The organism is Microbacterium terricola (assembly GCF_027943945.1).
GTDB lineage: Bacteria > Actinomycetota > Actinomycetes > Actinomycetales > Microbacteriaceae > Microbacterium > Microbacterium terricola.
This window is the reverse complement of the sequence record NZ_AP027141.1, coordinates 1932025-1987560: the sequence shown is the minus strand read 5'-3', so window position 1 is coordinate 1987560 and position 55536 is coordinate 1932025. Positions and strand designations below refer to the sequence as shown.

General features: G+C 70.9%; 55 protein-coding genes (2 of these 55 cut by a window edge). 32 read left to right on the top strand and 23 right to left on the bottom strand.

What is annotated here, in order from left to right; all coding sequences use genetic code 11:
* The 3 genes in view from Microterr_RS09360 to Microterr_RS09350 are tightly spaced (at most 52 nt apart) and all read right to left on the bottom strand, a layout consistent with a single transcriptional unit that may run on beyond the window.
* Positions 1-3: the 5' portion of an iron chaperone gene (locus Microterr_RS09360; RefSeq protein ID WP_318528825.1), read on the bottom strand. The gene continues 450 nt to the left of window position 1, outside the view; 3 of the gene's 453 nt are visible here — the first part of the coding sequence; it begins with the start codon at positions 1-3; its stop codon lies beyond the left edge, outside the window.
* 52 nt (positions 4-55) lie between these two features.
* Positions 56-1216 carry an acyl-CoA dehydrogenase family protein gene (locus Microterr_RS09355; protein WP_263798223.1) on the bottom strand — a complete coding sequence of 387 codons (1161 nt, stop codon included), beginning with the start codon at positions 1214-1216 and terminating at the stop codon, positions 56-58.
* Positions 1213-1971: an alpha/beta fold hydrolase gene (locus Microterr_RS09350; RefSeq protein WP_263798224.1), complete on the bottom strand. Its 759-nt coding sequence runs from the start codon at positions 1969-1971 to the stop codon at positions 1213-1215. Before Microterr_RS09350 ends, Microterr_RS09355 begins: the two co-directional genes overlap by 4 nt.
* A 55-nt stretch (positions 1972-2026) precedes the next feature.
* Here Microterr_RS09350 and Microterr_RS09345 point away from each other — a divergent pair, with 55 nt between their 5' ends.
* The gene (locus Microterr_RS09345; protein ID WP_263798225.1) at positions 2027-2446 is read left to right on the top strand and encodes a pilus assembly protein CpaE; all 420 of its coding nucleotides are present in this window, start codon (positions 2027-2029) and stop codon (positions 2444-2446) included.
* 4 nt (positions 2447-2450) lie between these two features.
* Here the strand turns inward: Microterr_RS09345 and Microterr_RS09340 are convergent, their stop codons facing one another.
* On the bottom strand, positions 2451-3674 hold the full coding sequence (locus tag Microterr_RS09340; RefSeq protein ID WP_263798226.1) for an MFS transporter: 1224 nt from the start codon (positions 3672-3674) through the stop codon (positions 2451-2453).
* Positions 3675-4010: 336 nt separating this feature from the next.
* On the opposite strand from Microterr_RS09340, the gene nrdH reads away from it, so the two are divergent.
* Genes nrdH through nrdF form a run of 4 tightly spaced genes read left to right on the top strand, consistent with a single transcriptional unit; the run spans position 4011 to position 7853 of the window.
* Positions 4011-4244 carry a glutaredoxin-like protein NrdH gene (nrdH, locus tag Microterr_RS09335; RefSeq protein WP_263798228.1) on the top strand — a complete coding sequence of 78 codons (234 nt, stop codon included), beginning with the start codon at positions 4011-4013 and terminating at the stop codon, positions 4242-4244.
* Positions 4245-4275: 31 nt separating this feature from the next.
* A complete protein-coding gene (nrdI, locus tag Microterr_RS09330; RefSeq protein WP_263798229.1) occupies positions 4276-4710 on the top strand; it encodes a class Ib ribonucleoside-diphosphate reductase assembly flavoprotein NrdI in 435 nt (144 codons plus the stop codon).
* Positions 4692-6851: a class 1b ribonucleoside-diphosphate reductase subunit alpha gene (nrdE, locus tag Microterr_RS09325; protein ID WP_263798230.1), complete on the top strand. Its 2160-nt coding sequence runs from the start codon at positions 4692-4694 to the stop codon at positions 6849-6851. The genes nrdI and nrdE overlap by 19 nt, the downstream gene beginning before the upstream one ends.
* A gap of 27 nt (positions 6852-6878) precedes the next feature.
* Positions 6879-7853: a class 1b ribonucleoside-diphosphate reductase subunit beta gene (gene nrdF / locus Microterr_RS09320; protein WP_263798231.1), complete on the top strand. Its 975-nt coding sequence runs from the start codon at positions 6879-6881 to the stop codon at positions 7851-7853.
* 69 nt (positions 7854-7922) lie between these two features.
* Here the strand turns inward: nrdF and Microterr_RS09315 are convergent, their stop codons facing one another.
* Entirely contained in the window at positions 7923-8273 is a 351-nt protein-coding gene (locus tag Microterr_RS09315; RefSeq protein ID WP_263798232.1) for a hypothetical protein, read from the bottom strand.
* A 34-nt stretch (positions 8274-8307) separates the two neighbouring features.
* Entirely contained in the window at positions 8308-9423 is a 1116-nt protein-coding gene (locus Microterr_RS09310; protein WP_263798234.1) for a class I SAM-dependent methyltransferase, read from the bottom strand.
* Between the two features lie 49 nt (positions 9424-9472).
* Between Microterr_RS09310 and Microterr_RS09305 the strand changes: the two genes are divergently transcribed.
* From Microterr_RS09305 to Microterr_RS09295, 3 genes are read left to right on the top strand one after another with little or no spacing between them, the layout of a single operon-like run.
* Entirely contained in the window at positions 9473-9904 is a 432-nt protein-coding gene (locus Microterr_RS09305) for a MarR family winged helix-turn-helix transcriptional regulator (protein ID WP_263798235.1), read from the top strand.
* 35 nt (positions 9905-9939) lie between these two features.
* Positions 9940-10830: an LLM class flavin-dependent oxidoreductase gene (locus Microterr_RS09300; protein ID WP_263798236.1), complete on the top strand. Its 891-nt coding sequence runs from the start codon at positions 9940-9942 to the stop codon at positions 10828-10830.
* A 5-nt stretch (positions 10831-10835) separates the two neighbouring features.
* A complete protein-coding gene (locus Microterr_RS09295; protein ID WP_263798781.1) occupies positions 10836-11237 on the top strand; it encodes a DoxX family protein in 402 nt (133 codons plus the stop codon).
* On the opposite strand, the gene Microterr_RS09290 is transcribed toward Microterr_RS09295, so the two are convergent.
* From Microterr_RS09290 to Microterr_RS09265, 6 genes are read right to left on the bottom strand one after another with little or no spacing between them, the layout of a single operon-like run.
* On the bottom strand, positions 11218-12099 hold the full coding sequence (locus Microterr_RS09290; protein WP_263798237.1) for a sulfurtransferase: 882 nt from the start codon (positions 12097-12099) through the stop codon (positions 11218-11220). The two genes, Microterr_RS09295 and Microterr_RS09290, sit on opposite strands and share 20 nt — an antisense overlap.
* On the bottom strand, positions 12096-13019 hold the full coding sequence (locus Microterr_RS09285; RefSeq protein ID WP_263798238.1) for an ABC transporter substrate-binding protein: 924 nt from the start codon (positions 13017-13019) through the stop codon (positions 12096-12098). Before Microterr_RS09285 ends, Microterr_RS09290 begins: the two co-directional genes overlap by 4 nt.
* Positions 13016-13570, bottom strand: coding sequence for a nucleoside/nucleotide kinase family protein (locus tag Microterr_RS09280; RefSeq protein ID WP_263798239.1), 555 nt, complete (start codon positions 13568-13570; stop codon positions 13016-13018). The genes Microterr_RS09285 and Microterr_RS09280 overlap by 4 nt, the downstream gene beginning before the upstream one ends.
* Positions 13560-14330, bottom strand: a complete 771-nt coding sequence (locus Microterr_RS09275) for an energy-coupling factor transporter transmembrane component T family protein (protein ID WP_263798240.1) — start codon at positions 14328-14330, stop codon at positions 13560-13562. Before Microterr_RS09275 ends, Microterr_RS09280 begins: the two co-directional genes overlap by 11 nt.
* A complete protein-coding gene (locus tag Microterr_RS09270) occupies positions 14327-15823 on the bottom strand; it encodes an ABC transporter ATP-binding protein (protein ID WP_263798241.1) in 1497 nt (498 codons plus the stop codon). Before Microterr_RS09270 ends, Microterr_RS09275 begins: the two co-directional genes overlap by 4 nt.
* Positions 15823-16470, bottom strand: coding sequence for an ECF transporter S component (locus Microterr_RS09265; protein ID WP_263798242.1), 648 nt, complete (start codon positions 16468-16470; stop codon positions 15823-15825). Before Microterr_RS09265 ends, Microterr_RS09270 begins: the two co-directional genes overlap by 1 nt.
* A 133-nt stretch (positions 16471-16603) precedes the next feature.
* On the opposite strand from Microterr_RS09265, the gene Microterr_RS09260 reads away from it, so the two are divergent.
* Genes Microterr_RS09260 through Microterr_RS09250 form a run of 3 tightly spaced genes read left to right on the top strand, consistent with a single transcriptional unit; the run spans position 16604 to position 18151 of the window.
* A complete protein-coding gene (locus tag Microterr_RS09260; RefSeq protein ID WP_263798244.1) occupies positions 16604-17239 on the top strand; it encodes a GntR family transcriptional regulator in 636 nt (211 codons plus the stop codon).
* Positions 17240-17282: 43 nt separating this feature from the next.
* Positions 17283-17729, top strand: coding sequence for a hypothetical protein (locus Microterr_RS09255; RefSeq protein WP_263798245.1), 447 nt, complete (start codon positions 17283-17285; stop codon positions 17727-17729).
* Positions 17726-18151 carry a transcriptional regulator gene (locus tag Microterr_RS09250; RefSeq protein ID WP_263798246.1) on the top strand — a complete coding sequence of 142 codons (426 nt, stop codon included), beginning with the start codon at positions 17726-17728 and terminating at the stop codon, positions 18149-18151. Before Microterr_RS09255 ends, Microterr_RS09250 begins: the two co-directional genes overlap by 4 nt.
* On the opposite strand, the gene Microterr_RS09245 is transcribed toward Microterr_RS09250, so the two are convergent.
* A complete protein-coding gene (locus Microterr_RS09245; RefSeq protein ID WP_263798248.1) occupies positions 18088-19497 on the bottom strand; it encodes an HNH endonuclease signature motif containing protein in 1410 nt (469 codons plus the stop codon). The genes Microterr_RS09250 and Microterr_RS09245 overlap by 64 nt on opposite strands.
* Positions 19498-19672: 175 nt before the next feature.
* On the opposite strand from Microterr_RS09245, the gene Microterr_RS09240 reads away from it, so the two are divergent.
* Genes Microterr_RS09240 through Microterr_RS09230 form a run of 3 tightly spaced genes read left to right on the top strand, consistent with a single transcriptional unit; the run spans position 19673 to position 22275 of the window.
* A complete protein-coding gene (locus Microterr_RS09240) occupies positions 19673-21190 on the top strand; it encodes an ATP-dependent DNA ligase (RefSeq protein WP_263798250.1) in 1518 nt (505 codons plus the stop codon).
* 3 nt (positions 21191-21193) lie between these two features.
* A complete protein-coding gene (locus Microterr_RS09235) occupies positions 21194-21880 on the top strand; it encodes an NAD-dependent deacylase (protein WP_263798251.1) in 687 nt (228 codons plus the stop codon).
* A 14-nt stretch (positions 21881-21894) separates the two neighbouring features.
* A complete protein-coding gene (locus Microterr_RS09230; RefSeq protein WP_263798252.1) occupies positions 21895-22275 on the top strand; it encodes a DoxX family protein in 381 nt (126 codons plus the stop codon).
* A 13-nt stretch (positions 22276-22288) separates the two neighbouring features.
* On the opposite strand, the gene Microterr_RS09225 is transcribed toward Microterr_RS09230, so the two are convergent.
* Complete coding sequence (locus Microterr_RS09225; protein WP_263798253.1) at positions 22289-22945, bottom strand: response regulator; 657 nt, start codon at positions 22943-22945, stop codon at positions 22289-22291.
* On the bottom strand, positions 22942-24579 hold the full coding sequence (locus tag Microterr_RS09220) for a sensor histidine kinase (protein ID WP_263798254.1): 1638 nt from the start codon (positions 24577-24579) through the stop codon (positions 22942-22944). The genes Microterr_RS09225 and Microterr_RS09220 overlap by 4 nt, the downstream gene beginning before the upstream one ends.
* 156 nt (positions 24580-24735) lie before the next feature.
* Between Microterr_RS09220 and Microterr_RS09215 the strand changes: the two genes are divergently transcribed.
* The 3 genes from Microterr_RS09215 to Microterr_RS09205 all read left to right on the top strand — a co-directional run bounded on the left by Microterr_RS09215 (position 24736) and on the right by Microterr_RS09205 (position 28554).
* On the top strand, positions 24736-26274 hold the full coding sequence (locus Microterr_RS09215; protein WP_263798256.1) for a CitMHS family transporter: 1539 nt from the start codon (positions 24736-24738) through the stop codon (positions 26272-26274).
* A gap of 76 nt (positions 26275-26350) precedes the next feature.
* Positions 26351-27748, top strand: a complete 1398-nt coding sequence (locus tag Microterr_RS09210) for an FAD-binding oxidoreductase (protein ID WP_263798257.1) — start codon at positions 26351-26353, stop codon at positions 27746-27748.
* Positions 27745-28554 (top strand): alpha/beta fold hydrolase, encoded by an 810-nt coding sequence (locus Microterr_RS09205; RefSeq protein WP_263798258.1) that lies wholly within the window; start codon positions 27745-27747, stop codon positions 28552-28554. Before Microterr_RS09210 ends, Microterr_RS09205 begins: the two co-directional genes overlap by 4 nt.
* 6 nt (positions 28555-28560) lie before the next feature.
* Here the strand turns inward: Microterr_RS09205 and Microterr_RS09200 are convergent, their stop codons facing one another.
* Positions 28561-29727, bottom strand: coding sequence for an NYN domain-containing protein (locus Microterr_RS09200; RefSeq protein WP_263798259.1), 1167 nt, complete (start codon positions 29725-29727; stop codon positions 28561-28563).
* 64 nt (positions 29728-29791) lie between these two features.
* Here Microterr_RS09200 and Microterr_RS09195 point away from each other — a divergent pair, with 64 nt between their 5' ends.
* Entirely contained in the window at positions 29792-30151 is a 360-nt protein-coding gene (locus tag Microterr_RS09195) for a PLD nuclease N-terminal domain-containing protein (RefSeq protein ID WP_263798260.1), read from the top strand.
* Here Microterr_RS09195 and Microterr_RS09190 read toward each other — a convergent pair.
* The gene (locus Microterr_RS09190) at positions 30133-31116 is read right to left on the bottom strand and encodes a Gfo/Idh/MocA family protein (protein WP_263798261.1); all 984 of its coding nucleotides are present in this window, start codon (positions 31114-31116) and stop codon (positions 30133-30135) included. The two genes, Microterr_RS09195 and Microterr_RS09190, sit on opposite strands and share 19 nt — an antisense overlap.
* Positions 31113-31646 (bottom strand): hypothetical protein, encoded by a 534-nt coding sequence (locus tag Microterr_RS09185; RefSeq protein WP_263798262.1) that lies wholly within the window; start codon positions 31644-31646, stop codon positions 31113-31115. Before Microterr_RS09185 ends, Microterr_RS09190 begins: the two co-directional genes overlap by 4 nt.
* Positions 31647-31751: 105 nt before the next feature.
* Here Microterr_RS09185 and Microterr_RS09180 point away from each other — a divergent pair, with 105 nt between their 5' ends.
* The 5 genes from Microterr_RS09180 (at position 31752) to mmsB (ending at position 37755) form a co-directional block, all read left to right on the top strand.
* Positions 31752-32768, top strand: a complete 1017-nt coding sequence (locus tag Microterr_RS09180) for a LacI family DNA-binding transcriptional regulator (protein WP_263798264.1) — start codon at positions 31752-31754, stop codon at positions 32766-32768.
* A 76-nt stretch (positions 32769-32844) separates the two neighbouring features.
* Positions 32845-33663 carry an L-ribulose-5-phosphate 4-epimerase gene (locus Microterr_RS09175; protein ID WP_425593772.1) on the top strand — a complete coding sequence of 273 codons (819 nt, stop codon included), beginning with the start codon at positions 32845-32847 and terminating at the stop codon, positions 33661-33663.
* 73 nt (positions 33664-33736) lie between these two features.
* On the top strand, positions 33737-34861 hold the full coding sequence (gene chvE, locus Microterr_RS09170; protein ID WP_281974197.1) for a multiple monosaccharide ABC transporter substrate-binding protein: 1125 nt from the start codon (positions 33737-33739) through the stop codon (positions 34859-34861).
* 108 nt (positions 34862-34969) lie between these two features.
* Entirely contained in the window at positions 34970-36499 is a 1530-nt protein-coding gene (gene mmsA, locus Microterr_RS09165) for a multiple monosaccharide ABC transporter ATP-binding protein (protein ID WP_263798265.1), read from the top strand.
* Between the two features lie 23 nt (positions 36500-36522).
* Positions 36523-37755 carry a multiple monosaccharide ABC transporter permease gene (gene mmsB / locus Microterr_RS09160; protein ID WP_263798266.1) on the top strand — a complete coding sequence of 411 codons (1233 nt, stop codon included), beginning with the start codon at positions 36523-36525 and terminating at the stop codon, positions 37753-37755.
* A gap of 60 nt (positions 37756-37815) precedes the next feature.
* Here the strand turns inward: mmsB and Microterr_RS09155 are convergent, their stop codons facing one another.
* Together Microterr_RS09155 and hrpA are read right to left on the bottom strand one after the other, a co-directional pair.
* The gene (locus tag Microterr_RS09155; protein ID WP_263798268.1) at positions 37816-39126 is read right to left on the bottom strand and encodes an O-acetylhomoserine aminocarboxypropyltransferase/cysteine synthase family protein; all 1311 of its coding nucleotides are present in this window, start codon (positions 39124-39126) and stop codon (positions 37816-37818) included.
* Positions 39127-39186: 60 nt separating this feature from the next.
* A complete protein-coding gene (hrpA, locus tag Microterr_RS09150) occupies positions 39187-43116 on the bottom strand; it encodes an ATP-dependent RNA helicase HrpA (protein ID WP_263798269.1) in 3930 nt (1309 codons plus the stop codon).
* 55 nt (positions 43117-43171) lie between these two features.
* Here hrpA and Microterr_RS09145 point away from each other — a divergent pair, with 55 nt between their 5' ends.
* The gene (locus Microterr_RS09145; RefSeq protein ID WP_263798270.1) at positions 43172-44011 is read left to right on the top strand and encodes an aldo/keto reductase; all 840 of its coding nucleotides are present in this window, start codon (positions 43172-43174) and stop codon (positions 44009-44011) included.
* A gap of 283 nt (positions 44012-44294) precedes the next feature.
* Positions 44295-45257, top strand: coding sequence for an endonuclease domain-containing protein (locus Microterr_RS09140; RefSeq protein WP_263798271.1), 963 nt, complete (start codon positions 44295-44297; stop codon positions 45255-45257).
* A 283-nt stretch (positions 45258-45540) separates the two neighbouring features.
* Here Microterr_RS09140 and Microterr_RS09135 read toward each other — a convergent pair whose 3' ends face one another.
* The gene (locus Microterr_RS09135) at positions 45541-46779 is read right to left on the bottom strand and encodes a glutamyl-tRNA reductase (RefSeq protein ID WP_263798272.1); all 1239 of its coding nucleotides are present in this window, start codon (positions 46777-46779) and stop codon (positions 45541-45543) included.
* 53 nt (positions 46780-46832) lie between these two features.
* Here Microterr_RS09135 and hemE point away from each other — a divergent pair, with 53 nt between their 5' ends.
* From hemE to hemL, 6 genes are read left to right on the top strand one after another with little or no spacing between them, the layout of a single operon-like run.
* Positions 46833-47909: a uroporphyrinogen decarboxylase gene (gene hemE / locus Microterr_RS09130; protein WP_263798273.1), complete on the top strand. Its 1077-nt coding sequence runs from the start codon at positions 46833-46835 to the stop codon at positions 47907-47909.
* Positions 47910-47945: 36 nt separating this feature from the next.
* Positions 47946-48602, top strand: coding sequence for a hydrogen peroxide-dependent heme synthase (gene hemQ / locus Microterr_RS09125; protein ID WP_404810186.1), 657 nt, complete (start codon positions 47946-47948; stop codon positions 48600-48602).
* Positions 48599-49747: a ferrochelatase gene (locus Microterr_RS09120; protein WP_263798274.1), complete on the top strand. Its 1149-nt coding sequence runs from the start codon at positions 48599-48601 to the stop codon at positions 49745-49747. Before hemQ ends, Microterr_RS09120 begins: the two co-directional genes overlap by 4 nt.
* Positions 49690-50679 (top strand): hydroxymethylbilane synthase, encoded by a 990-nt coding sequence (gene hemC / locus Microterr_RS09115; RefSeq protein ID WP_404810187.1) that lies wholly within the window; start codon positions 49690-49692, stop codon positions 50677-50679. The genes Microterr_RS09120 and hemC overlap by 58 nt, the downstream gene beginning before the upstream one ends.
* Positions 50676-51659: a porphobilinogen synthase gene (gene hemB, locus Microterr_RS09110; protein ID WP_263798276.1), complete on the top strand. Its 984-nt coding sequence runs from the start codon at positions 50676-50678 to the stop codon at positions 51657-51659. Before hemC ends, hemB begins: the two co-directional genes overlap by 4 nt.
* 26 nt (positions 51660-51685) lie before the next feature.
* Positions 51686-53005 carry a glutamate-1-semialdehyde 2,1-aminomutase gene (hemL, locus tag Microterr_RS09105; protein WP_263798277.1) on the top strand — a complete coding sequence of 440 codons (1320 nt, stop codon included), beginning with the start codon at positions 51686-51688 and terminating at the stop codon, positions 53003-53005.
* A gap of 9 nt (positions 53006-53014) precedes the next feature.
* Here hemL and Microterr_RS09100 read toward each other — a convergent pair whose 3' ends face one another.
* Entirely contained in the window at positions 53015-54553 is a 1539-nt protein-coding gene (locus Microterr_RS09100) for a dolichyl-phosphate-mannose--protein mannosyltransferase (RefSeq protein ID WP_263798278.1), read from the bottom strand.
* Between the two features lie 23 nt (positions 54554-54576).
* Between Microterr_RS09100 and rsmI the strand changes: the two genes are divergently transcribed.
* Complete coding sequence (gene rsmI, locus Microterr_RS09095; RefSeq protein ID WP_263798279.1) at positions 54577-55395, top strand: 16S rRNA (cytidine(1402)-2'-O)-methyltransferase; 819 nt, start codon at positions 54577-54579, stop codon at positions 55393-55395.
* Between the two features lie 2 nt (positions 55396-55397).
* Here rsmI and Microterr_RS09090 read toward each other — a convergent pair whose 3' ends face one another.
* Positions 55398-55536, bottom strand: partial view of a sugar ABC transporter permease gene (locus Microterr_RS09090; protein WP_263798280.1) — the 3' portion only. 785 nt of this gene lie beyond the right edge of the window; the window shows 139 of its 924 coding nt (coding positions 786-924); the start codon falls outside the window, past its right edge — the gene reads right to left on this strand; its stop codon occupies positions 55398-55400.

Genomic DNA, 55536 nt, shown 5'->3' with positions numbered 1-55536 from the left:
CACGAGGCCAACGATACGGATCGGGGGCTCGTCGCGCTTCTCGATTCCTGCTCGGTTACCCCTCGATCGGGCCGAGCCACGCCGTGGCCACCGTGCTGTGCGCCGACTCGGGGTCGGACGGATGGAAGAGGCCGGCCAGCACGTCGCGGTAGAGGCGCCCGAGCTCGGCGCCGGCGAAGTACGACGACCCGCCGGCGACGAGGATCGCCTCGTCGACCACGGCCTTGGCCGTGGTGACGGCCCGGTGCTTCACCCCGGCGAGCTGCGCGAACCACTGGCCGCCGTGATCGGCGAGCCCGTCGACGTCGTGGCAGAGCGCGGCGATCTGCGGCGGGAGCGCGTCGTAGGCGAGCGCCATCTCCGCGATCCGCCACCGGATGTCGGGGTCCTGGCTGTAGGTGGCGCCGGTCTTCTTGGACGTCCGGCGCTGCGCCGTGGCGACCGCGACTTCCAGCGCCCGCCGTGCGATCCCGGTGTACACCGACGCGAGCAGCAGTTCGAAGACGCTGAAGATGCCGAACACCAGCGGGTCGGGGTTGGGTCCCGGGGCGATCCGCCGCACGACACGGTCGGCCGGCGCGACCGCGCCGTGCAGCTCGGTGGTGCGCGACTGCGTGCCCCGCATGCCGATCGTGTCCCAGTCGTCGCGGGTGGTCACGGCGTCGGTGCGGGGCACGAAGGCGTAGACCATCTGCGGCGCGTCCAGTGAGGTGGTGTCCAGCCCATGGAGGCCCAGTTGCGTCCAGACCGGGGCCAGCGAGGTGAAGATCTTCGTGCCTGTGAAGGCATAGCCGCCGTCCGGGTGGGGCGCAGCATCCGTGTCGCTGCCGAAGAGCACCAGATCGTTGCCGGCCTCGCTGATGCCGAAGGCGAAGACCTCGCCGGCGACGGCGCCTTCCTGCACGAATCGCAGGCTGTCGATGCCGCGGTCGGCGAGCACCTTGGCGACGCCGGTCCAGACCAGGTGCATGTTGATCGCGAGGGCGGTGGCGGGCGCGGCGCCGGCGAGACGCTGCTGCAGCACCGACGCCTCGGCGAGGCTCAGTCCTCCGCCGCCGAGCTCGGCCGGCACCAGGATCGACAGGTAGCCGGCCGCCTGCAGCTCGGCGAGGTCGTCGGACGGGAACGTGTTCTCGCGGTCGTGCACCGCTGCGCGGGAGCGGATGCGGTCGATCAGCTCGTCGGGGAGATGTGCGGCGGGGTCGAACACGCTCATCCGAGCACCTCCAGGAGCTCCGCGATGGTCTCGTCCGGCTTGTCGCGGTGCGGCGAGTGGCCGGCTCCCGCGATCACCGAGACGGCGGCGAGCGGGTTGGCGAGCACTTCGTCGATGAGGGTGCCCGCGAAGATCGAGTACACCTTCGGGTCGCTCGCGATGATGTGCGTCGGCACGCTGAGGCGGGCCGCGGCATCCCGCACGTCCCAGTCGGGATTCTGGATGCTGGTCTGCTCGACCGCCCAGGGGCTCGCCTGCTGCGCCGAGAGCGCCTTCAGCTCGATGTCGTGCTCGTGCCAGTGCGGGTGCTCGGAGCGGACGAAGGCGACCGTCGGGTTCGCGAACGAGGCGGCCTGGCTCTCGCGGACGATCTCGCGATCGGCGGGCAGCAGATGGATCGCCGGGTCGATGAGCACGAGCCGGCGCGTCCACCCTGGTCGGTCGGCGGCGGCGAGGGTGGCGGCGGCGCCGCCGAGCGAGTGCCCGATGACGAGATCCCATGGCGCGTCGGTCGCATCGGCGCGCGCGGCCAGCAGGTCCGCCGCATACGCGGGGATCGTGTAGTCGAGCGTGCGCGGCGCGGTGCCGTGGCCGCGGAGATCCACGGCGTCCGCGCGCCAGCCGGCGTCGGCGAGGGCGTTCGCGTAGCGCCACATCAGGGCGCCGTTCGATCCGAGGCCGTGGACGAGGAGGGCGCGTTGCGACGACGCGGGGTCGCCCCACGACAGCCGGGGCAGGGTGACGGGTGCAGGCATGGGATCAGCCTATGAGCGGCCCGGTGCCCCGGCATCCGGGGCGATGATTGTTGTCATGATCTCGACGGAACTGGCTGTCGCCCTGCGCTCCGCGGGCCTGGTGTGGCATCCCCGCTCCGGCGACCGGTTCCAGCTCGACGAGCCGGAGTTCGAGGCTGACGTCTTCACGGTCAGCGAGATGACGATCGAGCCTCGCGAGTACCCGACCGGCCGCATCCTCTCCTTCAACGGCACGACCGAATGGGCGCTGGACTCGGTGGCGCTCGAGGACGCCCTGTGGCTCCCGCACGAGAGCCAGCTGCGCGAGATGCTGCGCGGGGCGTTCCGGTCGCTCCGGCGCCTGACCGACACGCACGAAGTCGAGATCGTCCTCCGGCGGGGTCAGGACCCGGAGGAGACGCTCGTGTTCGCGCATCCGGAGCCTGCCGACGCCTACGCGCTCGCCGTGCTGGAGATGCTCCGCCGCATCGCCTGAGCGGTCAGGTGATGACCGGCACCGGCTCGGTGTCGGGGATGGGGCTCGCGTCGCGCCCGCGGAGATCGGGGAAGCCGCGCACGAACACGACGGCGACGATCAGCCCGACGGCGGCGAACGCCGCGGCGGCCCAGTACGCGCCCACAGAGCCGACGCCGTCGATGAGGAACCCGGCGACGGCGGAGCCGGTGGCCGCGCCGATGAGCTGGCCGGTGCCGATCCAGCCGTACGCCTCGGCGGTGTCGCTGAACTTGACGCTCGCCGAGGTCATCGCGAACAGGACGGCGAGGGCGGGGGCGATGCCGATGCCGGCGACGATGAGGGTTCCGCCGAGCAGCCAGGGGTTCGGCTCGACCGTCAGGTAGAGCGAGCCTGCGGTCAGCGCGATGCCGAGCGTGACGATGCCGATGCGCCGGGCCATCGCCCACGGCCCCATCGGGATGTGCCCGAACGCGAGACCGCCGGCGAGGCTGCCGACCGAGAACAGCGCGAGCACGAACCCGGCCTCGAGCCCGCCGTGGCCGAACGAGGCGACGACGCCCGCCTCGACCGCGGCGCACGCGCCGATGAGGAGCAGCCCGATCACGGTGCCGAGCAGGACGGCGGGTTTGGTGAGCACCTTGCCGAAGCTGCGACGGCTGCGCGGGATGCGGACGCGCCCGACCTCGGGGGAGAGGATGAACCACGCGCCGCCGCCGATGAGGATCACCACGATGAGCAGGAGCGCGGGCACGGTGCCTGCCTGCGTGGCCACGAGCGTGATGACCACGGGCGCGAGGATCCAGATGATCTCCTGCAGCGAGGCGTCGAGCGAGAACAGCGGGGTCAGCTGTCGGGAGGTGACGAGCTTCGGGTAGATGGTGCGCACGGCCGACTGCACGGGGGGAGTGGACAGCCCGGCGACGAGGCCGAGCACCATGTAGGCGGGCACCGCCATCTCGACCAGGGCGAGAACGGCGATCGACAGGGCGCACACGGCGAGCGTGAGGCTCAGCACGCGGCGCATGCCCCAGATGCCCATCCAGCGGCTGGTCACGGGTCCGGCGATGGCCTGCCCGATGGAGGTGGCGGCCAGCACCAGGCCGGCGGCGCCGTACGAGCCGGTGACGTGCTCGATGTGCAGCAGGATCGCCAGGCTGGTCATCCCGTTGGGGAACCGTGCGGTGAGCTGGGCCGCGATGATGCGCCCCACACCCGGAGTGCGCAGAAGTTCCCGGTAGCTCGCCACGCACCCACGCTACCGGCCGCGATGGGGCTCCGACACGCCGGGGCCGCATTCCACAGTCGAACCCGATGTCGGTGGATCCGTCTACCGTGACGCCTGTGGATGGATGCTGCCGCAGCATCCGAAATCCGCAGGATTCAGGCATTTTCCAGGTTGCCCGTTCTGTGGATGAATCGGTGGAGAACCTGTGTTGTACATGGGGAGAGCGGTGGAAAACTACACGAATGTAACTACTACCCCTTGTGGTGCTATCTAATGTCCGTACCCATATGTAGTATTGGACTCCCGGCGGAGCACTGCCGGAGAAAACGTAGAGAAGTGAAGGGAGAGACGGATCACATGGCGATCACCGTCTACACGAAGCCGGCCTGTGTGCAGTGCACCGCGACGTACCGCGCACTGGACTCCAAGGGCATCGAATACGAGATCCACGACCTCTCGGTCGACCCCGCTGCTCTCGAGCAGGTGAAGGCGCTCGGCTACCTGCAGGCGCCGGTCGTCATCACCGATGAAGACCACTGGTCGGGCTTCCGTCCCGACAAGATCGACGAGCTCGCCTCGCGTCTGGCCTGATCCGCAAGGTGCTCAGGAGCCGGGGTGAGAAATGACCGCGGTGACGACTGAAGCACCGTTGCTGGTCTACTTCTCCAGCATTTCCGGGAACACCGCCCGCTTCGTCGAGAAGCTCGGGATGCGGGCGGTGCGTATCCCGTTGCACGCGTCGGAGGCGGCCCTCACCGTCGAGGAGCCGTTCGTCCTGGTGACGCCCACCTATGGGGGCGGCCAGGGGCGCGGTGTGGAGAAGGGTGCCGTTCCCAAGCAGGTGATCCGGTTCCTCAACGACGAGCGCAACCGCCGCCTGATCCGTGGAGTGATCTCCGCGGGCAACACGAACTTCGGCGAGCACTTCGGTGCCGCCGGCGACATCATCAGCCGCAAGTGCCACGTGCCGCACTTGTACCGGCTTGAACTATTCGGCACGACGGAAGACGTCGATCGCGTGAGCGAAGGATTGGAACGATGGTGGAATCAGCAGTGACGGCAGTGGCCGAGTTCAAGGGGAACCCCGCGTTCGAGGGGCTCGACTACCACGCGCTCAACGCGATGCTCAACCTCTACGGCGCGGACGGCAAGATCCAGTTCGACGCCGACAAGCGTGCGGCGCGCGAGTACTTCCTGCAGCACGTGAACCAGAACACGGTGTTCTTCCACTCGCTGAAGGAGCGCCTCGACTACCTGGTCGAGAAGGAGTACTACGAGGCGGCAGTCCTCGAGAAGTACCCCTTCGAGTTCATCCAGGAGCTCAACGACTTCGCGTACTCGAAGAAGTTCCGCTTCGAGACCTTCCTCGGCGCGTTCAAGTACTACACGAGCTACACGCTGAAGACCTTCGACGGCAAGCGGTACCTCGAGCGCTTCGAGGACCGCGTCGTGATGACCGCCCTCGGCCTCGCCGACGGCGACCAGAAGCTCGCGCACGACCTGGTGGAGGAGATCATCTCCGGCCGCTTCCAGCCGGCCACGCCGACCTTCCTGAACTCGGGCAAGGCACAGCGCGGTGAGCTCGTGTCGTGCTTCCTGCTGCGCATCGAAGACAACATGGAGTCGATCGCCCGCGGCATCAACTCCGCGCTGCAGCTGAGCAAGCGCGGCGGCGGCGTCGCCCTGCTGCTGTCGAACATCCGCGAGTCGGGTGCGCCGATCAAGCAGATCGAGAACCAGTCGTCGGGCATCATCCCCGTGATGAAGCTCCTCGAAGACAGCTTCAGCTACGCGAACCAGCTCGGCGCACGCCAGGGCGCGGGCGCGGTGTACCTGAACGCGCACCACCCCGACATCATGCGGTTCCTCGACACCAAGCGTGAGAACGCCGACGAGAAGATCCGCATCAAGACGCTCTCGCTCGGTGTCGTCGTGCCCGACATCACCTTCGAGCTCGCCCGCAACGACGAGGACATGTACCTGTTCTCGCCGTACGACGTCGAGAAGGTCTACGGCGTGCCGTTCGGCGACATCTCGGTCACCGAGAAGTACCGCGAGATGGTCGACGACGCGCGCATCAAGAAGACCAAGATCAACGCTCGCGAGTTCTTCCAGACGATCGCCGAGATCCAGTTCGAGTCCGGCTACCCGTACGTCATGTTCGAAGACACGGTGAACCGCGCGAACCCGATCAAGGGCCGCATCAACATGTCGAACCTCTGCAGCGAGATCCTGCAGGTGAACACGCCGACCACGTACAACGAGGACCTCTCGTACAACGAGATCGGCAAGGACATCTCGTGCAACCTCGGCTCGATGAACATCGCGCTGTCGATGGATGCCGACGACCTCGGCCAGACGGTCGAGACCGCGATCCGCGCGCTCAGCGCCGTCAGCGAGCAGAGCCACATCGCCTCGGTCCGCTCGATCGAGGACGGCAACGACCGCTCGCACGCGATCGGCCTCGGGCAGATGAACCTGCACGGCTACCTCGCCCGCGAGCACGTGTACTACGGCTCGGAAGAGGGCATCGACTTCACGAACATCTACTTCTACACGGTGCTGTTCCACGCGCTGCGCGCCTCGAACAACCTCGCCATCGAGAAGGGCCAGGCGTTCGACGGCTTCGAGGACTCGACCTACGCGAGCGGAACGTTCTTCGACAAGTACATCGAGCGCGCCTGGGTTCCCGAGACCGAGAAGGTCGCCGAGCTGTTCGCCGGCAAGCACATCCCCACGCCCGAGGACTGGGCCGCGCTGAAGGCATCGATCCAGCAGCACGGCATCTACAACCAGAACCTGCAGGCGGTCCCGCCGACCGGCTCGATCTCGTACATCAACAACTCGACGAGCTCGATCCACCCGATCGCGTCGAAGATCGAGATCCGCAAGGAAGGCAAGCTCGGCCGCGTCTACTACCCGGCCGCGTTCATGACGAACGACAACCTGGAGTACTACCAGGACGCGTACGAGATCGGCTACGAGAAGGTCATCGACACGTACGCCGCCGCCACGCAGCACGTCGACCAGGGCCTGTCGCTGACGCTGTTCTTCAAGGACACCGCCACCACGCGCGACATCAACAAGGCCCAGATCTACGCATGGCGCAAGGGCATCAAGACGATCTACTACATCCGCCTGCGGCAGATGGCGCTCGAGGGCACGGACATGTCCGAGTGCGTCTCGTGCATGCTCTGACCCGCGCCCGCTGAGAGAGAACCTGACATGAGCGAAAAGCTTCAGCTCCTGAACCACGTCCAGGCCATCAACTGGAACCGCATCGAGGACGACAAGGACCTCGAGGTCTGGAACCGCCTGGTGAACAACTTCTGGCTGCCCGAGAAGGTGCCGCTGTCCAACGACATCCAGTCGTGGAACACGCTGACGCCCGACGAGCAGCTGCTGACGATGCGCGTGTTCACCGGTCTCACCCTGCTCGACACCATCCAGGGCACGGTCGGCGCCGTCTCGCTCATCCCCGATGCGATCACCCCGCACGAGGAGGCCGTCTACACGAACATCGCGTTCATGGAGTCGGTGCACGCCAAGAGCTACTCGTCGATCTTCTCGACGCTCGCGTCGACGAAGGAGATCGATGAGGCGTTCCGCTGGTCGGTCGAGAACCCGAACCTTCAGAAGAAGGCTCAGATCGTCATGGACTACTACCGTGGCGACGAGCCGCTCAAGCGCAAGGTCGCCTCGACCCTGCTCGAGAGCTTCCTGTTCTACTCGGGCTTCTATCTGCCGATGCACTGGTCGTCGCGGGCGAAGCTGACGAACACGGCCGACCTCATCCGCCTCATCATCCGTGACGAGGCCGTGCACGGGTACTACATCGGCTACAAGTTCCAGAAGGGTCTCGAGAAGGTCACCGAGGCCGAGCGCGACGAGCTCAAGGACTACACGTTCTCGCTGCTCTACGAGCTCTACGACAACGAGGTGCAGTACACGCAGGACCTCTACGACGGCGTCGGCCTGACCGAGGACGTCAAGAAGTTCCTGCACTACAACGCCAACAAGGCGCTGATGAACCTCGGCTACGAGGCGATGTTCCCGTCCTCGGTCACGAACGTGAACCCGGCGATCCTGTCGGCCCTGTCGCCGAACGCCGACGAGAACCACGACTTCTTCAGCGGCTCGGGCTCGTCGTACGTCATCGGCAAGGCCGAGGCCACCGAGGACGAGGACTGGGAGTTCTGAACCGACGCGGTCACTGAACCGCGCGCCAGCCTGAAACCCCTGCCGGATGCCTCCGGCGGGGGTTTCTCGCTACTTCGGGTCGAATGCGAGCCAGATGCCCTCTTCGGGGGTGCTGTTCCACACCAGCGCGATGTCGCCGAACGTGCCCGTCTGAGGGCCGCCCGTGCCCGACTCGAGGGTCGCGAGGATGGCGTCCTGGTCGGCCTCCTCCGGGATCAGCTCCTTGATGAGGCACTCGTAGGCGTCGCCGGTGGTGTCGTCGGTGCCCGTGTAAGCGATGCCGTCGCCCTGCACGACGATGCCGGCATCCGCCCCGCCGCACTTCTCCGCGACGCTCGTCGTGGTGGTGGGGGAGCAGGCGGTCAGCGCCACGGCGGCCACAATGAGGAGAGGAGCGATCGCCCCGAGGGTCTTCTTCACAGCGGCGAGCATAACCCGCCCTGCTGTGCTCTCCTCACCGGGCGGTGCGGCGCACAGACGCGGTGACCGTGAACTTGGCGTTGCGGGCGACCTGCCGCGTCGGGCCGACGACCCGCTCGAGCTCGGCGCGGTAGCGCAGTGGGGAGTTCCACACCGTCCACAGCTCGCCGCCGGGGCGCAGCACGCGGGCGGCGCCCGCGAAGAGCCGTGGCGCGATCTCGTCGGTGACCGCGGCCCCCGAGTGGAACGGCGGGTTCAGCGCGATGAACGACACACTCGCGTCGGGAAGTGCGGCCACGCCGTCGTCGCGCACCACCCGCACCCGGTCGGCCACGCCGTTGGCCTCGGCGGTCGCCTGGGCCGAGGCGACGGCCGCGGCGGACAGGTCGCACGCGTAGACGACGCGATCCGGATGCTGTCGCGCCAGCGAGACGGCGACGACGCCGGTCCCGCACGCGAGGTCGACGAGCGCGTCGTCGCCCGGGATCTCCCGCGGGAGGCTCTCGAGCAGGAGCCGGGTGCCGATGTCGATGCCGGTGCCGGCGAAGACGCCGCCGAGTGCACGGACGGTGACGTCGCCGTGTCGTGCCGTTCGGGGCTGGGGGTCGCGGCCGGCGAGCGGCTCGCGCGCCACCAGCACCCGCGATTTCTGGCGGGCGTGGGTGACGTCGAGTCGGGCGAAGTGCGCGCGGAGCACATCGTTCATCGCGACCGCCATGTGCTTGATCCGCCCACCCGCGTAGACCACGACGTCGGGCGCCGCGTGCGCGGCGATCAGCCCGGCGATGTCGTCGAGCGCGTCGAGCGCGCGCGGGAGGCGCAGCAGCACCACGCGGGCGCCGCGGACGAGATCGGCGGTGAGCCCGAGCGAGCGATAGCCGGTCACTCCGAGATCCACAGCATTCGCCGCGAGCGCGCGCTCTCCGGTCAGCGCGTCCTGATGTACCCGCACGTCCTCGGCGCCGTCGTGGAGTGCGGCCAGGGTGAGCGCCCCGTACGCGTCTCCGATGACGACGAGCTCGCCCGCAGTCAGCCCCGAGCGCGCACTCGCGGACTCGTCGAGGATCAGGCGGTCGGCAGCATCCACCGCGACGAGCCCCTCGCCCTCGATGTCGGGCCTGCGCCGCAGCGCGTCGAACGGAAAAGTCACCTGCCCACGCTAACGCGCGCGGGCCGTGCCCCGTCGATACGATGGGGCCATGCCCGAGCGTCCGCCGTTCAGCCCCGTCATCGCCCTGCTGACGGTGTCGAGCGTGTGGGACGCGCACCTGGGCGCCGCGCTGAAGGATCTGGGCCTGACCACCCGCAAGTACGGGCTGCTCGCGCACATCGACGCGACCCCCGGCATCTCGTTCAGCGAGCTCGCCCGTCGCTCGCAGATCACCGTGCAGACCGCTCACACGGCGGTGCGCACGCTCGTCGCCGACGAGCTCGTCCGCGACGACATGTCGCACGCCGGATCCGCCTCCGACTTGCGCGTCACGAAGAAGGGCCGCCGCGCCCTGGCCGAGGCCGAGGTGCGGCTCGCGTCGCTCGACGAGCGGCTCACCGCCGGCGTCCCCACCCTCGCGAACGCCCTGCAGGGCCTGCACGAAGAGCCCTACGCGGGCACGGACGCCCACTCGCGCTGAGTCCCGGCGTCGGTGGGGTCTGGCAGAGTCGAGTCATGACCCGCATCGGCGCGATCTTCAGCCCGCACCCGCACGCCCCCGAGGAGCTGCGCGACGCCGCCCTCGCCGCCCAGGAGAGCGGGATCGACGAACTGTGGCTCTGGGAGGACTGCTTCCAGCAGTCCGCGTTCGCCGCCGCGTCCGCCGTGCTCGCGTGGACCGAGACTCTGCACGTCGGCATCGGCATCTCGCCCATGCCGCTGCGCAATGTCGCCCTGACGGCGATGGAGATCACCACGATGGAGCACCTGTTCCCCGGGCGCCTGCTGCCGGGCGTCGGTCACGGCGTGCTGCCGTGGATGGAGCAGGTGGGTGCCCGCGTCGCCTCGCCGCTCACCCTCATGCGCGAGTACGTCCCCGCGCTGCGTGCGCTGCTCGCCGGCGAGGAGGTGTCGGTGCAGGGGCGCTACGTCACGCTCGACCGGGTGCGCCTCGACCGGCCGCCGACGACGGCCCCGCTCGTCTATGCCGCGGCCGAGGGGCCGAAGACGCTCCTGACCAGCGGCGCGGTGGCCGACGGAGTGGTTCTCGACAGCCGCCACACCGCGGAAGAGGTGGCGACCGCTGTTGCGGCGGTGCAGCGCGGCCGGTCCGAGGCCGGTCGCTCCGGCAAGCCCGACGTGATCGCTTACGTCATGGCGGCGTTTGGAGCGGATGCGGTCGCCCGCGCGACGACGGAGTTCGAGGTGTTCGGCGGCCAGCCGGGTCAACCGCCCGCCGACGCCGCGCAGCGGGTGGCGGCCGGCGACATCGACGCCGTGACGGCCGCGGCGTCGCGGTTCGCCGCGGCCGGAGTCGATTCGGTCGTGCTGCTGCCCACCGCCGACTCCGATCTGCGCGAGTTCTACGCGGCCGCCGGCGAAGTCGCCCGGCGGGTGCGCGCGTGAGGGTCGTGCAGACGATCGCCCGGTGGGCGCTGGCCGCCCTGCTGCTCGTCGCCGGCGCCTCGCATCTCACGTGGGGGCGCCGTGGCTACCGGATCGTCGTGCCCGACTGGGCCGTGCGCACGTCGAAGCTCGACAAGGACGCCATCGTGGTCGCCTCCGGCGCCGTGGAGATCATGCTCGGCGCGGCGACGCTGGTGCTGCCGCGCGACCGCCGCACGGTCGGCGCGCTGATCGCCGCCTTCTTCGTGGCCGTGTTCCCCGGGAACGTCCACCAGTGGCGGACGAAGCGCTCCGCCCCGATGCTCGACACCGACACGAAGCGCCTCGTGCGCCTCTTCCTGCAGCCGGTGCTGGTCGTCTGGGCGCTGTGGAGCACGCGTGGCGAGGTCAGCCGACGACGGCGCTGACCTCGGCGGTCAGGACGAGGGGCAGCGACGGGTCGGCGCTCCACTCCTCGAGTGAGCCGTCATAGACGCGCACGTCCGACACGCCGGCGTGGCGCAGCGCGAGCGCGTTCGCGGTGGCGGAGATGCCGCCGCCGCAGTACAGCAGCACCTCACGGTCGAGGTCGACCCCCGCAGCGGTGAAAGCCGCACGGACGGCGGCGGGGGTCCGCACGAGCCCGGCCTCATCGAAGAGCTCGCGAGCAGGCACGTTCGCGCTCCCGGGGATATGCCCGCGGCGGGTGTACCTGGTGGGCTCCGCGCCGGCGAACGACGCCCGGCTCAGTCCGCACACGAGGTTCGCGGTCGGCAGGGCGCCGAGCACCTCGTCGCGGTCGATCCAGGCCGGGCGGCGCGCATGCGCGGTCCAGCGTTCGGCCGGGGCCGCCGCCGGCGGCTCGTCCGACTCGACGACGGCTCCGCCCGCATCCCGCCATGCAGCCAGTCCACCGTCGAGCACGCGCACGTCGACGTCGATGCCGTCGAGCAGGTACCAGAGCCGCGCTGCCCACAGGCCGCCGGCCGTGTCGTAGGCGACGACCCGGTCGTGGGGTCCGACGCCGAGGTCGGCCAGCCGGTCGGCGATCTGCTGCGGCTCCGGGTGGTGGTCGTGGGTGACGTGCGGCACCGAGAAGTCGGTGTCGATCGCGACGTGCCGTGACCCAGGGAGGTGTGCCGTCGCCCACCGGGGGCGGCCGCTCGTCGCGGTGAAGTCCCCGTCGAATCGCGGTCGACGCAGGATCAGGGTGGCGTCGAACACGGTCGGCGGCGTCGGCCCGTCGAGCTCGGTGCGGAGCTCGGCAGCGCTCACGAAGACCTGCGTCACGCCGCGGCCTCTTCGTCGACGCGAACGGCGCCGGGCGCGAGCGCACGTGTCCACTCGTCCGGCCGGGCCAGGATGCCGTGCGACGCGAGCCAGTCGGCGTACTCGCCCATCGCGGCCGAACGGATGCCGCCCCACTGTCCGCCGTCGAACCACGTCGGAGCCACGAGCTCGATCGAGCGTCGGATCACGTCGTCGGGGAAGTACGGCGTCACCGCGGCGAACACCTCCGCGGCCTCGTCCCGCTGCTGCCCGGCGCGCTCAAAGCCGCGCCGGGTCGCGTCGACGAAGGCGGCCACGAGGCCCGCGTCCAGGCGGTCGAGTGCGCCGCCGAGCAGGTAGCTGTGGTAGCGGATGCCGAGCTCGTCGTCGACCCGCCACACCCGCTCGGGCCGGTCGGCCCGCTCGCTGAGCAGGATGTCCCACGACCAGTACGAGCCGAAGGTCGCATCCGCATGGCCCGCCGCCAGATCGTCCGCCGTGAGCTCGCGGGCACCGGCGTCGACCAGCTCGACCCGATCGGGATCCCCGCCCGCGCGGGCGACCAGCTCGCGGACGATCGCGACGCCGCGCGGCGTCGGGTTGAGCGCGATCCGGCGCCCCTCGAGGTCGGCGAGGGAGCGGATGCCGGAGGACTGAAGTGTGCGGACGGTCTCGAGCCCACGCTGGTTGATCGCGGCGACGGCGCGGAGGTCCTGCCCGAGCTCGCGTCGCACGAGCAGCCGGTTCGTCGGGAACACGCCGAGGTCGGCGCGGCCGGTGACGATGTGCTCGAGGGTGTCGCCGATGCCCGGGTCGACGGTGCGGATCTCGAGCTCGATGCCGGCGTCGCGATACCAGCCCTGCTCGCGGGCGACGTAGAAGCCCGCCGCGTTGGGCCACGGGTGGAAGTACTCCAGCGCGAGGGTCAGGCGGGTGCTCATGCGGTCTCTCCTGTCGGGGTGAGCTCGAAGTCGCCGTCGACGGCGCGAGCGATGTAGTCGGCGGCGGCGCGCGGGCGCTCGACCATGATGAAGTGCTCCTCCTGCGCGGCCCAGCGGTCCCAGTGCGGTGCGTAGAGCTCGCCGTCGCGTGCCAGGGCGCGTCGCTTGCGGTCGGCGTCGGGCGCCTCGACCCACACGGCCAGGTCGGCGGTGCGGCGCGACCGGGCGGTGAGCGTGCCGATGCCCTCGACGATGAGGGGCGCGGCGTCGTCGACCTCGTGCCAGACCCCGGGGCGGTCGGCGGCCCAGTCCCATGACCGCCACCGCGCGCGCTCGCCGCGCTCGCGAGGCTCCAGCACGGAGGTGCGGATGTGGTCGCTCGCCCAATGCAGTCCGTCCCAGCCGGGGTAGATGTCGTCGAGCCGGATGAGCCGGGCCTCGGGGCGCGCGGCGGCGACCGCCCTGGCCAGGCTCGACTTGCCTGCGCCGGAGCGCCCGTCGACGAGCAGGGTCCTGGCGCGGTCGAACCGGCTCAGCAGATCAGCGAGCACCGATGAAGCTCCAGTTTCCGGTCATGACCGCGACCGCGATCGAGGTCAGCCCGATGGCGCCGCCGATCACGATGAGGCCCACGTCCGAGGCGGTCAGAGTGGATTCCCTGGCCCAGGTGCGGGTGGGGAACGCGCCGAACCCGCGCGCCTCCATCGCCGTGGCGAGCTTGGACCCGCGCCGCACGGCGAAGACGAGCAGCGCGAACGCCTGCCCTGCTCCGCGGCGCACGCGGCCGGTGTCGGCGACACCGCGGGCGCGGCGGGCATAGCCGAGGTACTGCCAGTCCTCCTGCAGCAGCCCGATCAGGCGGAAGCCGGCCAGCGCTCCGAGCACGAACCGCGCGGGCAGCCGCAGGATCTGCGCGAGTCCGTCCGCCAGATCGGTCGGGTCGATGTCGAGGAACAGCAGGATCGACGGCAGGCCGATGGCGAGCACCCGCAGGAAGGTCGCGGCGGCGAGGGCGATCGACCCGTCGCTGACGGTGATGAGCAGGAACTGCACGTGCACCTCGCCGCTCACCTGCCCGTAGAGGAGGATCGTCAAGCCGGTCAGTGCCGCGGCGATCACCACGGGAAGGCTGCGCCGCAGGAACCTCCGCAGCGAGATGCCGGAGGCCAGCAGCACGACCGTCTCGAGCACGAGGGCGGTCAGCGCGGAGACCCAGTCGACGCTGAAGACCAGGGCGACCGCGATGAGCAGGGCGGCCAGCATCCGTGCGACCGGGTTGGCGCGGGTGACGTCCACGAGTGCGACGGTCATGAGACGCCCGCCTTCGCGTCATCGGCCCACGCGGGCAGCTCGATGCGGTCGTCGGCGAGCAGATCGGCGAACTCCTCGTCGTGGGTGACGGCGACGACCGCCGTGCCGGCATCGACGATGTCGGCGACGAGGCGGACGAGCTCCTCCCACGTGCGACGGTCCTGTCCGAACGTGGGCTCGTCCAGGATGATCACCGCGGGCGCGGTCGCGAGCACCGTCGCGACCGAGAGCCGGCGCTTCTCGCCGCCGGACAGCGTGTAGGGGTTCGCCCCAGCGAGATGGTCGAGGCGCAGCCGCCGCAGCAGGTCGCCGGTGATCTCGGCGATCCGGGTCTCGTCGTACTTGAGCGCACGTGGTCCGATCGCGAGTTCGTCGCGCACGCTCGCGGCGAGGAACTGGTGCTCCGGGTCCTGGAAGACGCTGCCGATGCGGGTGAGCAGCTCGCGCGACTTCCACTCGATCGGCGAGGTGCGGCCCGGATCGGGGGCGAGCTGGGGCTCGGCGGTCAGCGCGCCGGCGGCCGCAGGGAGGAGCCCGCCGAGCGTGAGCGCGAGCGTCGACTTGCCCGCGCCGTTCGGGCCGGTGACGACGGTGGTGCGGCCACGGCGGATCGTGAAGTCGAACGTGGGGGGCAGATGGGCCGCCGACGGATACCCGACGGCGAGAGCGGATGCTGTCAGCACGACACTCTGGTCGGCGCAGCGCGTCCGGCTGAGCTCCGGGAGCGGGGCGTGCGGGACCCACACGCCCGCCTCGAGGAGCTCGGCGCGCTCACGGTCGATGACGTCCGCAGCGGGCCCGTCGGCGACGATCCGGCCGCTGCGGCCGAACACGATCGCCCGATCGACGACCGGCAGCCACACGGACGTGCGGTGCTCGATCACGACCAGCGTGGCGCCGGTGTGGGCGGCGACCGCGGCGACGGCGTCGCGGACCTCGCGCACGCCGACCGGGTCGAGATTCGCGGTCGGTTCGTCGAGCAGGATCAGCCCGGGTTCCATCGCGATCACACCCGCCAGGGCGAGACGCTGCTTCTGCCCGCCCGACAGTGCGGAGGTCTCGTGGTCGCGGGGGATCGCGAGGCCGACGCGTTCGAGGGCGGCGTGCACGCGCGCCCAGATCCCGTCGCGGGGTACCTTCAGGTTCTCCATGCCGAACGCCACGTCGTCCCCGACGCGGGAGAGGATCACCTGCGAGTCGGGGTCCTGCAGCACCACGCCGATGCGGTCGCGGCGCTCGGCGGGCCTGGCGCCGTCGACGGTGAGCGAACCCTGCTCCTCGCCGTCGTCCTGGTCGCCCAGCAGGCCGGCGATCCCGTGCAGCAGGGTCGACTTGCCTGCACCCGACGAACCGAGCAGCAGCACGCGCTCACCCGGCTCGATGCGCAGGTCGAGACCGGCGACGGCCCAGCCGTCTCGGCCGGCGTGGCGCCAGCCCCAGCCGTCGGCGCGGACTGCCGCGCCGACGGCGTGCTCGGGGGTGCCTGACGTCATCAGCGCGCGTCGCGGACGCGCGCTTCGCGACCCGCCGCGAAGCGGCTGAGCGCGCCGGTGGCGGCGATCCAGCGGACGACGAACCAGGGCAGCACTCCGGCGAGGATCGCGCCGGACACGATCGCGGAGACCGTGTAGATGGCGATGAAGGGTGCGGCGGAGCCGGGGTACCAGAGGATGAGGTCGTTGATCGCGAGCGCGAGGCCGGAGACGGCGCCCGCGAGGATCGCCACCGGCAGGTTCCAGCGGCGGTAGAGGAAGATCGCGAAGACGATCTCCGCGCCGAGCCCCTGCACGATGCCCGACTCGATCGTCAGGATGCCCCACTGGTTTCCGACCAGGGCGGAGACCACCGCGGCGATCAGCTCGCCGTAGAGAGCCGCACCAGGCTTGCGGATCACGAGTGCGGTGAGCACCCCGGCGAAGAGCCAGCCGCCGCCGACGAGCGCCTGCAGACCAGGGAGCAGCGCGCTCAGGGGAGCGCTGATCGGGTTGGACGCGATGTTCCAGAGGACGAAGACGAGGCCGGAGGCCACGCCCAGAACACTGGCGACGACGATGTCGATGACGCGCCAGCGCAGCCGGCTGACGGTACGAGGTGCGGGTGCCGAGGCGTCGGCGCGCGCGGAGGTCTGGGAGGAGGTCATGGGGTTCCTTGCGAGGCGAGGCGGATCAGGACGCTCAAGTATGCGTCGTCGGATTCCGATCCTGTGTGCACCACTGACGCTAGCGGTAACTTGTGTATGCGAAGTGATGCTGGATGTATACAGTGAAGGTGTGATGGATCGAACGCCTGTGCATGCCCAGCTGCGCGCCGACCTGGTCGACGGACGCTTCGGCGCCGACGAGCCGCTCGTCGAGGTCGCCCTGGCCGCGCTCTACGGCGTGTCGCGGACGCCCGTGCGGGAGGCGCTCAACCGCCTGGAGCAGGAGGGGCTCATCGTCCGGTCGCTGCGGGGCTTCCGCATCCGATCGGGCACCCCCGAAGACGTGATCGAGATCTACGACGTGCGGATCGCCCTCGAGCGGGCGGCGGCCGAGGCGGCGGCCGTCGTGCGCACCGACCTGCATCTCGCTGAGCTCGACCAGCTTCAGCGCCAGTCGCGAGCCGCCGGTGGAGACGCTGTGCTCTCGCGTCGCCTGCACTCCCGGTTCCACGAGGTGCTGTGGCAGGCGTCGCAGAACGCGACGCTGCAGTCGATGCTCGCGGGGCTCATCGCGCGGCTGCGCATCTTCGACCGCGAGACGCAGCATCGCGACGATCGTGCCGACTCCCTGGGGGAGCACGACCTGATCCTTGCGGCCCTGCGCGATCGCGATCCGGACGCAGCGGGCGCTGCCATCTCCGCGCATCTCCGCCGCACCAAGCAGGAGCGCCTGGACACCTTCGCTCTGCGGCGGATCGGCTCGCGCTGATCCACCCTTGCTTTCCATGTTGGAAAGTGATTCACTTTCCAACATGGAAAACGAGAGCACCCACCCCGCCGGCGAACTCGACGCGATCGCCGAGGCGCGCGCCGCGATCGTGCGACGCAGTCGTACCCCTCGGTGGTACTTCGCCGTCGTGGGCGTGCTCATCGCACTCCTCGTGCTGACGATCGGGCTCGGGATGGGCACGTGGTGGTATCTGCCCGCGATCTTCGCGGTCCTCGTGATCGAGGGGGTCGTCATCGCCGCGCACCGCAGGGTGACGGGCACGTCCGTCCCGGGGTCGGCGTGGCCGGTCTGGGTGTGGGTGGGCGCCGCGATCCTCGCCGTGCTGCCCGTGCTCACCGGCGTCGCGCTGCGGATGGGAGGCGCGCCCGACTGGACCATCGTCGCCGTCGCTGTGGTCGGAGGGCTGACGGCCGGTTTCGGCGCAGCGGTGATGAACCGTCGTTGGGAAGCGACGCGGGTCACGCCGTGACCGAAGCGCGCTTCGACGAAATCGTGCACGCCCCGCAGCGGCTGCGCATCCTCGCGATGCTCGACGCGATCTCGGGCGATGTCGAGTTCGCCGCCCTGCGGGATGCGCTCGGAGTGGCGGATTCGGTGGTGAGCAAGCACCTCAAAGTGCTGGCGGATGCCGACTACATCTCGGTGCGCAAGGCCGCGGCTCTCGGGCGCCAGCGCACCTGGATCGCGCTGACGACGCAGGGGAGCCGGGCATACGCGGCGCATGTCGCCTCGCTCAGGGAGATCCTGGGTGGGACGCCGCACTCGGCCCCGGCGGATGCGCTCGCGCCCGCGGATGCGCTCGCGCCCGACGTCGTCGCGGACGTGCGTCAGAACGGCGGGGGATCGGCGTCCGGGACGAACCGGACCGTGGACGGCGGTCTGTCGAGGTAGCTCCGCCCGGTCGGCCCGGTCCACTCGAGCACCCCGGCACCGAGCTGGCGCACCCGCCACTCGGTCGCGTGCTTCAGGGTGTGGTGGCGACGGCAGAAGCACGCAAGATTGCACTCACTGGTCTCGCCGCCGAGCGCCGCGTCGATGGTGTGGTCGATGTCGGTGCGACGGGCGCGGCGCCGGCAGCCGGGAAAGCGGCAGCGCTCGTCGCGCGCATGCAGGAATCGCTTCAGCTCTGCGCTGGGCCGGTAGCGGTCGACGGCTATCGGGAGCCCCGTGAACGGATCGGTCAGGACGCGGTCCCAACCGGGAGCGCTTGCGGCCAGCCGACGGGCGACGTCGATCGAGATGGGACCGTATCCCGCGAGCACGGCCGGCCGGCGCTCGACGCCGGCGAGCGAGAGGGCGGGCACCGTGATCTGGACGTGGCCGCGGATCGCACCCATCGCCGCTGGGTCGCCGTGGGCGGTCGGTGCGCCAGCGAGCAGCAGATCGGCCGCGACATCGGCCCGCATCTCGTCGAGGCCGCGCAGATCGACGGGCTCGTCGGTGGACTCGCGGTCTTTGGCGGGTGCCGTCACGACGGCCGCGATCGACGCATCCCCCGTGCCGGCGGGTGCTGTCCCCTCCTCGAGTCGGCCGGCGGATGGCAACGACGCATTCTCGTCGGACTCGCCGGCAGCGTCGCGCACCGCATGGGCGAGCTGGGTGACGCGGTCGTAGATCGCGTGGACGAGCGTCGCATCGTGATCGATCTGCAGCCGGGCCAGGCCGTCGTCGAGATCGAGCAGCCGCACGCCTCGCCGGCCCTGCGCCTGCCGCGCGCGATCGGCGGCCGTCGCAGGATCCATCGTGGCGGCGAGCGTGCGCGCGGGCTCGCGCATGCGACCCGCGCTCTCGGTCTGGGCGATCTCGAGCATCCGGGCTTCGAAGACGGCCCGCGTCTCGTCGTCGGCGATCGTCGAGCCGGTGTCGCGGATGACGGCGGCCTGTGCCGCGTCGATCTGCCCGGTGGCGAGCGCCGCCCAGGTCGTCGGGAGGCGGAAAACGAGATTGCCGGCGTCGCCGATGCGCGACTGCATGGTCTGGTCGCTGATGCGCAGCGCCGCGGCCAGTTCGGCGGCGACCTCGCGCGCAGCCAGCGCGGTGCCGAAATCGCGACGGCCGAGGGCGTGTCGCTGCGCTTCGCGCTGTGCGATGAGATCCACCGCCCGCGCCAGGACGCGGGTCTCCTCGGCCTGCGCCGCGGCGACAGCCGAGTGGGCGTGGACCGCATCGGCGGTGAGCGCATCCAGCTCGCGGCGCCACACGTCGAGGTCGACCGCGTCTGGTCGGTGTCCGCCCATCAGTGCTCCTGGTGTTCACGCTCGATCGAGCGATCCGCACGGTGGGCACTTCCGCGTTGTCTCCCCTCAGTATAGTTCAGACATACGACACGCACAATGGCTGAAGCAAAAGACAATAGAACAGAGATTCCCGCGGTCAACCCAGAGTGTCGGCACACAGTGCCACAATGCGGGGATGCTGCTGGCCGAGCTCGTCGACGCCGTCTCCGCTGTCGCGGCCACCTCGTCGCGACTGGCCAAGACCGCGGCGCTTGCTGACGTGCTGCGACGCCTGTCGCCCGAAGAGATCGCCCCGGCCATCGGACTCCTCACCGCGCAGCCGCGCCAGGGGAGGATCGGCGTCGGCTGGCGCACCGTCGCCGCCACCGCCGTCACCCACCGTGCGGCACCCGAGCTGACGGTCGGCGCCGTCGACGCCGCGCTCGACGGACTGGCGGCCACCGCGGGAGCGGGTTCGGCGGCCGCCCGCCGCGCCGACCTCGACGCGTTCGCCGCGCGGGCGACGGCGGGGGAGTGGGACTTCCTCACCAGGGTGCTCACCGGCGAGCTGCGCAGCGGTGCGCTCGAGGGCGTCCTCCTGGACGCCGTGGCTAAAGCATCCGATCGCCCCGCTGCCGCCGTCCGCCGCGCGGCGATGCTCACCGGCGATCTGGGCGAGACGGCGGTGATCGCCCTCACCGGAACCGCCGCTGACCTCGACGCCGTCGGCCTCGTAGTCGGCCGCGCCGTCGCACCGATGCTCGCCTCGACGGCCGCGACGCCGGCCGCGGCGCTCGCGATCACGGGGAAGGCCTCGGTCGAGTACAAGCTCGACGGCGCGCGCATCCAGGTGCATCGCGCGGGCGACGACGTCCGTGTGTTCACCCGCAACCTCGCCGACGTGACGCACCGGCTGCCGGAGATCGTCGAGGTCGTGCGCGCTCTGCCGGCCGCATCCGTCATCCTCGACGGCGAGACGCTCTCGCTCGACGAAGCCGGAGCCCCGCGCCCCTTCCAAGACACGATGGCGAGATTCGGAGCCGAGGTCGCCCGCGACATCGCGCTCCGGCCGTGGTTCTTCGACATCCTCCACGTCGACGGTCGCGACCTCATCGACGAGCCGCTGTCGGTGCGGCGCGACGTGCTCGAGCGGGTCGCCGGGCCGTGGCGTGTCCCGGCGACGGTGACCGATGATGACGCCGTGGCCGACGCGTTCTCCCGGGCCGCCCTCGCAGACGGGCACGAGGGCATCGTCGTGAAGGGGCTCGATGAGCCGTACGCCGCAGGGCGCCGGGGCAAGAGCTGGGTGAAGGTCAAGCCCGTCCTCACCTTCGACCTGGTCGTCCTGGCCGTCGAACCGGGCTCCGGCCGTCGCACGGGCCTGCTCTCGAACCTGCACCTGGGCGCGCGGGACGCGACGGGCGAGTTCGGCGGCGGCTTCGTCATGGTGGGCAAGACCTTCAAGGGGCTCACCGATGCGCTGCTGCAGTGGCAGACCTCGCACTTCCCGACGATCGAGACGGGCCGCACGGCCTATGCGCTGCACGTCGAACCCGTCACCGTCGTCGAGATCGCGATCGACGGCGTGCAGCGATCGAGCCGCTACCCGGGTGGCATCGCGCTGCGCTTCGCCCGCGTCAAGGCCTACCGGCCCGACAAGGGCCCGCACGAGGCCGACACGATCCAGGCGCTGCGGGCGCTCCTGCGGGGCTGAGTCATGCGCATCGTCGTCCTCACCGGCGCGGGCATTTCGGCCGAGAGCGGCGTGCCGACGTTCCGCGATGCGGACGGGCTCTGGGAGGGGCACCGGGTCGAGGAGGTCGCCACCCCGGAGGGATTCGAGGCCGACCCCGACCTCGTGCTGCAGTTCTATGACGAGCGACGGCGGGCGTCGGCATCCGTCCATCCGAACGCCGCACATCTCGCGCTCGCGCGCCTGGAGCGCGAGTTCGGCGAGCGGATGCTGGTCGTCACCCAGAACGTCGACGACCTGCACGAGCGCGCGGGCACCCATCGGCTGCTGCACATGCACGGCGAGCTCTTCCGTGCCCGGTGCACGCATTGCCGGGCCCGACCGCAGTGGCAGGGCGACCTGATCGGCCTGCCGCCGTGCCCGGAGTGCGGCGTCGCCGCGCTGCGGCCGGACGTGGTGTGGTTCGGCGAGATGCCCTACGGGCTCGACGAGATCGAGCGGGCTGTCGCGACGTGCGACCTGTTCGTGTCGATCGGCACCTCCGGTGCGGTGTATCCGGCGGCCGGGTACGCCGCACTGGCCGCTGCCCTCGGCGCGCGCACCCTCGAGCTCAACCTCGTGCCGAGCGACGCGGCCGTGCCCTTCGACGAGGTCCGTGCAGGTCTCGCCACCGTCGTCGTGCCCGCATGGGTCGACGAGCTCGTCCGGTGACCCATACTCGGACGATGAAGACATTCGCACGCTGGGTCCTCGCCGGCGCCATGGTGTTCGCCGGAGTCAGCCACCTGTTCTGGGCGCGCAAGGAGTTCCAGGCGCAGGTGCCCGACCTCATCACCGAGACCCTCCCGATCGACAAGGACGGTGTCGTGGTCGCCTCCGGCGCCGTCGAGATCATGCTCGGCGCGGCGCTCGTGCTGTTCCCGAAGGATCGCCCGAGAGTCGGCGCGATCCTCGCGGCGTTCTTCATCGCGATCTTCCCCGGCAACATCGCGCAGTACCTCGACAAGCGCGATGGGTTCGGGCTCGACACCGACGCGAAGCGCCTCGTGCGGCTGGTCTTCCAGCCCGTGCTCGTCGCGTGGGCGTGGTGGTCGACGCGCCCGTGAGGCCTGAGGGCGATCAGCGGGCGGGTGCGCTCACCGCGTACCGGTGCTCGGGGCGGCCGGTCGTCCCGTAGCGCAGCCGCACGTCGATCACGCCCCGCGCGGCCAGCGCGGACAGGTGACGCTGCGCTGTCGCCCGCGAGATCCCGGCGAGCTCGCCGATCTCGGCGGCCGAGGCCTCCGTCGTGCCGAGGGTCTCCAGGATGAGCTGCTCCGTGGCCGACCGTGACGCCGTCGACTGGTCGCCCACCCCGTGCAGGATCGCGAGGGCCCGGTCGAGCTCGTCCTGACCGAGCGGACGGTCGGCGCCGATCAGGTTGCGGAAGCGCGCGTAGCGGTCGAGCCGCTCGGTGAGGGCGCGCGGCTCGAACGGCTTCACGAGGTAGCCGAGCGCGCCGGCGTGCAGCGCGCGGCGCACCGTGGCCGCGTCGTTCGCCGCGGACAGCACGAAGGCGTCGATGCCGGCCGTGCGCGCGAGCTCGATGCCGTCTCCATCGGGCAGATACACGTCCACCAGCAGCAGATCCGGCCGCTGGTCCCGGATCGCGGCGACCGCGTCGGCCACGGAACGAACCGGGTCGAGCACGGCGAATCCGGCCTTGTCCGCGACGATGTCGCGGTGCAGTCCGGCTACCCGGAAGTCGTCGTCGACGACGAGGACGCGCAGGGTCATGGGGTCTCCTCTCGGGAGGACGGATGCTGCGGCACGACGACACCGGGCACACGCGCGCCGAAGACCGCACCCGCCCCCCTGCCACCAGGGTCGATGATCCACACGTCGCCGCCGCGCCGCCGCGCGAGCTCGCGCGAGAGCGGCAGGCCGATGCCGAGACCGTGGAGGGCATCGGCCGGCAGGTTCTCCCTGCCCGTGGTCGTGAACACGTCGACGCCGGCGGCGATGCCGTGGCCGGAATCGGCCACGGTCATGACGAGCTGGTCGACGTCGGTGAGGAACGTCGTCTCGACGCGAGCAGGTGCCCCGGCGCGAGCCGCCGCCGTCGCGGCGTTGTCGAGCAGGTTGCCGAGGATCGCGGCGACGTCCTCCACCTGCGTGAGGGTGCCGAGCACGAGGGTGCCCTCGCCCACGGTCAGCGCGACCCCGCGCTCGCCGAGTTCGAGCGACTTGGCGCCCAGGAACGACTGCAGGAACGGGTCGGTGACCCGGCCGAGTCCGGCCACGGGGAAGTCCACGGCGCCCCGCTCGAGCTGCTCGGCGAGGAATGCGCGCGCGTCCGCCGGACGGTCGGCGTCGATCAGGCCGGTCGCGACGTGCAGGCGGTTGGCGAACTCGTGCCGCTGCACCCGCAGCGCTCCGGTCATCGCGCGCACCGTGTCGAGTCGCTCGCTGAGCGCCACCAGATCGGTGCGGTCGCGGACGATGACCACGTCGCCCAGGCTCCGCCCGTCGCGCTGCACCGGGTGGCTGTCGAGGTAGAGCACGCGGTCGCCGACAACCATGCCGTCGCGGGCGCCGCCGGCGGAGATCGCCGCGACCACGGAGGCCGTCGCCCCTGCCTCGACCAGGGTGCGGCCGATCGGAGCGGCGAGTCCCAGCATCCGCTCGGCCGCGGTGTTGCACACGCGCACGACGCCGCGCGGGTCGAGGGCGACGACACCGTCGCCGACGCCGTCGAGCACGGCCGCCTGATTCTGCACCAGCGACACGAGCTCCTCCGGCTGCAGGCCGAGGGTCAGGCGCTCCCAGCGCCGACGCATGACGAACGTCGCGAGCGCGGCCAGAGCGAACGCGCCGAGCGCGGCCACTGCGATCGTCGCGATCAGCACGGGCAGGTCGTCGAAGACACTGGCCCGTTCGAACCCCACGCTCACTTCGCCGACGGGCGCACCGCCCCCGAAGGGGAGGATAGGCACCTTCGCGCGCGCGGACTCGCCGAGCGTGCCGCGCTCCCAGTCCACGACCTCGTTGCCGGCGAGCACGTCCGCGAACGGGGTCGAGACGACCTCGCCGAGCAGGGCCTCGTTCGGATGGGCGAGACGGATGCCGTGATCATCGGCGATGACGACGAACAGCGCATCGGTGCGCGCGGCGACGGCCGTCGACAGCTCCTGCAGCGGGCCGTCCTTCAGCTCATCCGGATCCGGACTGCCCGGATCTGCCGAGATCTCCGCCACGAGGGCGCGGACGTCGGGGTCCTCCGCGACCGTGCGGGCGATGTTCAGGGCCGACGACTCCGACTCGGCGCGCAGCTGCTGGACGCCGAGGACCAGGAACACCGTCGTGCACATCGCGACCACGGCCGCGACGAGCGCGAGCTGCAGCAGCAGCACCCTCGTCGCGAATCTCATGACCGCCTCCTCGCGATGGTGAGCACAATGCGCGCAACCCACGCTACGCGCAGAAGGTGCCGCAATGCGAGATAGCGCGCGCTCGCTGCGCGGCGCGCCTAGATTCGCGGGAATCGCACACGGCGGTGTGTGCGGCAGACAGACGAAGGAGTCGAGATGCACACCAGCTCTCTCATCCTCGCGGCAGCGGCCGACGAGGGATACGACACGGCCTTCGTGCCGCCCGAGGGCGTCCTCGTGATCCTCGGGTTCGCGATGGTGCTCACCTTCATGGTGCTCATCATGACGCGGCGCCTGACGCCGATGGTCGCGCTGATCCTCGTGCCGACCGCGTTCGGCCTGTTCGCCGGCGCGGGCCTGGGCCTCGGCGACATGATCCTCGAGGCGATCGGCACGATGGCGCCGACCGCGGCCCTGCTGATGTTCGCGATCATGTTCTTCGGCATCATGATCGACGTCGGCCTGTTCGACCCGCTCATCCGCTTCATCACGCGGCTGCTCGGCGACGACCCCGCCAAGGTCGTGCTCGGCACCGCCCTGCTCGCGGGCGCCGTCTCCCTCGACGGCGACGGCTCGACGACCTTCATCATCACGACCTCGGCGATGCTGCCGATCTACCTCCGGCTCGGGATGAGCCCGGTCGTCCTGACCTGCGTCGCCGGTCTGATGAACGGCACCCTGAACATCGTCCCCTGGGGCGGCCCGACCGTCCGCGCCGCCGCGGCGCTCGGCGTCGAGCCGACCGACATCTTCGTGCCGATGCTGCCGTCGCTGGCCGCCGGTCTCGTCGTCGCGCTCACCTTCGCCTGGTTCCTCGGGCTGTCGGAGCGCCGTCGTCTCGCCGGATCGATCGACACGTCACGACTGGATGCCGGCACGCGCGGTGACGGGATCCTGGGTGCTCCTCGCCTCTTCCGCGGCGCCGACGCCAAGCCCGGCGCACGGGCGAACCTGCGCACCGGGAACCTCGTCACGGTCTCGGGCAGCCGGAGCGCCGTCGCTGTCGCCGAGCTGGCGGACCCGAGCGACACCGCGATGGCCGACACCATGCTCGACCCGAACCGGGCGACGCTGCGACCGAAGCTCATCTGGTTCAACCTCGCCCTGACGCTCGCCGTCATGGTGCTGCTGGTGCTCGACATCTTCCCGCTGCCGTATGTGTTCATGGTGGGCGCCGCGGTCGCGCTGTTCGTCAACTTCCCGAAGCTGAAGTCGCAGGCGGATGAGATCGTCGCGCACGCGCCGAGCATCGTCGGGGTGGTCTCCATGGTCCTCGCCGCCGGCGTGCTGGTCGGCGTGCTCAACGGCACGGGCATGGTCGACGCGATGGCGAGCTGGATCACGACGGTCATCCCCGCTCCGCTCGGACCCTTCATGGCGGTGATCACCGGCGTGCTGTCGATCCCGTTCACGTTCTTCATGTCGAACGACGCGTTCTACTTCGGGATCCTGCCGATCCTCGCCGAGAGCGCGGCGACGTACGGGATCACCCCCGTGGAGATGGCGCGGGCGTCGGTGACCGGTCAGCCGGTGCATCTGCAGAGCCCGCTCGTCCCCGCCATCCTGCTGCTGGTGTCGCTCGCCAACGTGAACCTGGGCGATCACCACAAGAAGGTGCTGTGGCGCGCGACCGTGGTCTCGCTGGTCATGCTCACGGTCGGCGTGCTGGTGGGATCGATCCCCTTCGCGGCCTGACCTGGCTGGCTGAAACCGGCCAGCCGGACCAGGCCTGCGGGCGGGCGGGATCGGCCGGGGGTAGCATCGGACGGCCATGACCGATGCTGCTCTCGCCGACCTCGCCCGCCTGCTGTCGCCCGACTCCCTGATCCTCGACGAGAGTGTCCGTGAGGCTTACGCCCACGATGACGCGGAATGGGCGGAGTACACGACACCGTCCGCTGTGGTCAGGGCCGCGTCCATCGACGACGTCGTGGCCACGGTGACCTGGGCGGCCCGCCACGGTGTCGCGATCGTCCCGCGCGGGGCCGGCACTGGTCTGTCGGGCGGGGCGAACGCGACGAGCGGAAGTCTCGTCCTCACGCTCGAGCGGATGACCGAGGTGCTCGAGGTCAACGTCGAGGAGCGCTACGCCCGGGTGCAGGCCGGTGTGCTCAACGACGCGCTGCGGCAGGAGGTCGCGGCATCCGGACTCTGGTACCCGCCCGACCCCGCGAGCCAGGCGATCTCGACGATCGGCGGCAACGTCGCGACCAACGCCGGCGGCATCTGCTGCGTCAAGTACGGCGTCACCCGCGACTACGTGCTGGGCCTCACGGTGGTGCTCGCCGACGGCAGCATCGCCCGGCTCGGACGCACGACCGCGAAGGGCGTCACCGGGTATGACCTCACGGCGCTGATGGTGGGCTCGGAGGGCACCCTCGGCATCGTCGTCGAGGCGACTCTGAAGCTGCTGCCGCCCGGCGGCCGCGAGGAGCGAGCCGTCGTGGGCTACTTCCCTTCACTCACGGCAGCCGGGCGCGCAGTCGCGGCCGTCGCCGCGGCGGGCATCGTGCCGGCGGCACTCGAGCTGATCGACCGGATGTGCCTGCACGCCGTGGCGCAGTGGCAGGGGTGGGATCTGCCGGAGGGTGCGGCGGCGCTGCTGCTGGCCAAGGTCGACGAGGCCGGCGAAGCCGGAGAGCGACTGGCCGCCCGGCTCGAGGATGCCTTCCGCGACGCCGGCGGCGCGGCGGTCGAGCGGGCGGACGACCCCGCCGAGATCGACCGGCTGTTCCGCGCCCGCCGCTTGGCGTATCCCGCACTCGAGCGGCTCGGTCCGGTCCTCACCGAGGATGTGTGCGTGCCCCGCGGCGCGGTGCCCGAGATGCTCGCCCGCATCGAGGCGATCGCCGCCGATGCCGACGTCGTGATCGCCAACATCGCCCATGCGGGTGACGGCAATCTGCACCCGCTCATCATCGCGCCCGAGGGAGACGAGGCAGCGAAGGCCAGGGCCAAGGGCGCCTTCGATCGCATCGTGACCGCGTGCCGCGCCCTGGGCGGCACCGTCACCGGCGAGCATGGGGTGGGCCTGTTGAAGCTGCCTGGTGCCGCGGCGGAGCTGAGCCCGACCGTCATCCGTCTGCACGCGGACATCAAGCGAGCGCTCGACCCGCAGGGCATCCTCAACCCCGGCAAGGCGTTCCCGACGGAAGGTGCCCCCGCATGAGCTCGATCACCGCCGACGACGGGGTGCGCCTGGACTACACCGTGTCGGGCGACCCCGCAGGGCGGCCGGTGGTGCTGCTGGCCGGCTTCAAGGCGGCCGCGACGACATGGCGCTATCAGCTGAAGCCCCTGCAGGATGCGGGGTATCGCGTGATCGCCGTCGACCTCCGTGGGCACGGCACGAGCGAACGCCCGGCCGAGGGTGTCGACATGGCGCGCCGTGGCGCCGACGTGCACGCCGTGCTCGAGCGTCTCGACCTGAACGACGTCGTGCTCATCGGCGGTTCGATGGGCGGAAACACGATCTGGGCGTACCTGCAGCAGCACGGTGCCGCGAGAGTCGGCGCGGTCGTCATCGTGGACCAGACGCCGAAGATGCTCAACACGCCGGACTGGCCGCACGGCTTCTACGGCTACGACGCCTCGAACGTCGACACGTACTTCGCCGAGCGCATCCCCGACACCGGCCACGGTACGCCGATCGCACGCAGGGGGATGCGGCTGGTACGGCTCCTCCGCCTGATGAAGGGCGCGGATGCCGGTGCTCTCAGCGAGGGTGAGCTCGCCCTCCTGGACGACCACGCGAAGAAGGACTGGCGTCCCGTCATCGCGGCGACGAGCGTACCCGTGCTCTTCGTCGCCGGCGCGGAGAGCGAGTTCTGGCCGAGCGCGCACGCGGTCGCCGCTGCCGCGCTCGCGTCGCGGGGGACGGCGGTCGTGCTCGCGAACGACGGGCACGCGGCGAACATGGAGCAGCCGAAGGCCTTCAACCGCGCGGTGCTGCAGTTCCTCGCCGGCGCGAGCTGACCCTGGTCACTCGCGCAGGCGCACGAGGCGCTCGTGCCCGGTCTCCTCGAGCTCGGCGATCGATTCGCGTGCCTTCACGAAGTCGTTGAAGGAGCGGTAGCCGAGGGCCTTCTCGCTGAACGAGGGGTCCATCCGCCGCATGTGGGTCTTCACCGCCGAGCTGTGCAGCCACTCGGAGTCGTCGTTCTTGTCATGACCGAGGCGGAGGGCGCGCTCGAGCAGTCGCGTCGCGGTCTCCTGCGGGTCCGGCTCGTCGGGCTGTGCCACCTCGGGTGCGGCCTCCGCGCTCGCGGCGACGCTCTTGGTCGTGGCTCGCCTGCTCGTGCGCTTCGCAGGTGCGGCCGCACCGCCGAGCGCGTCGTTGAGGGCTGCCTCGACCTCGGCCGCGCGCGGTGCGCCTGCGGCTGTCTCGGCCGGCTCCGCCGTGCTCTCGGCGTCGGGGGCGGGCTTCGCAGGGGAGCGCCGCGACCCCGACCGCGTCTTGGCGGTCGTGACCGGGGCGTCCGTCGGCGCGCCCTCGGCTTGCGGCTCCTCGGCGGTCGCCGCGGGGGCCTTGGCCTTGCCGCGGCTTCGAGCGGCAGCATCCTTCGCCGTCTCGCGCGTCACGCGTGGGACGCCAGGGAGCGAGTCGTAGGCCTCGAACTCGTCGCACGCGGCGGCGAGCGATTTGGCCGTGGAGCCGGCGACGCCCACGCCCACCACATAGCGGCCGAGACGCTTGCAGCGCTGGGCGAGCGGCACGTAGTCGCTGTCGCCCGCGACGATCACGACGTGCGTGAGGTCGGGCAGGCGGAACATGTCCTCCACGGTGTCGACGGCGAGGCGGATGTCCGCGCCGTTCTTCGCGTAAGCGGCGGCGGGGAACAGCTGCACCAGGTCGACCGCGCGGGCGACGAGCTGGGAGCGGTACACCGCGTTCACCGGCGCCGACCAGTCCGCGTACGCCCGGGTGAGCACGAGCGTGCCGAACGAGGCGGCGTAGTCGATGATCGCGCCCACGTCGATGGTGGCAGCCGCGAGGCGCTCGGCGATCTCGGGGTCGCCGGCGTTCTCGCTGATGCGCTGGCGGTCACGCGAGTAGGCGTTGCGCCCGTGCACCCGGTCGTACCAGCTCATGACGATGTTGTCGAAGTCGAGGTAGACCGCGACGCGGGGGTTCTGGGGGTCCGGCATGACTCCAGTGTGTCAGCCGCAGGAATGGCGAGACAGCAGCACAGCGGATACATAGAATTCCGTCATGCCGTATGTGTTCTCCCTCCTCGTGGTCGGCGCCATGATCTTCGCGCTCGTCGACATCATCACGCGCGACGAGTGGCAGGTGAAGCACCTGCCGCGCTGGGCGTGGCTGCTCATGGTCCTGGTGCTCCCGTTCATCGGCACCGTGCTCTGGTTCGCCCTCGGCCGCGAGTACACCGGGGGAGCGGCGCGGGCGCAGCGCGCCCCGGCGCGGCAGAGCGCCCCGACCGGGTACGTGGCACCGACGCACGGACGGCGCAGCACCGAGGAGCAGCTGGCGGATCTCGAGCGTGAGATCGAAGAGGAGCGCCTGCGTGCGGAGATCGCGCGACGCGCGCGCGATCAGGCCTCCGAGGGGTAGGCGACGCCGATCTGACGGCGGATCTCGTCCATCGTCTCCATGATCGCGACGGTGTCGTCCAGCGGCAGCACGTCGCTGTCGAGCGACCCATCGGCGACGAACTGCTCTGCGGCGATCGCCTGGTACTGCATGCCGCGGCCCTCGACCTGCGAGACGTAGTCCTCGACGATCGTGCCGTCCGGGGTGATCAGCCGGAACGAGGTCGGGGTGTACCAGACGCGGTCGATGTCGATGCGCGCGGTCGTGCCGACGATGTGCGCTGTGTTGGGGCCGGCCGCGCGGGACGACGAGAGCGTGCTCGATACGGCGCCGCCGGCGTGGGTGAACAGCGTGGCCACCTCGGTGTCGGCGCCCGTCTCGCCCAGTCGAGCGGTTGCGGTCACCGACGACGGCGCCCCCAGCACGTCCCACGTGAACGAGACCGGGTAGATCCCGAGATCGAGCAGGGCGCCGCCGCCGAGCTCGAGCGCGTTCAGGCGGTGCTCCGGATCGGCCGGCAGCTGCTGGGTGTGGTCGGCGAAGGCCGTCCGCACTTCGCCGAGCGCACCGCTCGCGACGAGTTCGCGGATCCGCGCCATGTGCGGCAGGTACCGCGTCCACATCGCCTCCATGGCGAGCACGCCCTGCGCTCGTGCGGCGTCGCGCACGGCGGCTGCCTCGGCGCCGGTCAGCGTGAAGGGCTTCTCGACGAGCACGTGCTTGCCGTGCGAGATGGCGAGCAGGGCATCCTCGGCGTGCATCGGGTGCGGCGTGGCGATGTAGACGATGTCGACGTCCGGGTCGGCGACGAGGCCCTCGTACGATCCGTGGGCGCGGGGGATGTCGAACTCCGCCGCGAACCGCTCGGCCGATTCGAGCCGGCGCGAGCCGACGGCGGCGAGGTCGAGTCCCGCGGTGCGCAGGTCGCGTGCGAAGGAGTGGGCGATGCCACCCGTGGCGAGGATTCCCCAGCGAAGTCCGGTCATGCCTCGAGCGTACTGGCGACCGGCGGCTGATCGGAGAGGGCGAGCACGAACGCGACGATGCCGAGCGCGGGCCCGGCGAGCACGGGGCCTCGCCCGAACGACCACTCCTCATCGGTCGCGGCGATCGTATGGCCCTTCAGCACGGCTCGGCGATCGAAGGGGCCGCTCGTCGCGCCCCACAGTGCGACGGCGCCGGTGATGGCTGCGTGCAGGCGCGGCGTGCCTCCGGTCTCGGCGGCGAGCACGAGCAGGGCGCGGGTCGCGTGCACGAGCGAGCGGATGCTGCGCCTCTTCCCCGTCCGCACACTCGCGGACAGGGCGGGGAGGCCGTCCACCGGATCGGCGTCGAGGCGCGCGGCGCGCACGAAGTCGGCGGCGAGCCGGCCGGCCCGCTCGGCGTCGACGCCGCCCAGCAGACGCTGGGCCTCGTCGATGACCTGCGCGACGGCCACGCGGCGGTCGCTCGTGACGTCCGTCTCGTCGCCGTGCGGGCGGCCGTTGAGCGGAAGGAACCGGGCGAAGTCGGCCATGATGCCAGTGTAGGCATGCGCCCCCGGGCGCCCGGCGGTGCATAATGGCACCCGAGGCCGTGTGACCGTGCACATGCCTCCACCCGCTTCCCCCAGAGAGCCACCATGAGCGACGACGCCCCCGGCCGCAGGCCGAGCATCCGCGATGTCGCGCGGCTCGCGGGCGTCTCGCATCAGACCGTCTCCCGCGTGCTCAACGAGCACCCCAGCATCCGGCCCGAGACGCGCGAGCGCGTGCTCACGGTCATGGCGGAGCTGCAGTACCGCCCGAACCGGGCCGCCCGCGCGCTGGTCACCAGCCGGTCGCAGACCATCGGCATCCTCTCCGCCTCCAGCACGATGTACGGCCCCGCGTCCAGCATCGCGTCGATCGAGGCAGCCGCGCAGGAGCGGGGCTACTGGGTGAGCACGGCGAACATCGACGCCTCGGCTCCGCAGTCCATCCCCGACGGCATCGCGCATCTGATGGCGCAGTCGATCGAGGGACTCGTCGTCATCGCGCCGCAGGTGCGGGTGTTCCGGGCGCTCGCCGCCCAGCAGCTCGACATCCCGTACGTCACCCTCCAGTCGACCGGCCTCGACCCCGACCACACCCTCACCGTCGACCAGATCGGCGGGGCGCGCCTCGCGACGAAACACCTGATCAGCCTGGGACATCGGCAGATCTACCACCTCGCAGGACCGCAGGACTGGATCGAGGCGGAGGCGCGCATGCGCGGATTCCTCGAGGAGATGAGCGCGAACGACATCCCCACCACCGCACCGATCCTGGGGGACTGGACGGCCGAGTTCGGCTACTACGCCGGCCGCGAGCTGCTGCGGGTGCGGGACTTCACCGCGATCTTCTCGTCGAACGACCAGATGGCGCTCGGACTGATGCACGCGATCCGCGACGAGGGGCTGGATGTGCCCCGCGACATCAGCATCGTCGGCTTCGACGACATCCCCGAGGCGGCTCACTTCTGGCCGCCGCTGACGACCGTGCGGCAGGACTTCGCGGAACTCGGCAGGCGCTGCGTCGACCTGCTGCTGGGTCCGCGCGGCGACGCGGATGAGCCCGCCGCCACCCCGACGATCATGCCCGAGCTGATCGTCCGCGGGTCCGCAGCGCCCCTCCGCTGAGACACAGGCTTCCGTTACCAACCCGAGACCGAGTGAAGTTGACACTCTCGGGCCGGACGTGGCTACACTTGCCGATGTGAACGGTCACATGGACTGTCACATCGGCTGTCACATCGACCGCCGCACAGCCAGACCAGACAAGGGAGTCGGCACAGTGGTGCAGGGCACGGATTCCGAGACGCAGGATCGCTACGTCTCCGGCGTGAAGACCGAGGTCGCGATCGCCCGTGTCCGCGCCGAGGTGGCCGCCCTCCACGCCGAGCTCGTCCGCTACGGCCTCATCGTCTGGACCGGCGGCAACGTCTCGGGCCGCGTGCCCGGCGCCGATCTGTTCGTGATCAAGCCGTCCGGCGTCTCGTACGACGACCTGGCGCCCGAGAACATGATCCTCTGCGATCTCGACGGCAACGTCATCCCCGGCACCCCCGGCAGCGAGCGGTCGCCCTCGTCCGACACCGCGGCGCACGCATACGTCTACCGGAACATGCCCGAGGTCGGCGGCGTCGTGCACACCCACTCCACCTACGCTGTGGCGTGGGCGGCGCGCGGCGAGGAGATCCCCTGCGTCATCACGGCGATGGCCGACGAGTTCGGCGGCCCCATCCCGGTGGGCCCCTTCGCGATCATCGGCGACGACTCGATCGGCAAGGGCATCGTCGAGACGCTCTCCGGCCACCGCAGCCGCGGCGTGCTCATGCAGAACCACGGCCCGTTCACGATCGGCACGAACGCGAAGGACGCCGTCAAGGCGGCCGTCATGCTCGAGGACGTCGCCCGCACCGTGCACATCGCCCGTCAGGGCGGCCCCCTCATCCCTCTCCCGCAGGACGCCATCGACCGGCTCTACGACCGGTACCAGAACGTCTACGGACAGACCACCGACGACCGCCGGTAGCCCGAAACCCTGGGCGCGGTCACAACTGAATACCGAACACCAAGACAGTGATGTCCACTGGAAAGGAACCACAGTGAAGATCAAGAGGATCATGATCGCGGCTGTCGCCGCGGGCGCCCTGGCGCTGACCGCCTGCTCCGGCAGCACCGGCGGCACCGGCACCACCGAGGGCGAAGGCGACGGCGGCCTCATCGGCGTCGCGATGCCCACCAAGAGCTCGGAGCGCTGGATCCAGGACGGCGACGCCGTCAAGGCTGCGCTCGAGGCCGAGGGCTACACCGTCGACCTGCAGTACGCAGAGGACGACATCCCCACCCAGGTCTCGCAGATCGAGAACATGATCACGAAGGGTGCCGAGGCGCTCATCGTGGCCTCGATCGACGGCACCACGCTGACGGAGGTCCTCCAGACCGCCGCAGACAGCGACGTGCCCGTCATCGCGTACGACCGCCTCATCAAGGGCACCGAGAACGTCGACTACTACGCGACGTTCGACAACGAGCTCGTCGGCAACCAGCAGGCGTGGACCCTCCTGAACGGCCTCGGCCTGACGGACCTCGAGGGCAACCCGGCCGAGGACGCGCCCAAGGGTCCGTTCAACATCGAGCTGTTCGCCGGCTCGCTGGACGACAACAACGCGTTCTTCTTCTTCAACGGCGCGATGGATGTCCTGAACCCGTACATCGAGGACGGCACGCTGGTCGTGAAGTCGGGTCAGACCGACATCGAGCAGGCCGCCACGCTCCGCTGGGACGGCGAGACCGCCCAGAGCCGCATGGAGGACATCCTCACGTCGCAGTACTCGGACGGCTCGAAGGTCAACGCGGTGCTGTCGCCCTACGACGGCATCTCGCGCGGCATCATCTCGGCTCTCACCGACGCCGGCTACACCACCGGTGACGAGTGGCCGATCATCTCGGGCCAGGACGCCGAGGTCGACTCGGTCAAGGCGATCCTCTCGGGTGAGCAGTACGCGACGATCTTCAAGGACACGCGTGAGCTCGCCAAGGTCGCTGCCGGCATGGCCATCTCCGTGCTGAACGGCGAGGAGCCCGAGGTCAACGACACCGAGACGTACGACAACGACGTGAAGGTCGTCCCCTCGTACCTGCTCGCGCCGGTGCCGGTCGTCAAGGACAACGTCGAGTCGGCCCTGGTCGACACCGGCTACTGGACGGCTGAGGAGCTCGGCCTCTAACGAGGTCTCTCCACCTGTCGAATCGGCGACGACGGTGGGGCATCCGCCCCACCGTCGTCGCCTCCAGTACGCTCCCGGTGTCGGGACCCCACGAGGAAGTCGGAGAACGTGACGAACAACATCCTGGAGATGCGCGGCATCACCAAGACGTTCCCGGGTGTGAAGGCCCTCTCGAACGTCAATTTCGAGGTCGAACGCGGCGAGATCCACGCGATCTGCGGCGAGAACGGCGCGGGCAAGTCCACGCTCATGAAGGTGCTGTCGGGTGTGTACCCGCACGGCACATACGACGGCGACATCGTGTACGCCGGCGACGAGGTGCAGTTCCGCAACCTCCGCGACAGCGAGGCGCGCGGGATCGTCATCATCCACCAGGAGCTGGCCCTCAGCCCCTACCTCTCGATCGCCGAGAACATCTTCCTCAACAATGAGCGCAAGGGCGCCGGCGGCCTCATCGACTGGAACAAGACCAACTCCGAGGCCGGGGCGCTGCTGCGCCGCGTGGGCCTCCGCGAGAACCCGACGACCAAGGTCAATCAGATCGGCGTCGGCAAGCAGCAGCTGGTCGAGATCGCGAAGGCGCTCTCCAAGGAGGTGAAGCTCCTCATCCTCGACGAGCCCACCGCCGCGCTCAACGACGAGGACTCCGACCACCTGCTCGACCTGATCCTCAACCTCCGCGAGGAGGGGATCACGTCGATCATCATCAGCCACAAGCTCAACGAGATCAAAAAGGTCGCCGACACGGTGACGGTCATCCGCGACGGCAAGACGATCGAGACGATCGCCAAGCAGGACGTCACAGAGGACCGCATCATCAAGGACATGGTGGGCCGCGATCTCGAGCACCGCTATCCCGACCACGAACCGCAGATCGGCGACGAGCTGCTGCGCGTCGAGGACTGGACGGCGCACCACCCGCAGGACCCGAGCCGGGTCATGGTCGACAACGTCTCGATCAACGTGCGCGCCGGTGAGATCGTCGGCATCGCCGGCCTCATGGGCGCGGGCCGCACCGAGTTCGCGATGAGCCTGTTCGGCCACAGCTACGGCTCGCGCATCTCGGGCAAGGTCTTCATGCGCGGCAAGGAGATCCGCACCCGCACCGTCGCCGAGGCGATCGACAACGGGCTCGCGTACGCGACGGAAGACCGCAAGACGTACGGCCTCAACCTCATCGAGGACATCAAGCGCAACATCTCGATGGCGTCGCTGAAGAAGCTCGAAGCGGCCGGCCTCGTGAACGACAACGAGGAGTACAAGGTCGCCGACGACTTCCGCAAGAGCATGAACATCAAGGCGCCCAACGTGCTGGTCAAGACCGGGAAGCTCTCCGGCGGCAACCAGCAGAAGGTCGTCCTGTCGAAGTGGATCTACTCCGATCCCGACGTGCTCATCCTCGACGAGCCCACCCGCGGCATCGACGTCGGCGCGAAGTACGAGATCTACACGATCATCAACAAGCTCGCAGCATCCGGCAAGGGGATCATCGTGATCTCCTCCGAGCTTCCCGAGCTGCTCGGCATCTCGGACCGCGTGTACGCCCTCAGCGAGGGGCGCATCACCGGCGAGCTGCCGATCGAGCAGGCCACACCCGAGTCCGTCCTCAAGCTCATGACCATGGAGAAGCCCCGCTGACGGGGCCCGCAGGAGACACAACCATGTCAAACGACAATCCCTCGACCGAGACCGCCGCGGGCGGGCTCGTCCACCCGACCGAGAACAAGTTCACGAGCTGGCTGAGCCACGTGCTCAGCGATCTGGGCAAGAACGGCATCTTCATCGCGCTGATCGCCGTGGTCGCCCTGTTCGCGATCCTGACCAACGGCATCCTGCTGCGCCCGCAGAACATCTCGAACCTGATCGTGCAGAACGGGTACATCCTCGTTCTGGCGATCGGCATGGTGATGATCATCATCGCGGGTCACATCGACCTGTCCGTCGGGTCGGTGGCCGCCTTCGTCGGCGCCGTCTCCGGCGTCCTCGCGGTGAAGCTGGAGCTGCCGTGGCCGGTGGCGATCCTCCTCTCGCTGCTGATCGGCGCCCTGGTCGGCGCGTGGCAGGGCTTCTGGGTCGCCTACGTCGGGATTCCCGCGTTCATCGTGACGCTGGCCGGCATGCTGATCTTCCGCGGCCTCGCGCTCGTCGTGCTCGGCAACGCGAACATCGGCTCGTTCCCCACCGAGTACCGCGCGATCGGCAACGGCTTCATCTCCGGTGTGTTCGGCGAGTCCAGCCCCGATCTGTTCACGCTCATCATCGGCGCCGCGGGTATCGTCGCGTTCGTCCTGCAGCAGGTGCGCACCCGCCGCGGACGTGAGAAGTACGACCAGGAAGTCGAGCCGCTCACCTGGTTCATCGTCAAGCTCGTGCTCATCGCCGTCGTCATCGGCTGGTTCACCTGGGCACTGGCGTCGTACAAGGGCATCCCGGTGACGCTGATCATCCTGGCGATCCTCGTGCTCGTCTACGGCATCGTCATGAACCGGACCGTCTTCGGCCGCCACATCTACGCCATCGGCGGCAACCGCCACGCGGCGGAGCTGTCGGGCATCAAGACCCGCCGGGTCGACTTCTGGCTGTTCGTGAACATGGGCTTCCTCGCGGCGCTCGCGGGCCTCATCTTCACCGCCCGACTGAACCTGGCCGGTCCGAAGGCCGGTGACGGCTTCGAGCTCGAAGCGATCTCGGCCGCGTTCATCGGCGGTGCGGCGGTGCAGGGTGGTGTCGGCACCATCGGCGGCGCCATCATCGGTGGTCTGATCATCGGCGTGCTCAACAACGGCATGTCGATCATGGGCATCGGCATCGAGTGGCAGCAGGCCGTCAAGGGCCTCGTGCTGCTGCTGGCCGTCGCGTTCGACGTCTACAACAAGCGGCGCTCCGGCAACTGAGCCGCTGCAGACAGAAGCCCCGCCCGGGAGACCGGGCGGGGCTTCTGTCGTTGCCGGGCGTCAGACCTGATCGAGCGACGCGCGGAGGTCGGCCACGATGTCGGCAGGGTCCTCCAGGCCGATCGACAGACGGATCGTCGTCGATCCGATGCCCGATTCGGCCAGCTGCGCGGGGGTCATGTGGCTGTGCGTCATCGACGACGGGTGCGCGACCAGGCTGCGCGCGTCGCCGATGTTGGCGACGAGCCGCACGACCCGCAGACGGTCGATGAACGCCTCCACCCGCGCGAAGTCGCCCGCCGGGTCACCGGTCTGGTGCAGGTCGAACGAGAAGACGGATGCGGCGCCCCGGGGCAGATACTTCTGCGCCTGCGCGTGCCAGGGGCTCGATTCCAGGCCGGGGTGGTGCACACGCGCGACGGCGGCGTGCTGGTCGAGGAACCGGGCCACCTCGAGCGCGGACGCGCTGTGGCGGGCGACCCGGAGGTCGAGCGTCTCCAGGCCCTGGAGCAGCTGGAACGCGTTGAACGCGGACAGCGACGGCCCGAGGTCGTGGATGTACTTCGTCTTGACCAGTGCGATGTACGGCGAGCCCTTCGCGCCGAAGCGCTCGAGCAGGCTGCCGCCGGCGACCCGCCGGTAGGGCTCGGTGAGCTGCGGCCAGCGGGGCGCGTCCGCGCCGAAGTCGAAGGTGCCGAGGTCGACGATCACGCCGCCGAGCGAGGTGCCGTGGCCGCCGAGGAACTTGGTCGCGGAGTGCACGACGATGTCGGCGCCGAGATCCTTCGCGCGGTGCAGGTAGGGGGTCGCGACGGTGTTGTCGAGGACGAGCGGCACGCCGGCCTCGTGCGCGATCGCTGCGACGGCATGCGCGTCGAGCACCTGCGCGATGGGGTTGGTGACCGACTCGGCGAACAGGGCGCGCGTGGTCGGGCGCACCGCATCCCGCCATGCCTGCGTGTCGTCCTGATCGACGAAGGTGACCTCGATGCCCCAGTCCGCGAACGTCTCCTGCAGCAGGTCGATCGTGCCGCCGTAGAGCTGGCGGGCAGCCACGATGTGCTCGCCCTGCTGCGCGAGCGCCAGCAGGGCGAGGGCGACGGCGGCCTGACCCGAGCCCACCGCGGCGGCCGCCACGCCGTCTTCGAGCGCGGTCACCCGCTGCTCGAAGACGAGGACCGTCGGGTTGGCGGCGCGGCTGTAGATGTTGCCCTCGCGGCGAAGCGCGAACAGGTCGCGGGCCTCGCTGAGGGAGCCGAACTGGAACGCGTTGGACTGGTAGATCGGCGGGACCGCGGTGTTCTCGGCGGCACCGGCGGTGAAGCCCGCCTGGACCTGCGCCGTCGCGAAGGAGAGGGGAGCATCAGACATGGCTCCATTGTCGCGGCTGACGGGAGCCGCGCCCCGCCCGTATGTCGCCATGTTGCGGCGCTACTGGACGGACGCGCTCAGAGCCTTCTGGATCCGCTGGATCGACACGGCCTCCGCCGTGCCCAACTGCTGGGCGAACAGGCTCACGCGGTACTCCTCCAGGAGCCACCGCGCGTGCACGAGCGACGCCGGTGCGGTGGGCGGAGGCGGCAGCATCCCACCCGCCTCCGTGTAGAGCGCGGCGGCACGCTCGAACTCGCTCATCCGCTGCCGGTCGCGCCCGGGGTTGTCGGCGAGCGCGGTGATGCGCTCGAGGGCCCCGCGCAGATACCGGGGCAGGTGCGCGAGACGCGCGAGCCCGGTGCGGGAGATGAAACCAGGGTGCACGAGCGCCGCGACCTGGCCCTTGACCTCGTTCAGGGCGCCGAGCAGCGTGAGGGAGTTCTGCCCGCGGACGGCGCGTTCGACGTCGCGGGAGGCGGTGAGGATGCGGGCGGCCAGCGAGACGGCGGCGAACAGCTCGTCGACGACGACCGCGGACAGCGCCGCGCGGACACGCTCGAACGCCTCGGGCGTCCGCACGAGCTCGCCCCCCGTCTCGCGCTGGATCACGGCGTCGGCGACGGCGACCCGTGCGTCCTCGATGAGGGCCTTCGCGGAGGGGTAGGGCGAGGCGGCGAGGGCGAGCTTCTCGGATGCGGTGAGGTGCTCGAGCACGTATGCCGCCGGCGAAGGGATCGCCAGCAGCAGGAGTCGCCGCACCCCGGCGCGAGAGGCTGCCACGGCGGCCTCCGGGGTGGCCTCGATGCGCGTCGCGACACCCGTGCCCTCGTCGACCAGCGCGGGGTATCCGCGCACGACGCCGCCGGCGACCTTCGTGTCGACCACGTCGGGCAGCGACCCGAGGTCCCACGAGGTGAGTCCGGTGCGCTCGGGGAAGGCGGCCGACGCGGGGGACGCCGCTGCGGCGATCGCCGCGGCGGGCCCGCGGGGCGGAGACGCCTTGGCGAGGGATCGCGACACGGAGGCGCGCGCCTTGCCCGACAGACGCTCCTGGAGTGCGGGCAGGTCACGGTCGGCGCCGACCGGGCGTCCGCGCTCGTCGACGGCGCGGAACGACACGAGCAGGTGCCCCGGCACCCGCTCGAGCTCGAAGTCGGCGGCGGTCACCGGCTGGTTCGCGACCCGCTGGATGCGCTGGGCGAGGGCATCGCGCAACGGCACGGGAGGCAGCCCCGCATGCGACTCGGGGCCGGACCCGGCGAGCTCCTCGGCGAAGCGCGCGGCCCAGTCGGCCGCGGGCACGACGTGCCGGCGGATGGCCTTGGGCAGCGAGCGGATCAGTCCGGCGATGAGCTCGTCGCGGAGGCCGGGCACCTGCCAGTCGAAGCCCACCGGCCGCAGCTGGGCCAGCAGCGCGAGCGGCACGACAGCCGTCACGCCGTCATCGGGCGCGCCCGGCTCGAACCGGTACGCGAGGGACAGCACCTGGTCGCCCTGGGTCCAGCGCGCGGGGAAGTCGCGCTCGTCGCCGCGCGCGGACTCGTCGATGAGGTCCGCCTCGGTCAGATCGAGCAGGCGCGGCGTGCGGGCGACCGCATCCTTCCACCACGTCTCGAACGAGCGCTGATCGAAGACGTCGCGCGGGATGCGGGCGTCGTAGAAGGCGTACACCGCCTCGTCGCCGACGAGGATGTCGCGTCGGCGCTCGCGCTCCTCGATCTTCTCCAGGAGTCTGCGCTGCTCGCGGTTGCGGCGCTCGAAGGCGGTGAGGCGCTTGTCGAGGCTGCTGGAGTCCCAGTCGCCCTCGACGAGGGCATGGCGCAGGAACATCTCGCGGGCCAGCGGCCGGTCGAAGCGGGCCAGCTGCACCCGGCGGCGGGGGATGATCTCGACGCCGAAGAGCGTGACCTTCTCGTACGCGGATGCTGCGCCCGCCGACTTCGACCAGTGCGGCTCGCCCAGCTGGCGCTTGGCCAGATCTCCCGCCAGGTCCTCCGCCCACGCCGGGTCGACGGCGGCGACCGTGCGGGCGAAGAGGCGCGACGTCTCGACGAGCTCGGCGGCCATCACGGCGGACGGGCGCTTCTTCTTCAGCCCTGAACCGGGGAAGATCGCGAACCGCGTGCCGCGGGCGCCGAGGTAGTCGGCGGCCTGCGGGCGCTTCTGGTCGCCGCCACGAGCGCTGCGCTCGTCGACGATGCCGATGTGCGAGAGCAGGCCGGCCAGGATCGCCTTGTGGATCTCGTCGGGGTCGGCGGTCTCCACCGTGCTCCCGCCTGCGGTGGAGGTTCCGCCTCGGCGCTTCGCGCCGACGAGGGTGCTGAGCTGACGGTGCACGTCGGCCCACTCCCGAACGCGCACATAGTTGAGGTGCTCGTTGCGGCACAGGCGCCGGAAGGCGCTCGAGCCGAGCTCGGCCTGCTGCTCCTGGAGGTGGTTCCACAGGTTGAGCAGCGAGAGGAAGTCGCTGGTGGGGTCGGTGAACCGGGCGTGCAGCCGGTCGGCCTCCTCGCGGCGCTCCTCCGGTCGTTCGCGGACGTCCTGGATCGACATCCCCGCGACGATGACGAGCACGTCGCGCTGCACGCCGGTGCGCTCCGCCTCGACCAGCATGCGGGCGAAGCGCGGGTCGATCGGAAGGCGCGAGATGCGCCGACCGATGTCGGTGAGGGTCGGCTCGCCGCGGCGGAGGGACACGGCGCCGAGCTCGACCAGCAGATCGAGCGCGGCGCGCACGCCGCGCGAGTCCGGCGGGGTGAGGAAGGGGAACGAGGCGATGTCGCCGAAGCCCAGCGCGAGCATCTGCAGGATCACGGACGCGAGGCTCGTCCGCAGGATCTCGGGCTCGGTGAACTCGGGCCGCTTGTCGAAGTCGTCCTCGCCGTAGAGGCGGATGGCGATGCCGGCCGTGGTGCGGCCCGCACGGCCCGACCGCTGCTGTGCGGAGGCCTGCGAGATGGCCTCGATCGGCAGACGCTGGATCTTGGAGCGGTTGCTGTACCGCGAGATGCGGGCCGTGCCGGTGTCGATCACGTAGCGGATGCCGGGGACCGTGAGGCTCGTCTCGGCGACGTTGGTCGACAGGATGACGCGACGACGCACCCCCGCGACGGTGGAGCGCTCGAAGACGCGGTGCTGCTCGGCCGCAGAGAGCCGGCCGTACAGCGGCAGCACCTCGGTGGGAGCGGCGTCCTTCGCGTACATGCCGCGGACGGCATCTGCCGCATCCCGGATCTCCGCCTCGCCGGGAAGGAACACCAGGACGTCGCCCGCCGCCTCGCGATCGAGCTCGCGGAGCGCGGCGGTGATCCCGTCGACGTCGTCGCCGTCGGCGGCGCTCGCGGGGGAGTCGCCGGCGGCCCCGGCTGCGGTCGCCGAGCCCGTCGCGGGCCGGTACCTGATCTCCACCGGGTAGGTGCGGCCGGACACCTCGACCACCGGCGCCGGCACGTCGCCACGGGCGAAGTGCCGCGCGAACGACTCCGGATCGATCGTCGCCGAGGTGACGATCACCTTGAGATCGGGGCGCTTCGGGAGCAGCTGGGTGAGGTACCCGAGCAGGAAGTCGATGTTGAGCGACCGCTCGTGCGCCTCGTCGATGATGATCGTGTCGTAGCGGCGCAGCATCCGATCCCGATGGATCTCGTTCAGCAGGATGCCGTCGGTCATCACGGCGATGCGGGTGTCTTCGGTCACCTTGTCGGTGAAGCGCACCTTGTAGCCGACGGCGGTGCCGAGCGGGACCTGCAGCTCCTCGGCCACGCGCTCGGCGATCGTGCGGGCGGCGATGCGGCGGGGCTGCGTGTGGGCGATGCGCGTGCGGCCGAGCTCGAGGCAGATCTTCGGCAGCTGCGTGGTCTTGCCCGAGCCCGTGGCTCCCGCGACGATGACGACCTGGTTGTCGCGGATGGCGCGCGCGATCTCATCCCGCGCCGCGCTGACGGGCAGCTCGGGGGGATAGGAGATGACTGGCTCTGACACGGGCATAGCCTTCGATCGTATCGCCCGCGCCGGGGTTCGCGACCGCTCGTAGGCTGGATGCATGCCAGAGATCACCACCCTCACGCTCAACGACGGCCACACCATCCCGCAGCTCGGCTACGGCGTCTTCCGCATCCCGCCCGCGGAGACCGAGAAGGCGGTGACCGAGGCGCTCGAGCTCGGCTACCGGCACATCGACACCGCGGCGATCTACGGCAACGAGGAGGGCGTCGGCGCGGCGATCGCGGCCAGCGGCATCCCGCGCGACGAGCTGTTCGTCACCACCAAGCTGTGGAACGACCGCCACGACGGCGACGAGCCGGACGCCGCGATCCGCGAGAGCCTCGACCGGCTCGGGCTCGAGCAGGTCGACCTGTACCTCGTGCACTGGCCGACGCCGGCCCGCGACAACTACCTGCACGCGTGGGAGAAGCTCATCGAGCTGCGCGACGCGGGCCTCGCTCGCAGCATCGGGGTGTCGAACCACCTCGTCCCGCACCTCGAGAAGATCGTGGCGGCCACGGGCATCGTCCCCGCCGTCAACCAGATCGAGCTGCACCCGGCCTACCAGGAGCGGGAGATCACCGAGTGGGCGGCAGCCCGCGACATCCGCATCGAGGCGTGGGGCCCGCTCGGCCAGGGCAAGTACGACCTGTTCGGGGCCGAGCCGGTGGCCCGCGCCGCCGAGGCGCACGGGAAGACGCCCGCCCAGGTCGTGCTGCGGTGGCACCTGCAGCACGGCAACATCGTGTTCCCGAAGTCGGTGCGCCGCGCGCGCCTCGCCGAGAACCTCGACGTGTTCGACTTCGAGCTGACCGCGGACGAGGTCGCCGGCATCGACGGCCTCGAGGTCGCGGACGGCGGCGGGCGCGTCAGCGCCCACCCCGACGAGCTGAACTGACGGGGCTCAGCCGGCGGCGAGCTGCTCGCCCGCGTTGACCCTCACCTGTCGCAATCTGCGGGTTTCCCTGCACTTCGCGACAGGTGAGCGGCGTGTTCGAGGACTCTTGCGGCCTCGCGCTTTCGTTCACCTGTCGCAATTGGCGGGTTTCCCTGCACTTCGCGACAGTTGAGCGGCGTGTGGCCGAGGACAGGGACTCCTCCCCAGACCATTCGGAGTGCCCGTTCTTCGCCGAACAGGGCGAAGCGGCTCAGGCAACGCGGTTGCGCGTGAACATGGGCGGATGCTGCCACCACCGCTCCCCAGGGTGCTCGGCGACCGGTTCCGCGTCGCCGACGCGCTGCGCGCCGGTGCAGGTACGAACCGGCTCCGCAAGCCGGATCTCGACAGGCCGTTCCACGGGGTGCGAGCGCTGCGCGAGCGGGCGAGCACCGTCGTTGATTTCGACGCGTTCGGACAACCTCGGGGGGAGCTCGAGCGCAGGCACCTGCGTCGCGCGTTCGACTATTCGGTGTGCATGACCGAGCACGAGTTCTTCTGCCATACGACCGCGGCAGTGATCTGGGGACTCCCGCTGCCGCCCGAGCTCCTGCGCGCTCCCGGGCTCGATGTCGCGGTCCTCGCACCACGCCGCTTGCCGCGGGGTGTCGGGATCCGCGGCCATCAAGCAGTTCCGAAACTGACCCGTCGGGCGAGCGAGCCGCGCTCCGGACTCTCGGTCACGAGCCCAGCCACGACGTGGGCGATGCTCGCTCGCACGCTGCGCGACCCGCGTGATCTGGTGGCGGTGGGCGACGCCGTGGTGCGCGAGTGGCGGGTCGCTGAGCCACTGGCAACCCGCGCCGACCTCGAGGCAGCCCTCGCCGCCGGCCGTCGGATCGGCATCGGGCGGCTCCGTGAAGCGCTGCCGTATGTGCGAACGGGGTCCGCATCCCGTCCCGAGACCCGGACGCGCCTCGAGTTGATCGACGCCGGGCTTCCCGAGCCGTCGCTCAACTTCGATATCTACGTCGACGACGTGCGGTTGGCCTGTGTCGATCTCGCTTACCCAGCGCTGAAGATCGCGATCGAGTATGAGGGCGAGCACCACCTCCTCAGCCCGGCGCAGTGGGCGCGCGACATCGAGCGCTACGACCGACTGCGCGCCGCGGGCTGGTGCGTCATCCGGGTCACCAAGATCGAATTGTTCTCACACCCCGATCGACTCGTGCGCCGCGTCGCCGTGGCGATCGCCTCGCGGCGCTGAGTCGCGACGGCGTGCCGCCCTGTCCGCCCGAGCACGAGCATCCTCTCGCCGCGACCTCACCTGTCGCAACATGCGCGAAATCGCACCGATTGCGTCAGGTGAGCGGACTCGCGCGGCCGTTCATGACCCTCACCTGTCGCAATGTGCAGGAAATCGTACAGATCGCGACAGGTGAGCGGAAGGCAGAGGCCACAGCGACAGGGAGTCAGTGACCCACACGATCAGTGACCCCGACGAGCGGAACTGACCGGGCTCAGCCGGCGACGAGCTGAACTGACGGGGCTCAGCCGGCGGCGAGCTGCTCGCCGTCGGCGTCCTCGGCGGGCGCCGCGCTGACGCCGAACACCATCTCGAGCGCGGCCTCGAACTCCTCGATCCGGCCCTGGGCGGCGAACTCGCGCGCCCGCACCGACGGCGCGTGCGAAAGCACGCCGGCGAAGTGGCGCAGGGCGGCTTCGGTGCGGGCCTCGTCCTCGCCGACCCGCAGCCGGCTGAGCTCCGACATGAGCGCCTGCTGGATGTGGGAGCGCAGCGCGACCACAGCGGGGGCCGCGGCGCGCTCGGCGGCGTACGTGGCGACGGCCGAGCCGACCACCTCGTGCGCACCGGCGCTCAGCTCCGGCAGCGACGCGTGGCGTCCGATCAGCTCGAGGTCGAGCAGCTCCACGCCGCCCACCGCGCCGACAGCGGGGTCGACGTTGCGGGGCAGGCCCAGGTCGATGATGAGCCGCTGCCGGGTGTCGGGGATGTCGTCGGGCGTGATGACGTACCGGGCGGTGCAGGTGATGACGATGTCGGCCCCCGCGAGCGCCTCGCCCAGGGTGGGCTCGGCGCGCACCCCGTAGCGCGCGGCGAACTGCTGCGCGCGGCCGGTGGCCGAGAAGACCCGGATGTCGCGGGCACCGCGCGCCTGCAGTGCGGCGATCGTGGTGGCCGCGTACTGGCCGGTGCCGACCAGCAGCACGGGCGTGGTGGCCCAGTCGGTGACCCTGGTGTCGACGAGGTCGAGGGCCAGTCGCGCCAGCGAGCGGCCGGCGGCGGACAGATCGGCCTTCGCCCGCACCGCCCTGGTCGCGTATGCGGCGCGCTGGAAGACCTGCTCCAGCTCGGTGCTCGTGGTGCCGATCTCCCGGGCGGCCGCGAGCGCGCGCTGCACCTGCCCGGTGATCTCGTCCTCTCCGACGACCATCGACTCGAGGCCGGAGCTCACCGCGAACAAGTGCCGCACCGCGTCGTCGCCGACGAGGGCGACCGCCGAGTCGCGCAGCGACAGGGCGTCGTCACCGGCGACGGAGGCGACGGCGTCGAGCACGGCCTCATGGGCGAGCACCGCGCCGCTCGTGACCGGCTCGTCCAGCTCGAGGTACGCCTCGAAGCGGTTGCAGGTGGCCAGCACGACCGCACCGCGCACGAACTCGTGGGCGTTGAGCACGTCCGCCGCGGTCGTCGCAGACACCTTCGAGATGCGATCGAGCACCTCGAAGTCCGTGTTGCGATGGTTCGCGGTCACGCAGAAGAGCACCCGGCGATTCTACCCGGCACCTCGCCCGACCCCGGTGCGCCTAGCCTGGAGGGATGCCATCGCTCCCCACATCCCTGCCGTCGCAGCATCCGCTCGTGGACGGGCGCACCGCGTCGTCGCCGCTCGTGCGGGCCGCGCGGGGTGAGCGCTCCGACACGCTGCCGGTGTGGTTCATGCGCCAGGCCGGTCGCTCGCTGCCCGAATACCGCGCGTCGCGGGCGGGCACCGAGATGCTCGACGCCTGCCTCGATCCGGCGCTCGCGAGCGAGATCACCCTGCAGCCCGTGCGCCGCCACGGCGTCGACGCCGCCGTGTTCTTCAGCGACATCGTCGTGCCCGTGCTGCTGGCCGGCGTCGACGTGCGGATCGTGCCGGGACGCGGCCCCGTGCTCGATGACCCCATCCGCTCCGCCGCCGACGTGATGGCACTGCGCCCGGTCGACCCGGAGGTGTTCGCGCCGATCAGCGAGGCGGTCGCGCTCACCGTCGCGGAGCTCGGCTCGACACCCCTCATCGGCTTCGGAGGTGCGCCCTACACGCTCGCGAGCTATCTCATCGAGGGCGGTCCGTCGCGCGAGCAGCTGCGCGCCCGGGCGCTCATGCGCACCGACCCGCAGACCTGGGCCACCCTGCTGAACTGGTGCGCCGACGTCACCGGGGCGTTCCTGCGGGCACAGGTGCTCGCCGGTGCGAGCGTCGTCCAGCTCTTCGACTCGTGGGCAGGGTCGCTCTCGCGCACCGACTACCAGCGCCGCGTCGCCCCGCACAGCCGCCGCGCCTTCGACGCGCTGCGCGGCCTCGAGGTGCCCCGCATCCACTTCGGCCTCGGGATGGGCGAGATGCTCGACCTCCAGCGCGGACTCGGCGCCGACGTCATCGGCATCGACTGGCGGCTGCCGCTCGACGAGGCGAATGAGCGCCTCGGCGGCGCGGTGCCGCTGCAGGGCAACCTCGACCCGGCGCTGCTGACCGCGGGGGAGCCCTTGATCGCCCGCCACGTCGCCGACGTCATCGAGCGCGGCAGCGCAGCGCCCGCCCACATCGTGAACCTCGGACACGGCGTGCCCCCGGACACCGACCCGGGCGTGCTCACCCGGATTGTGGAGATCGTGCACGAATCCGGCCGCTGATTCGCGGGTCCGCGAGAAGCGGGGGAGGATGGACGGGTGAGCGACCAGACCCACCACTACGCCCTCTGGGCCGTGCTGCGGCGCGACCCGCACCCCGCGACCCTCGACGGGGACCGTCCCTCGGCCGCCGACGTGATCGCCGAGCTCGGCGACACCGTGCGGGGGGTCTACGACGTGTCGGGCCTGCGGGCGGATGCTGACGTGCTCATCTGGCTGGTCGGCCACGCGGCCGACGAGCTCCAAGCAGCGCTGCGCGCGCTGCGCCGGAGCGCGGAGCTCGCCCCCCTCCTGCCGACGTGGAACGCCCTCGGCGTGCACCGCGACGCGGAGTTCAGTCGCGACCACGCCCCCGCGTATGCGCGCGGCCTCGCGCCGAAGCAGTGGGTCACGGTGTACCCGTTCGTCCGCAGCTACGAGTGGTACATCCTGCCCGCCGAGGAGCGCGGCGAGATGCTGCGCGACCACGGTCTCAAGGGCCGCGAGTACCCGCAGGTGCAGTCGAACACCGTCGCGAGCTTCGCCCTCGGCGACTACGAGTGGCTGCTCGCGCTCGAGGCGGACGACCCCATCGAGCTGGTCGACCTGATGCGCCACCTGCGGGCCACCGAGGCGCGCCGGCACGTCCGCGAGGAGGTCCCGTTCTTCACGGGCCGGCTCATCGCGGCATCCGAGTTGGCGGAGGTGCTCTCGTGACCGGCGCGCAGGGTCCCGTGCCCGGCGCGACGCCGGCCGCCGCCGACGGTGCGGAGCACGTCGAGGAGGCCGTCGCGTACGACGCGATCCTGCTCGCGAGCTTCGGCGGGCCGGAGGGGCAGGATGACGTCATCCCCTTCCTCCGCAACGTCACACGCGGCCGCGGCATCCCCGAGGAGCGCCTCGAGGAGGTCGCGCACCACTACCGCGCCTTCGGCGGCGTGAGCCCGATCAACGACCAGAACCGCGAGCTCAAGGCCGCGCTCGAGGCCGAGCTGGCGTCGCGCGGCATCGACCTCCCCGTGCTGTGGGGCAACCGCAACTGGGCGCCCTACCTCGCCGACGCCCTGCGCGAGGCGGACGACCGCGGCTTCACCAAGCTCATCGCGATCGGCACGAGCGCCTACTCGTCCTACTCGAGCTGCCGGCAGTACCGCGAGGACTACGCCATGGCACTCGACGAGACCGGCCTCGCCGGCGTCATCGCGATCGACAAGGTGCGCCAGTTCTTCGACCACCCCGGCTTCGTGCAGCCGTTCATCGACGGCGTGAACGCGGGCATCGCCGAGCTCGGCGACACGCCCAAGGTGCACGTGCTCTTCGCGACGCACTCCGTGCCGACGGACGACGCCGTGCGCTCGGGCCCGCGCGACCGCGACTTCGGCGAGGGCGGCGCGTACGCGGCGCAGCACCTCGCGGTCGCCGAGGTCGTCATGGCCGGGCACCCGGACGTCCCGTGGGATCTCGTCTACCAGTCGCGCTCGGGCCCGCCCAGCCAGCCCTGGCTCGAGCCCGACATCAACGACCGCATCGAGGAGCTCGCCGCCGACGGGGTCACGGGTCTCGTCATCGTGCCGGTCGGGTTCATCTCGGACCACATGGAAGTGAAGTGGGACCTCGACACCGAGGCGCTCGACACTGCGCGCGAGCACGGCATGACGGCCGTGCGGGTGCCGACCCCCGGCGTGCACGCGGCCTTCGTGAGCGGGCTCGTCGATCTCGTGCTGGAGCGCCGTGACGGCGTGCCGACCTCCGAGCGGCCCGCGCTGACCTCGCTCGGTCCGTGGTTCGACGTCTGCCGACCCGGATGCTGCGAGAACATCCGCCTCGGGTTCAAGCCCGCCCTCGCCGGGATCGCGCCGTGAGCGCGCTGCGCATCGGCACGCGGGCGAGCGCCCTCGCGATGACCCAGGCGGGCACGGTCGCCGCGCAGCTCGGCGGTGAGCTCGTCACGATCACCTCGGAGGGCGACACGTCGACCGCGTCGCTGGCGTCGCTCGGCGGCACCGGGGTGTTCGCGAAGGCGCTGCGCGACGCGCTGCTGGCAGGGGAGGTGGATGCTGTCGTCCACTCGTACAAGGACCTGCCCACCGTCGCCGAGCCCGGCCTGAGGATCGCCGCCGTGCCCCGCCGCGCCGATGTGCGCGACGCGCTCTGCGCCCGCGACGGCCTCACCCTCGAGACGCTGCCTGAGGGCGCGCGCGTCGGCACGGGCTCCCCGCGGCGCCGCGCGCAGCTGGCGGCGCGCCGCCCCGACCTCGTGCTCGTCGACATCCGCGGCAACGTCGACACGCGGCTCGCCCGCGTCGGAGCCGACGACCCGGAGCGGGCGCTCGACGCCGTCGTGCTCGCCGCGGCGGGCCTCGATCGGCTCGGGCGCCTCGACGAGGCCGCCACCGAGCTGCTCTCGCCGGACTCGTGGCCGACCGCTGCGGCGCAGGGTGCCCTCGCGGTCGAGGTGCGCGCGGGGGAGAACCCGTTCGACGGCCGCATCCGCCGCATCGACCACCGCGCCTCGCGCATCACCGCCGAGGCGGAGCGGGGCGTGCTGGCGAGGCTCGAAGCAGGGTGCGCCGCCCCGATCGGGGTGCACGCGTTCTTCGAGGACGACCTCGTCTTCCTCAGCGCCCGCGTCTACGCGCCGGACGGCTCGGCCCAGCTGACCAGCTCGCACGCCGCCGCCGACGACGTCGACGTGGCCGAGGAGCTGGCCGTCCGGGTCGCCGACGAGCTGCTCGCCCTGGGCGCAGCCGACCTCGCCCCGCTGCGCGACCCCGGTGCGGAGGACCGCTCGTGACCGGGTTCCCGTCCGAGCGCCTGCGGCGCACCCGCGCGACCCCGGCCTGGCGGCGACTGGTCCGCGAGACCCGGCCGGCGCCCGAGCAGCTCGTGCTGCCGCTGTTCGTCCGCGAGGACAGCGCGGAGCCCGTGCCGATCAGTTCGATGCCCGGCGTGGTCCAGCACTCGCTCGACTCGCTCAAGGCCGAGCTGCACCGGGCGGCCGAGGCCGGCATCGGCGGCGTCATGCTCTTCGGCATCCCGACGCACAAGGACGCCGAGGGCTCCGGGGCGACCGACCCGGGCGGCATCCTCAACGTCGCAACCCGCATCGCCGCGACCGAGGTGGGCGATGCCCTCGTCGTGCAGACGGACCTGTGCCTGGACGAGTTCACCGACCACGGGCACTGCGGCGTCCTCGACGCCCGCGGCCGGGTCGACAACGACGCCACGCTGGTCCGCTATCGCGACATGGCCCTCGCCCAGGCCGAGGCCGGGTCGCACCTCCTCGGGCTGTCCGGGATGATGGACGGCCAGACCGCCGAGGTCCGCACCGCCCTCGATGCGGCCGGCCACGCCGACGTCGCCCTGCTGGGCTACGCCGCCAAGTACGCCTCGGCGTTCTACGGACCCTTCCGCGAGGCGGTGCAGTCCTCGCTCGAGGGCGATCGCCGCACCTACCAGCTCGACCCAGCCAACCGGCGCGAGGGCGCCCGCGAGATCGCGTTCGACGTGGCAGAGGGCGCAGACATCGTGATGGTCAAGCCCGCGATGTCGTACCTCGACGTGCTGGCGGATGCCGCAGCATCCTCACCGGTGCAGGTCTGGGCGTACCAGGTCAGCGGCGAGTACGCCATGATCGAGGCCGCCGCGGCGCACGGCTGGATCGACCGCGAGCGTGCGGTCGACGAGTCGGTGACCTCGATCTTCCGCGCCGGCGCCGACGCGGTGCTGACCTACTGGGCGCTCGAGCTCGCCGCGCGGCTCTCCGGCCGCTGAGTCACGAGCCGAACGAGGAGACACGCATGACCACGAACGAGACCGCAGCCACCCGCGCCCGCGCGGTGATCCCCGGCGGCGTGAACTCGCCGGTGCGGGCCTTCGGCTCGGTCGGCGGCACGCCGCTGTCGATCGTGTCGGCGTCCGGCCCGCGCGTGCGCGACGTGACCGGTCGCGACTACATCGACCTGGTCGCCTCGTGGGGCCCCGCGCTGCTCGGCCACGCGCACCCCGAGGTCGTCGCGGCGGTGCAGGACGCGGCCGCGCGAGGCCTGTCGTTCGGCGCGTCGACGCCGGGCGAGACCGAGCTCGCCGAGCTCGTCATCGACCGGCTCCAGGTAGACGGCCGGGCCGCCATCGAGCGGCTGCGGCTCGTCTCGACCGGCACGGAGGCGACCATGACCGCGATCCGCATCGCCCGCGGGGCGACCGGTCGTGACGTGATCATCAAGTTCGCCGGCCACTACCACGGTCACTCCGACGGGCTGCTGGCCGAGTCCGGCTCGGGGATCGCCACGCTCGGGCTGCCCGGCTCCGCCGGCGTGCCCGCCGAGATCGCCGGGCTCACGCTCGTGCTGCCGTACAACGACCGCGCTGCCGTCGAGGCCGCGTTCGCCGCGCATCCAGGGCGCATCGCCGCGATCATCACCGAGGCCGCGGGCGCCAACGCCGGCGTGCTCGTGCCCGACCCGGGGTTCAACGCGTTCCTCGTCGACACCGCGCACGCGCACGGCGCTCTGCTGATCCTCGATGAGGTGCTCACCGGCTTCCGGGTCGGCCCGGCCGGCTGGTGGGGTCTCGAGCAGCGTGCGGGGGCCGCGTGGACTCCCGACCTGATCACCTTCGGCAAGGTCATCGGCGGCGGCATGCCGCTGGCCGCGATCGGGGGGCGGCGCGACCTGCTCGAGCTGCTCGCCCCGCTCGGCCCCGTCTACCAGGCCGGCACGCTGAGCGGCAATCCGCTCGCGGTGGCCGCGGGGATCGCGACGCTCCGGCTCGCCGACGACGCAGTCTACCGCCGAGTGGATGCGGCCGCCGCCGCCGTCTCGTCGGCGCTCGACGAGGCGCTCGGGGCCGCCGGTGTCGCGCACACGATCTCGCGGGCGGGCAGCCTCTTCTCGGTCGCCTTCCGCGACACCCCTGTGCGCGACTATGCCGACGCGAAGGACCAGGACGCCTGGCGCTACCCGCCGTTCTTCCACGCCATGCTCGAGGCCGGCGTCTCGCTCCCGCCCAGCGTGTTCGAGGCGTGGTTCCTCACCGCGGCGCACGACGACGAGACCGTCGAGCGCATCATCGCGGCGCTGCCCGCCGCGGCGGGGGCGGCAGCATCCGCTCGTCCGTGAACGGGCGCGTCAGATCCAGCCGGGCATCCAGTTGTGCAGCTGCCAGAAGCTGTACGGCACCGGCGTGCCCGTGAGGATCGGATACCAGAACGCCGACAGGGCGAGAGCGACGACGAGGAACACGCCGACGACGCGCTGCCCTGACGTGCGCCGGTAGGCCGAATCACCGGGCGCGCCCGCGACGGCACGCAGCGCGAAGGTGAGCGCGAGCACCAGGAACGGCAGGGTCGCGATCGTATAGAACTGGAAGATCGTGCGCTCCGGGTACAGCAGCCAGGGCAGGTAGGTCGCCCCGACGCCGACCAGGACGATCGCGTGCCGCCAGTCGCGGGCGACGACGAACCGGTAGCCGAGCCAGATCACGGCGGCGACGCCGGCGTACCAGATCAGCGGATTCGGCATGCTGTAGATGTTCTGCACCAGGTCGCCCTGCTGCTGGTAGTACATCGAGGTCGGCCGCAGCAGCAGCGGCCACTGCCATGCCGGCGACGCGTACCCGTGCGGCGCGGTCAGGCCGACGTGGAAGTTGTAGATGGCCTGGTGGTAGGTCCACAGGTTCTGCAGCGCCGATGCATCAGGGTCTGCGCTGCGATCCCAGCCGCCCTCCGTGGTGAGCCAGCCGATCCAGGATGCCAGGTAGACCGCCACCGCCACCGGGATGAACAGCAGGAACGCCACGACCCCCTGACGCACGACGGCGGCGAGCGGCCAGAACGCGACGCCGAGGCGACGCCGGGCGAGCGCGTCAGTGACGACGAGGTAGACGCCGAGGGCGGCGGCGACGTACAGCCCCGACCACTTGACGGCGGTGGCCGCGCCGATCGCGGCGCCCGCGGCGAGGACCCACGGGCGGTTCCAGAACACCGGCCCCCACGGGGACGGATCGGCGTCGGGGTCGCGCGCGGCGGCGTCGTCGATCGCGGCTTCGAGCCGGCGCAGGTGCGTGCGCCGGTCGAGCAGGACGAACCAGACCGCGAGCAGCACGAAGAACGTCAGGAAGATGTCGAGCAGGGCCACGCGGCTCAGCACGATCGCCAGGCCGTCGACGGCCATCAGCAGCCCTGCCACGCTCGCGAACGAGGTGGAGCCGGTCAGGTGCCGGGCGATCAGGTAGACGCTGAGCACCACCGCCGTGCCGACCAGGGCGGCGATCACCCGCCACGCGACGGCCGTGTCAGGGCCGAACAGTCCGAACCCGATGCCGATCAGGAACCGCCCGAGGGGCGGGTGCACGACGAAGCTGCCGACGGTCGAGAAGATGTCGGTCTCGCCCGCGAGGAACCGCGGGTCGGCCTCCTCGGGCCAGGTGGCGGGGTAGCCCAGGTTCCACTGCGTCCAGGAGTCCTTGGCGTAGTACGTCTCGTCGAAGACGAGGGCGTGCGGATGGCCGAGGTTCCACAGCCGCAGCACGCCGGCGAGCAGGGTGATGAGGGTGGGGGCGAGCCAGCGCCAGCGGCGGGCGATCGCCGGATCGGTGACGACGCGCGAGGCCCAGCGGTCGTACAGCGAGAGGCGGGCCCCCTGCGGGCTCGGAGCGGTCGTCGTCACGATGCCCAGCCTATGCTGGGGCGGTGATCATCCTCGCTGCGACGCCGATCGGGAACCTCTCTGACGCGTCGCGGCGGCTGATCGAGGCGCTCGGATCGGCGACCGTCATCGCCGCGGAGGACACCCGCACCACACAGCGGCTCCTCGCTGCGCTCGGCATCGACAACCGCCCGCGGCTGATCGCCCTCCACGACCACAACGAGAAGCAGCGCGCTGCCGAGCTCGTGGCGCTCGCGCGCGAGCAGGACCTCCTGGTGCTCAGCGACGCGGGCATGCCGACGGTGAGCGATCCGGGCTACGGGCTCGTCGTGGAGGCCGCGGCGCAGGGGGTCACCGTCACGGCGATCCCCGGGCCGAGCGCCGTGCTCACCGCGCTCGCGGTGTCGGGGCTGCCGACCGACCGCTTCACGTTCGAGGGTTTCGTCGGGCGGAAGTCGGGGGAGCGGCGCGCGGCGTTCCGGTCGCTGGCCGCCGAGTCGCGCACCATGGTCTTCTTCGACGCCCCGACCAGGGTGGGGGCGACCCTCGCCGACATGGCCGCGGTGTTCGGCGCAGAGCGGCGGGCGGCGGTGTGCCGGGAGCTCACGAAGCTCCATGAGGAGGTCGCGCGCGGCTCGCTCGCGGAGCTCGTGGAGTGGGCCGCCGCCGGGGTGCGCGGCGAGCTCGTCATCGTCGTCGACGGCGCGACCGAGCAGGAGGTGGCGTTCCCCGACGCCGTCGCCCAGGTGCTCGCGCAGGTGGCGGCCGGAACCAGACTGAAGGATGCTGCGGCGGAGGTCTCCGCGCACACCGGGCACTCGTCGCGCGAGCTGTATCAGGCCGGCCTGGCCGCCAAGCGCTGAGCTCAGCCCTTGACGGAGCCGGCGATGAGGCCGCCGACGATGTAGCGCTGCAGCGAGAAGAACAGCACCAGCACCGGGATCGAGGCGAGCACCGCCCCCGCGGCGAACAGTCCCCAGTTGGCGGAGAGCTGGTTCGACACC

Bases quoted from the DNA above. Each gene is read 5' to 3' on its own strand.
- Microterr_RS09355 (WP_263798223.1), bottom strand. From the start codon at position 1,216: ATGAGCGTGTTCGACCCCGCCGCACATCTCCCCGACGAGCTGATCGAC.
- Microterr_RS09350 (WP_263798224.1), bottom strand. From the start codon at position 1,971: ATGCCTGCACCCGTCACCCTGCCCCGGCTGTCGTGGGGCGACCCCGCG.
- Microterr_RS09345 (WP_263798225.1), top strand. From the start codon at position 2,027: ATGATCTCGACGGAACTGGCTGTCGCCCTGCGCTCCGCGGGCCTGGTG.
- nrdH (WP_263798228.1), top strand. From the start codon at position 4,011: ATGGCGATCACCGTCTACACGAAGCCGGCCTGTGTGCAGTGCACCGCG.
- nrdI (WP_263798229.1), top strand. From the start codon at position 4,276: ATGACCGCGGTGACGACTGAAGCACCGTTGCTGGTCTACTTCTCCAGC.
- nrdE (WP_263798230.1), top strand. From the start codon at position 4,692: ATGGTGGAATCAGCAGTGACGGCAGTGGCCGAGTTCAAGGGGAACCCC.
- nrdF (WP_263798231.1), top strand. From the start codon at position 6,879: ATGAGCGAAAAGCTTCAGCTCCTGAACCACGTCCAGGCCATCAACTGG.
- Microterr_RS09305 (WP_263798235.1), top strand. From the start codon at position 9,473: ATGCCCGAGCGTCCGCCGTTCAGCCCCGTCATCGCCCTGCTGACGGTG.
- Microterr_RS09300 (WP_263798236.1), top strand. From the start codon at position 9,940: ATGACCCGCATCGGCGCGATCTTCAGCCCGCACCCGCACGCCCCCGAG.
- Microterr_RS09285 (WP_263798238.1), bottom strand. From the start codon at position 13,019: ATGAGCACCCGCCTGACCCTCGCGCTGGAGTACTTCCACCCGTGGCCC.
- Microterr_RS09275 (WP_263798240.1), bottom strand. From the start codon at position 14,330: ATGACCGTCGCACTCGTGGACGTCACCCGCGCCAACCCGGTCGCACGG.
- Microterr_RS09270 (WP_263798241.1), bottom strand. From the start codon at position 15,823: ATGACGTCAGGCACCCCCGAGCACGCCGTCGGCGCGGCAGTCCGCGCC.
- Microterr_RS09265 (WP_263798242.1), bottom strand. From the start codon at position 16,470: ATGACCTCCTCCCAGACCTCCGCGCGCGCCGACGCCTCGGCACCCGCA.
- Microterr_RS09260 (WP_263798244.1), top strand. From the start codon at position 16,604: ATGGATCGAACGCCTGTGCATGCCCAGCTGCGCGCCGACCTGGTCGAC.
- Microterr_RS09255 (WP_263798245.1), top strand. From the start codon at position 17,283: ATGGAAAACGAGAGCACCCACCCCGCCGGCGAACTCGACGCGATCGCC.
- Microterr_RS09245 (WP_263798248.1), bottom strand. From the start codon at position 19,497: ATGGGCGGACACCGACCAGACGCGGTCGACCTCGACGTGTGGCGCCGC.
- Microterr_RS09240 (WP_263798250.1), top strand. From the start codon at position 19,673: ATGCTGCTGGCCGAGCTCGTCGACGCCGTCTCCGCTGTCGCGGCCACC.
- Microterr_RS09235 (WP_263798251.1), top strand. From the start codon at position 21,194: ATGCGCATCGTCGTCCTCACCGGCGCGGGCATTTCGGCCGAGAGCGGC.
- Microterr_RS09230 (WP_263798252.1), top strand. From the start codon at position 21,895: ATGAAGACATTCGCACGCTGGGTCCTCGCCGGCGCCATGGTGTTCGCC.
- Microterr_RS09225 (WP_263798253.1), bottom strand. From the start codon at position 22,945: ATGACCCTGCGCGTCCTCGTCGTCGACGACGACTTCCGGGTAGCCGGA.
- Microterr_RS09220 (WP_263798254.1), bottom strand. From the start codon at position 24,579: ATGAGATTCGCGACGAGGGTGCTGCTGCTGCAGCTCGCGCTCGTCGCG.
- Microterr_RS09215 (WP_263798256.1), top strand. From the start codon at position 24,736: ATGCACACCAGCTCTCTCATCCTCGCGGCAGCGGCCGACGAGGGATAC.
- Microterr_RS09210 (WP_263798257.1), top strand. From the start codon at position 26,351: ATGACCGATGCTGCTCTCGCCGACCTCGCCCGCCTGCTGTCGCCCGAC.
- Microterr_RS09205 (WP_263798258.1), top strand. From the start codon at position 27,745: ATGAGCTCGATCACCGCCGACGACGGGGTGCGCCTGGACTACACCGTG.
- Microterr_RS09200 (WP_263798259.1), bottom strand. From the start codon at position 29,727: ATGCCGGACCCCCAGAACCCCCGCGTCGCGGTCTACCTCGACTTCGAC.
- Microterr_RS09195 (WP_263798260.1), top strand. From the start codon at position 29,792: ATGCCGTATGTGTTCTCCCTCCTCGTGGTCGGCGCCATGATCTTCGCG.
- Microterr_RS09190 (WP_263798261.1), bottom strand. From the start codon at position 31,116: ATGACCGGACTTCGCTGGGGAATCCTCGCCACGGGTGGCATCGCCCAC.
- Microterr_RS09185 (WP_263798262.1), bottom strand. From the start codon at position 31,646: ATGGCCGACTTCGCCCGGTTCCTTCCGCTCAACGGCCGCCCGCACGGC.
- Microterr_RS09180 (WP_263798264.1), top strand. From the start codon at position 31,752: ATGAGCGACGACGCCCCCGGCCGCAGGCCGAGCATCCGCGATGTCGCG.
- mmsB (WP_263798266.1), top strand. From the start codon at position 36,523: ATGTCAAACGACAATCCCTCGACCGAGACCGCCGCGGGCGGGCTCGTC.
- Microterr_RS09155 (WP_263798268.1), bottom strand. From the start codon at position 39,126: ATGTCTGATGCTCCCCTCTCCTTCGCGACGGCGCAGGTCCAGGCGGGC.
- hrpA (WP_263798269.1), bottom strand. From the start codon at position 43,116: ATGCCCGTGTCAGAGCCAGTCATCTCCTATCCCCCCGAGCTGCCCGTC.
- Microterr_RS09145 (WP_263798270.1), top strand. From the start codon at position 43,172: ATGCCAGAGATCACCACCCTCACGCTCAACGACGGCCACACCATCCCG.
- Microterr_RS09140 (WP_263798271.1), top strand. From the start codon at position 44,295: ATGCTGCCACCACCGCTCCCCAGGGTGCTCGGCGACCGGTTCCGCGTC.
- hemE (WP_263798273.1), top strand. From the start codon at position 46,833: ATGCCATCGCTCCCCACATCCCTGCCGTCGCAGCATCCGCTCGTGGAC.
- hemC (WP_404810187.1), top strand. From the start codon at position 49,690: ATGCTGCGAGAACATCCGCCTCGGGTTCAAGCCCGCCCTCGCCGGGAT.
- hemL (WP_263798277.1), top strand. From the start codon at position 51,686: ATGACCACGAACGAGACCGCAGCCACCCGCGCCCGCGCGGTGATCCCC.